Here is a 57,671-nt window from a genome sequence, read left to right as displayed (position 1 = left end):
CACTTACTGGCTATGAGCAGGGCTATGTAGGTATTCGTAGTGGCCTCAAAGCTGGACAGGACGTGGTTGTTGTTGGACAACAGGCATTAAAAGATGGAGATAAAGTGGAGGTTGGCGATGCGCTTTAATGGTTTGGTTGGATTAGTCGGGCTGACGGCGTTTTCAGTATCAGCAGACGTAGTGATCCCATCGTTTGAGCGGGTTTCTGTATTGGTTTGTGAAGGAAGTGACGTTACTGCAGCTGCGAAAGCGCAGCTCGATGTGGCGCAGGAGCGGGTAGCAACTGGAGAGGTAGCCAAATGGATGCCTGATCTCACGGTTGGCGTAGATGTCTACGCAGCCCGGGGGGAGCCCACCAGCTTCTTCGCCATCGAAAACGGACCAGTGCAGGATCCCGCCATCCCCAATGTGTATGAAAAAGGTCAGGCGTGGCTGGGCAAAGTCGATATGAAGTGGGGACTTTACCGTGATGGTCGCTGGTTGGGCGAAGATGGTTTGGCAGAATACCAGAACCAGTCTGGCTACGATGTTGCCATGGCGCAGTTATCGTCTGCCCAGCAGGATGCTTATAAGCTGGTAAGTCAGTATTACTTCAACGCTTTAACCTACAGTGCCCAGATTGATTTGCTTGAGCCTGTCACTAATCAACGCCACAAACAGTTAGATAACATGAACGCCACGCTGGAAGCGGGGGTGACGACCGCCGACGATCTGGTTGCTGCTCGTGCGGGTTACTACAACTTAAAACAAAAGCTGACCGATGCCTACCGTCAGCGAGAAATGAGTATTCGTTATCTGTCTCTGCTAACAGGCCAAGATGTCACCTTAACGGCATTTGAAGACGGTAAAGCCAATAAGGAACTTCGCAGCGTCATCGAAAAAGAAGTTGAAATCGGTGATATCAATACGCTCATTGGCGCCCAACCAGATATCAGCATGCTGCGTGCCCAGCTCGAACTCGAACATCAAAAGCTGGCCACCCAGCGCGGTAAGCTAAAGCCATCGATGAATCTATATTTAAAACTGCGAAGCGGGGATAACTTCGAGTCTGCCGTAAGAAAGGACTACGGAGAAGTGGGGTTATCATTTGAATATCCGCTGGGTGCCATACCTGCCAATTATGGTGAATCCCGTAGTCTACAAAAATCCATCACAGCGGTGAGCACTGAACTTAAATATCTTGAAAAGGTGAAGGCACTGCAAGCCGAGGCTATAAAAAATGGTATCGACAGTGCCCGTAGCAAGATAGAAGTCGCTGAAATGGAGTTGGCCAGGCGCGAGCAGGTTTGGCAGAGCGAGCAGGAAAGGGTAGGAAGTGGTTTAAATAGTCTGGAAGCACTTATTCAGGCGGAAGATGACCGTATCAATGCTTATTTGAATCTTCTGGGCGCCTTTAATGCCGCATGGATGAACTATGTGGATGCTGTGCTATTTACTAATACCGCCTGTGGTAGCCAAGGCTAAATGAGCGGTAACGGAAACGTCGCTAAAAATCTGCTTTACGTTTTCGCCAGTGAAGGCGTGGGCGGTGTACTCAGTTTTCTGATCCTACTGCTGTGCGCCAGTTTACTGGGTGTTGAAGCGTTTGGTGTGTTTTCCTTTATTCTGGCCATTACCAGTGTCTGTCAGCTGGTGGCTGATTTCGGTCTTACAAATTTAATCGTCCGCGAGGTCGCCAAAGATAAAAGCAAAACTGCTTATATTATGGGGAATGTGCTTACGCTGGCGTGGTGTTTGTCGGCCATCATGTTTGTAATCATTACTCTTGTTGGCTGGGGGCTACTCGATTCAATAACCTCGTGGTATGCCTGCATCATCATGGCGGCAGCAGTACTTGCTACTTACCATTCCGTCGTTTATTCGTCGGTATGCCGGGCGTTTGAAGAAATGGGTTACAACGCGTTTTGCTTTGTCGCGCATAAAATCATTTTGCTGGCCCTGGCCTGGTGGTGGGGTGGCCCGTCATCGCCATTTAATTCCCCCTTACTGGGTATTTGCTTCGCCTATCTGGTCGCCAATTTGTTGCAGTACCTGTTCTTCTTTATGGTGGTTTCGTTACGCTTCGTAACGATCCGCTTTGGTCGCGACTGGCAGTATGCACTGTCTTTGTTTCGTGCTGCCGTGCCGGTGGGTGCATCCATGGTCATTCGTCGTCTAACGCTGCAAGTGGATGTGCTGATCCTGTCGTTGATGCTGGGCGCTACCGCCGTCGGCGTGTTCAGCGCTGCCTACAAAGTAGTGCAGATGATCGACATGATTCCCTTCGCTTTATGTTTGCCATTGTTCCCGGCCTTTTCCCGGCTTGCCGCGGGCGACGCAGAGCAATTGAATGCATTTTTTCTTTTGTGCCTTAAAGGGTTTGTTCTGCTGGCGCTGCCACTAACCGGGTACCTTTTCATTTCAGCGGATAGCCTGGTTAACCTGTTCTATGCGGATGAATTCGCAGAGGCCGGTGGATTACTTCGCGTTCTGGCGTTCACCGTATTTGGCCTGTTTATTAATATGCTGTTGAGCTACTTGTTTGTGGCTCTTAATCATCAGCGCTTTTACTTACTTGCGGCACTGGGGTGTTTAGCCGTGAATGCGCTTGCTGACGTTGTCCTTATTCCGCTGGTGGGTGTGCAGGGAGCAGCATGGGGAACGCTGTGCGGGGAGCTTTGCTATTTTATACTGGCTCTGAAATTCCTGAAGTGCTGTGAAATTACCGTTAATTGGTTCTCACTTTGTTGGCGTCCGGCATTCATTTCTATTTTATGTTGTTTACCTGCTTTGTTGTGGTTACCTCAAACGTTCTGGGACCAGATAATTTTCACCGTCGTATTTTTCTTTTTGTATTTAGTAGGGCTGTTTGCATTCAGAGTTTTCAGTGTTCAGGACGTCTCAGCGCTGGTAGCCCGTTTTACCAACCGGCAGTCGTCAACGCCGTCGGCGAGTGAAGGCAGCGCGTGATGAAAGCTGTAGCGACGTTGTCATTTCGTTCTCTCATTCATCGGGCCCTATCGCCGTTACGATTTGCTGAGAATTATCCGGCACTACTGCTTGCAGGTGCCTTGCTTATGTTGGGGATGTCTGGCGTGTGGGTGAATATGCCACTTTCCGGTAGTAGTCGTTTAGCTGCGCTGACCCCCGCAACCCGAGATATCCTATTGCTTTCAGCAGGTTTGATGGGGCTGTTTCTTTTGGCCACAGCGATGAAAAGGCCATTGGTACGCCTTGTCATTGCGCTAAGCCTTTTTGGGTTTGTTTTCACCCTTGCCCAGCAAGTTAGCTTTTTCGACGGCGCTCATTTACTGCAATATATCACCGAAAGTACGCAGTTCCGGGAAATGCAGCATGTACTAGCGCTGCACGATGTACCAAACGCCGGGCGGTCAGTGGAAACGCCGCTGGTATTCGACGCTTACGCATTTTCCGACCGCCTCGCTGCCACAACAGGCATACTGGGTTGGGGACCAAAACTTGCCTTGTTAATGACGGTTCTGCTTACCGTATATGCCTGGGCCAAAGTCCATCGCTGGTTGCATAGTTCTTTAATTGTGGTTGTGTTTATTGCTGCGCTTGTACTATTAAATGGCACCGGTTCAGTACTGCTGGCTTACCTGAAACTCAATCAGGGTATTCGGGACTTAAATGACAATAAGGTGGAAAGTGCCATCGTGCAGCTGGCAGAGGTCACAGAGCTGGACCCGGTTATAGCATTCTCTACAGGCTTTCCTCTACTGAAATCTTACGTGGCGTATCAGGTAGAAGGGCCTGAATCTCCCTTGGCAAGTGCTTATGTGATGAGCCAGCGCCTGGCGGCCAATGATTTCAACGGCGTGCTTACGCTTCACGATGTATTGCTGAGAACGAAGAATCACGCCGTGCTGCGTGATAATGCAATGGACCGCGTGGAAGTTGCAATGACTCAGACAGCGCTGAATCGAATGGCATTACTGGCATTGTGGGACAACGATTGGTATCGCGCGGAAGATTACTATCAACAGGGGCTGCAAATAGGGCGAAATGCTGCATCTGAACTTGCGCTGCTGTATATCTATAAGGAGACCCGCCAGCATGAAGCCTGTAATCTGTTGGCGGACAATCTGATCCCTGCGATCAGCAACCGCTCCGTTGAAGCAGATATCTGGACCACAAAGGGGGATTGCCTGGTGGCCAGTGGACGCATTCTTGAAGCCCGTGACGCTTATGAACATTCCATTCAGTTAGACAGCGATAAAAACTACCGGGCGGTTAAAGGCCTGAGTGGCTCCTGAGGCAGTATGATGAACCGAGGATCACTAAAGCTGGCCCCAGCATTCTTATTCATCTGTCTCGTACTGCTCTTTGGCTATCTTAAATCTGTAGATGAGGCGAATACGCGGTATCCGGTGCAGTGGAACGGTTCACAGTGGTTGAGTACCAACGATCCTACTGCAAATGGTTATTTTCGCGCAGCGGTAGATCTTGCTGATGTGCCCGAACGGGCGGTACTCACCGTGTCTGGCTCCGACAATATCGTGGTGTATGTGAATGGCCGTAAAGCACAGGAAAAACGTGCACGGTCCATGTTGCCTACCGCGGTTATTGATGTATCACCGTGGCTGAAAAGTGGGCGAAACCTGCTTGCTTTTGAAGTAAACAAAGCGACGTTTCCGAAGGGCGTTCAGCTAAGGTACGAGCTGGCAACGATAAACCATGCAGGATTACTACAGTATTTTTATTCAGGGCAACACGTGAAAGTGGCGAGTCGGTTGCCTCCTGTACAAAGTCAGCTTACCTGGTCAGATAGCAGCTATGATGATGTTCGTTGGAAAAACGCGACTATTGAGTCGCACCGGCAACCCCCCGCGCAACTCAATGTGTCTAACGATTTATTTCTTACACTGCCTCGTCCTGACATGCTGACAGTGTTTGGTGAGAACTTTTGGACAGTCAGTGTGTCTGGAAACCTGCAGGTATCTGATGCCACTCGTCAAGCCTGGTTTGCCATCGCCAGTTCCGTGCCTTTCGAGGTGGTGGTGAATGGAGTCAGCGCTGGCATGTATTCCGCCAGCGATAATTTGCTTGAATTAACCAGCTTTCGTTCCCGGTTGCACGCGGGTGACAACACCATCCAGTTTTTGTTTTTTACCGGCGGAATGCCACCTCAAATAGCAGGGGGGCTCATTATTGAAGAAAGTGGTGTTGTTAGCACCTGCTATATTGAACCGCAATGGTTAATAGAACGCGATGCTGCCTCTACCTATATCAATCCAGATATCACCGCTGCAAAAAAAGCCTTGCCACCTTTGTCGCTGGCGCTGTCGTCAGAGCAACCGATATTTCAGATGGCTGTCAATGAGGCATTTTCCGCACCGCCTCTTGCGCAGATCATGCCCTGGCTACCGGTACTGGCCATACTGCTTTTTACATTAGGAGCCGTGGCCGGTGGTCGCCTTGCTGGACTGAACGGTTCACAAATTCTCGACAGCTTCTTTCTACCGGGGCTCATCGGCACATTGTCGCTGGTTGTTGCCTGGCTGGTGGCACAAGACGTACGTTTTTCAGCCAGAGAGATATTTGCGTGGTCGAATCTACTACTTCTCATGCTGATCTGGGCCATGCTTACTTTGGCCTCGATGATTCAAACCTGGCTTCATCGACCCGCCGTAGCCACTGTTCCAATTGATCGTCAGCAAGAACCGAGTCTTGGGCTCATCAACCACTATTTGTTCTGGCTTGTTGCCGTAGCGATAGTTGCCATAGCATGTTTACTGCGAGTCGAAGGCATGGGGCAGCAGGCGTTAACGGTGGATGAAGCCACAATAGCCGGGTTTGCCCGTGGTGTACTCGAGCGCGGCTATCCGTATTTGATGGTAGGCGGCATGGAAGTGGAATTGGCCACGTATGAACTGGTGCCTTATTTTCTGGCTGCGTCAGTATCGATAGTGGGTTACAGCGATATTGGCCTGCGCATCCCGGCACTGTTGTTCGGTACTGCAACCTGTGGGGTAATCATCTATTGTGGTTCAAAATGGTTTAATCGCATAACCGGACTGATCGCCGGTTTGCTCTATGCCGTGTCGCCCTGGGCGATTTATTGGGCACAGAATTGTTTTCACCCTTCGCAAATCCAGTTTTTCAATTTGCTTACGCTGATCGTGTTTTATCGGTTACTGAGCAGCGACAATATCAGTATTCGTCTCGCCGTGTTTTCTGCTTTAGCGTTTGCCTTCAGCTATTTTAGCTGGGAAGGGTCTGGTCTTGTATTGCCGGTTATGGTGGTAGTAGCTCTTATTATGCGATGGGGTGACTGGAAATGGTTCTTCCAGCCCAATCTGTGGATTGCTGCTGTGTTAATTCTGTTCGTCGCCATAGGGCAGGGTATAAGGCGTGTGCTTTTGCAGGAGCCTTACATCATGGTTGGCTATGGTAAAAGTGACACGTCAGCGCCGAAACTAACGTTTACCGATCCGTCTTACGATCCGTTCTACTACATTCAGAATTTTTTCTTTACCGAATTCAACCTGGCACTAAGCCTATTCTTTGTCGTTGGTTTGGTCATGATGTTTTATCAACGGAGGCTGAGTTTCGTGATGCTGTTTGTGGTAACGGCTTATCTGTCGCTGACAAACTTATTAGGCTTTTATAATGCCCACTATTTCTACTTTGTGTTGCCGGTATTTTTGCTGGCAGTGGCCGCCGTATTTACCTATTCAGTGAAAGGGCTACAGCGCGTAGGGCAACGCATTTCTGGCGCGACCGGAAACCTGCAATCTGGAATCGCCATTACGTTGCTTACGCTTCTATTGTTCTTACCTGCCACGTCTGGGCTGATGCACATTTACCGTTTCATGGGTGATAACATCGACCAAATGCGAGTGGACTACCGCCCAGGTCTTGCAGGTGTTGATGGCAGAACGGTTTCCCTCGCACTGAAGCAGTATCAGCGCGAAGGCGATGTGGTGATGTCCACTATCCCCCTTGTATCAGAGCACTACGCTAAAGAGAAGGGCAGTTACTTCATTCAAACTATTACCGACCGTAAAGTGGTGTACGACACCGTTCGGCAGTCACCTTACTACGTTGATAAATTTGTCGGTAATCCGGTACTTCGTTCAAAGCAGGAATTGCAGGATGTATTACAGCAGCATGAGCGAGTGCTATTTGTGGCTGCGCCAGTAAGAGGCCTTAATCGCATAATAGACGCTGAAACGCTCGAATATATCAATACACATATGACCGTGGTGGCAGAAAGTTATGACAGTCGACTATATCTGTGGGAAAAGTGATTATGGTGGTAATTTTATCACGCTGACCTTCTCACTTGCTTACCTGACGTTATTTTTGGCAATACGTAATTCGCTGGAGATTGCTACCTTGCTATTCTGATTTTTAATGCTCTGATTGGGCGTGAACCGAAAAAAACATTATGATCATGGGCTTTCTTTCTGACCCTGTTTTCCCACTTTTATCCGACTAGAAAGTCCCTGTTTTTTGTACCTCCCAAAGGTATGTTTTCCTCTATACCTACGTATCTGTAGGAAGATTTATAGAACTTCATTGGTCAACTTTAATTCGCAGCGTACCGTGTTTCGTATCGATAAGGTTGACCATTATGAAAGTTCGACTCCATTTACCCATCATTAGTGTATTAACCTCGCTTAGTATTACCTTGCTGAGTGCGGTCAATCTGGTTCAGGCCGCCGAGGCTACAGAGACTGTTGTCACGGCGGAAGAAGCCAGGTCGCTCTCAGCGGTAGACCGTCGTCATGAACGGAAACTCAAACGTAAAATGCGAAGAGGACGTCAGCCAGCACCAGCACCCGCTCCTGAGCCAGAACCTGAACCCGAGCCGCAGCCTGCTCCTGAGCCGGATGTAAAGGCAATGCCTGAAGGAATTTATCATAGCGCTGGCGTGATCACGCGGAATCATCGCGGTGGTACACTGGTGCGGGAAGGTATTAACGACCAGGCGCACATGAGCGGCACTTTGGTAAGAGTTGAATGGGCAGCTATCAACACAGCGCCAGGGGTATTTAATTTCTCTATTATCAGCAATGAGCTGGAAAAAGCGGCAGAACTGAATTCTGCGATTAATCTGGCCATTCTTGATAGTTTTGCCATGCCGGATTTTGTACTCGCTGCCTGTGAAACTTTCGATTTCAATTTCCGCCGTCAGGCAAAGACCACTTGTTTACCTTGGGATACTGATTACCAAGCGTATAAATCACAGCTGGTGGCTGCCCTTGGACAGCAATTCGACAGCCATCCCAATTTAGCGGGGGTCTATTTCTCTTACGCTGCGATGACGAATGGCATTGAAATGCACTGGCGTGTGAGTGAAACGGAATTTACTGCGGCCGGTTATACCAAAGCGCGTTTACTGAATAGCTACAACACCATCATGGATATGTACAACGCGGCGTTTCCGAGCACATCGATTATCATGGAGGTACATGAAGTCTTTCGCTCGCCAACGTTGGCTGAGAACGCTTTCGACTATTGTCAGGCCACGATGGGGTCTCGCTGCGGTGTCGCTATCTGGTGGTGTAGTTCGCGCATGGCAACGAACCCCCGCGAGTCTGAGTACAGTGTTTATCACATTGCACAACAGGCGACAGAGCTGAGCTTTGCTGTATGTCAGTCTATTGGTAGCTTTACAGAATCTCCTGAGCGCTTCGACAGTGGACAAGGTTGGACTACCGAGGAAGCATTTATTCACGAGATGTCGTTCTTTATTAATGAAGGGTTTCGTAATTTCGAGCTATGGAGTAACGATATCAGTAACCCGGCACTTATCGATATCCTACACAGCCAGGTATTACCTGAATTAAATTAACCAACTCCTCAAAGGGCAGCGAAATCCGCTGCTCTTTCGTTTTGCACATAGCGATTAAACAATACTCGCTGGCAGTCTCACCTTAATCCTGTCGCGATTATTGCGTATAATGCCCCACTCGATTTAAACAAATACGGTATCTATGACTAACCGGGCTTTTTTCCTCGACCGTGACGGTGTAATCAATATCGATCACGGCTATGTTTGCCACCCTGAACAATTTGATTTTGTACCAGGAGTTTTTGAAGCCTGTAAGAAGATTATCGAACAAGGTTATTTGATTGTGGTGGTGACGAATCAGGCAGGTATTGGTCGTGGCTACTACACCGAAGATGAGTTTCTCGCATTGACCGCCTGGATGAAGCAGGAATTCGCCCGTCGCCAGATTACTATTGCTGACGTTCGCTTCTGTCCACACCATGCTACGCACGGTCGGGGCAAGTACCTGAAAGATTGTGAAAACCGTAAACCCAACCCCGGCATGTTGATAGCGGCTGCTCAGGAGCACCAAATCGATTTATCCCGCTCTGTCATGGTGGGAGACAAAACCTCTGATATGGAAGCTGGGCAACGGGCTGGTATTTCTGCTTTATATAAAGTGGCGGAAGAACATGCTGACACAATTGAGCAGACAGAATGGGTGAACTGCCACCGATTGGTGGATGCGGTAGCGCACTATTTTACTACCGCCACAGACTGATGATTTGCTGCAGGCCACGTATGGACTTTCAGACTAGGCTTTTTCATCCCTACTGCTACTTTTAATCTCTGGACGGTTCGCCTACCATTGCGAACAGTCATACAAAGAAAATAAAGCTGAATCTGTGCCCTCACTACGTCAACACCACACTTTTCATCTCCCGGCTTCTGGCAGGGAGATAATCTCTTTTTCTTCGCCCGAATTGTTCCGGGCACGCTGGCTGCAATCCGACACCAATTATTTGTTGGGTGGCGGAAGCAATACACTCTTTCTGGAAGACTTCGACGGCCAGGTGTTCATTAATGAAATGCGTGGAATCGAACATGTAGAATCCGATACTCACCACCTCCTTCGTGTAGCCGGCGGTGAGAACTGGCATGCGCTGGTAACTCACTGTTTGGGTAAGGGCTGGTACGGAATGGAAAATCTGGCGCTTATTCCTGGCTCGGTAGGGGCGTCCCCCATTCAAAACATTGGTGCTTATGGTGTGGAAGTGGGGCAATTTATTGCTTCGGTAGAGCTTATCGATATTCAAAGTGGCAAAGCGATAACACTGAATAACAGTGAGTGTGAGTTTGGATACCGCGATAGCGTGTTTAAAAAGGCGTTAGCAGGAAAGACGCTCATTACCCACGTGAATTTCGCATTGCCAAAAGCGTACTCCCCAGTGGTGAGCTACGGTGAGTTGGCTGCGCTTGATAATCCTACTGCGCAACAGGTTTATGATACGGTGATTGCTGTGCGGAAGTCGAAGTTACCCGATCCTGATGAATTGGGGAATGCTGGTAGTTTCTTCAAAAACCCAGTGGTCAGTGTCAGTCATTTTGAGCGCCTTAAAAAAGCGGCATCAAGCATACCTGGTTTTATTGTTGATAACGGCGTAAAAATTCCGGCCGCATGGCTCATCGACCAATGCGGCTTTAAAGGAAAGACCGAAGGTGGCGTTCGCTGCCACATAACGCAGCCCCTTGTGCTCACCAATACTGGTGAAGCCGTTGGCAACGATGTGGTTAAGCTTGCCCGTTCAATTATGGACACCGTGCGTGAGCGTTACGATATTGCATTGGAAGCGGAAGTGCGGCTGGTTGGCCGTAATGGAGTAATCAACCTATGAAGCAGGCATCAAAAATTATTCGTCAGCATATTCTATCATTGCTGGCTGACGGTCAGTTTCATTCTGGCGAACTGATTGCGCAGCAGGTTAACCTGTCACGCACCGCGGTAGCCGGACATATTTCTCAGCTCGCCGATTGGGGGCTGGATGTTTTCAAAGTAAAAGGTAAGGGCTACAGATTGAACCAGGGTTTTGCGTTATTAAGTGCAGAGCATATTAAAAAGCATCTGAGACGTCCGGGCTTGTCGATGATTCAGGTGGAGCCGGTGCTACCTTCCACTAACGCTGAAATGAAACTGCGCATAGCAAAAGCGCGTCATGATTTGGCAGACGGAGACGTTATCCTGGCTGAAGTGCAAACCGACGGGAAAGGTCGCCACGGCAGAAAATGGACTGCGCCGGTTGGGGGCAGCCTTACCATGTCGATGTATTGGTCGTTTCCTGACGGCTACCAAAGCATGGCGGGCCTGTCATTATTAGTGGGCGTTGCTATTTGCGAGGCACTGCGTAAGTTCAATATTGAAGATGCCCAACTTAAGTGGCCTAACGATATTTATTTGAATGGTCGTAAGCTGGCCGGCGTATTAATAGAAGTAGAAGGGCAGATTGGTGCTACGGCCCATAGTGTTATCGGCATCGGGCTAAACGTCAATGTACCAGATACCCAATATGATGTGGGCCAGCCTCACAGCGATCTTACCGGGTATCTGGGCGAAACGCCTGACAGAAACCGACTGGCTGCTGCTGTCATAGAGTCGTTACGCGAGATGCTACCGGAATTTACTCAACAAGGATTCGGCAAGTTCGTACCTTATTGGGAAGCCCTGGATTTGTTTGCCGACAAGAAAATTGTATTGCAAATGGGTGACAAGCGATTCTCTGGTATCGATCGTGGTGTGGACCAAAGTGGGGCACTACTTGTAGAAACTGAAGATGGCATTACGCGATTCCATGGTGGTGAGGTGAGCCTTCGTGGTATCTGAACAACAGGTGTTGCTGGTGGATGCCGGCAACAGTCGAATTAAATCGGTTCTGCTTAATAGTGCGAATGTGTCAGAACCGGACGTTCATCTTTCCCTCGACAGTTTTCTTGGCTGGCTAAAAAACAAAAACTTTTCCCATCTCTACCTTTCCAATGTTGGCAAAAACGACATTTCTGAGCGAATCGCTTCTTTTTGTGTTGAACAAAACGTGGCTTTTATCGAAATTTTTACCGAGAAAGAAAACTTCGGCATTAAAAATCGCTATGAGAATGTATCGAGAATGGGGGTTGATCGTTGGCTTGCCATGGTGGCAGCGCAAGAAATGACCGAAAAACCATTTTGTGTCATTGATGTGGGAACGGCAATTACCTGTGATTTTGTGGTCGATGGTCAACATTTAGGCGGTTGGATTACCCCAGGGTATCATCTTATGCAGGATGCACTGGTTAAAAATACTGCAAGAGTGTTTGCTGAAGAGGCAAAACCCTCCCAACTTGCACCTGGTACTTATACCGAGGAATGTGTCAGTCAGGGATGCCTGGCAGCAGTAAATGGTGTTTATTTGAGCGCTATTGCTCAATTAGCAAGCGAACGACCCGATTTTGCGATAATTATCGGTGGTGGAGACAAAAATATGCTTGCAATAATTGAATCCACTGATACTATCCGTTCCGCGAATTTGGTGGTGCAAGGTCTTGCCCGCTACGCGAGAAGTCAGCTTGTCGCGTAACATTTTTTCGTTGTTTTATAAGCGTTAACCGCTTCAAAAAATAAAACGAAAAAAATTAAAAAAGACACTTGCACAGAGTAACGAGTTACTCTAGAATGCGCACCCACTTGATGAGGAGCCGACTTAGCTCAGTTGGTAGAGCAACTGACTTGTAATCAGTAGGTCGCCAGTTCGATTCCGGCAGTCGGCACCATTCATCAAACTCTGGAGGGGTACCCAAGCGGTCAACGGGAGCAGACTGTAAATCTGCCGGCTCAGCCTTCGCAGGTTCGAATCCTGCCCCCTCCACCACTTTCTTCTATGAGGTGGCCAGAGAATTAGGAACGCGGGCATCGTATAATGGCTATTACCTCAGCCTTCCAAGCTGATGATGCGGGTTCGATTCCCGCTGCCCGCTCCATATCAGTGCTGATATAGCTCAGTTGGTAGAGCGCACCCTTGGTAAGGGTGAGGTCGGCAGTTCAAATCTGCCTATCAGCACCATTTTCTCCCCAGCTCATGTTTAAGTTTGAATATTATTTAATTTTTAACGTAACTTTGCTGGGATACTAGAAAAATGGCAAAAGAAAAGTTTGAACGTACGAAACCCCACGTAAACGTGGGTACTATCGGCCACGTTGACCACGGTAAAACCACTCTGACTGCAGCAATCACTACCGTCCTTTCAAAGACTTACGGTGGTTCAGCTCAGGCTTTCGATCAAATCGATAACGCGCCTGAAGAAAAAGCACGTGGTATCACCATCTCTACTTCACACGTAGAATATGACACGCCTACTCGCCACTACGCGCACGTAGACTGCCCAGGACACGCTGATTACGTTAAAAACATGATCACTGGTGCTGCTCAGATGGACGGCGGTATCCTGGTAGTTGCGGCGACTGATGGTCCTATGCCACAGACTCGTGAGCACATCCTGCTGGGTCGTCAGGTTGGTATCCCTTACATCATCGTATTCATGAATAAATGTGACATGGTTGATGATGAAGAGCTGCTGGAACTGGTTGAGATGGAAGTTCGTGAACTTCTGACTGAATACGAATTCCCAGGCGACGATCTGCCAGTAATCAAAGGTTCTGCTCTGAAAGCTCTTGAAGGCGACGCAGAGTGGGAAAAGAAAATCATCGAACTGGGTGAAGCACTGGATTCTTATATTCCAGAGCCAGAGCGTGCTATCGATAAGCCGTTCATCCTGCCAATCGAAGACGTATTCTCAATCTCAGGCCGTGGTACTGTTGTAACTGGTCGAGTTGAGCAAGGTATCATCAAAGTTGGTGAAGAAGTAGAAATCGTTGGTATCAAAGATACTACCAAGACTACTTGTACCGGTGTTGAAATGTTCCGTAAGCTGCTTGACGAAGGTCGTGCAGGTGAGAACGTTGGTGTTCTGCTTCGTGGTACTAAGCGTGACGACGTTGAGCGTGGTCAAGTACTGGCTAAGCCTGGTTCAATCACTCCTCACACTCAGTTTGAAGCAGAAGTATACGTACTGTCTAAAGATGAAGGCGGTCGTCACACTCCATTCTTCAAAGGTTACCGTCCACAGTTCTACTTCCGTACAACTGACGTAACTGGTGCCGTTGAGCTGCCAGAAGGCGTTGAAATGGTAATGCCTGGCGACAATCTGAAATTCGTTGTAGAGCTGATTGCTCCTATCGCGATGGAAGAAGGTCTGCGCTTCGCAATCCGTGAAGGTGGTCGTACTGTAGGTGCTGGTGTTGTAGCGAAAATCATCAAGTAATTGATGACTACAAACTAGTCCGAAAAAAGGTCGCGAAAGCGGCCTTTTTTGTTTTTGTTCCGCTGTAAAATCTGGCTTTGCCCCTGCTATATCTTTTCTCTTCGCTAAATTAGCGTACTTGCGCTTATCGTCTATAGTTAATTCATCGACTTAAATCCTAATTGCGAGCGCTTTTTTAACGAAATGGCAATTCGTCTGGCTAGCCTCAAACTGCTGTTTGTCTTTGTTGTACTGAGTACTTCGCCTTTTGCCGTGTGTGCAATAAGTGCGGATCAGCAAATAGTGGTGGTGGTGCCATCAACAAGCAAGGTAACAACGCTTTCTAAATCTGAAGTGATTGATTTGTTTATGGGGCGCTTTAGTGAAACCAATAAAGGGCAAGCCCTGGTACCACTAGACTATAAAGCTGAAAGCGAGCTAAAAGGCGATTTTTACCAAACATTAGTTAATCGTTCGTTACGTCAGGTTAATTCCTACTGGTCTCGATTGCTGTTCTCCGGGCGTGCCAGAGCGCCCATTCAAGTTTCTTCTATCGATAATTTGGATGATCTCTTCAAAGATAATCAAAATTATGTCGCTTATGTTCCTATGAATGCTGTTTCGAAGGAGATGAAAATTGTTCTCATACTCGAATAAATGGCTTCTGCTTTTCGCCTTACCGGTACTGTGTTGTGTCGAAACGCGCGCAGATGAAAACGATAACTGGCGCTTCAGCGGGTTTGCAACGGTGGGAGCGAGCTATAGCAGTAACAATGAACTTGCGTTTCGTTCTTCGTATCTGAATAAGCCGAAAAAGCACTTTAATTTACTTACCGACACTTTGGTTGGCTTTCAATTCAATTATCACTTTTCCAGTGACTTTGACATGGTCGTTCAGGCTATTGCTCAGGATCGGGGCGATCATGACATTACCAATTACTTTGAAATGGCATTTTTACGTTATCAGTTCGATCGCAACTGGTCTATGAGAGCGGGGCGAATGAACTACAATGCTTACCTGCTTTCTGAGTATCGAAACGTTAGCTATGCGTATCCCTGGGTGCGTCCGCCGGTAGATTTTTATCTTCCCACTTCATCGGTGTCGTTTGTGGACGGAGCGGAAATTCAATACCGTCACAACAGTGAAAACGGTGTCTGGCAGCATACTTTCGCTGCCGGAGAATCTCAGTCGAACCTGGTAACACTCGACAGCTTCACTACCATCCTCTACGACTATGTGCTTAATGCTACAACGTCTTTTGAGTCTTACGACTGGTCATTCAAAGTAACAGCGTCTTATTTTATGGGTAATAAAACGGAGAGCCGCGGTGCAGACTTTGATGCCATTTACAATGCGTTACTGAATACACCAGACTTTCTCTGGCCAGGTGTTGCTGGTGTTTATGACCATCTGCATATGGACGATGAGCCAATCTATTATCTGTCTATGGGTTACCAGTACAACGATGATGAATGGATGTTCATGACAGAATTGGTTGGAATGAATTCGGAGTGGACGTTGCTGTCTCCTTATCTTGCAGGTTATTTAAGCGTCGGCTATCGGTTTGGAGAGCTGCTGCCCTATGTAACGGTTGCTGCAATCAAGCCACTGGAATCTCCCAAGCAGCTACCGACGCCTGCTTATGAGCGCGCGCCAGATTTGGCAACTGCAGAAAGCCTGGCACAGCTGTCTTTTATTACACAAAGCATTTCCGATGCAATTACGCAGAAACAGCAATCGCTGGGTGTGGGCGTACGATGGGACTTCACTGAAGAGTCAGCCCTGAAATTTCAGTATGATCACTACTGGATACGTGTGCCTGGATACGCCTTGTGGGGCTCATCGGTGGGGCAGCAGATAACCGGCGATCAGAACAGCAACGTTATCAGTGTAACTTACAGTACCACTTTCTAAATGTAGCCGGACTGAACAGGTTTTATGTTTCTCAAACGACTCCATTTACGTGTTGCATCAATTATTGCTCTTATCGGCACCGTTATCGCTGTAGCAGGTGGCGCAATAGTCTATCAACAAAGTGAAGAGACACTGTTGACGTCGACAGACAGATTGATACAGCAGTTGGCCGATAGTACCCGCAAACCTGCTGCTATTTCGGTTTACGTTGAAGATGACATACTGGCTAAAGAGATTACCGAAGGGCTGATTAAAAATGACCTTATCCGTTCGGCTGTGGTAACCGGAAATACAGAAGATCTCGCCGTCAGTGGCACCATCCCTTCCGATGAAACCGGCATTGAAATTCAACTGGCCCATCCGTTTATTGAAGAGCAAATCATAGGTAAGTTAACTATATATCCTGCCCGCTCTTTTATTCTGGAGAATGTAAGCAATCTATCTATGCAGAGCAGTTTATCGATGCTGCTCGTCGCACTTGCCATTACCGTGGCGGTAGCCGTAGTCACCAACGAAATGTTGTCCAGACCGCTTCTTAAAATGAGTCGGGAATTCGAATCTGTAGATCCGTCTGATCCAGAAAATCTGCAAAATATTAAGCAGGGCTCTCGCCGCGAGGACGAGCTAGGGAATCTCATTAAACGAATGAACGACATGATATCAGCCACGCGCCATTTCTATCAGGAAGAAAAGTTACTACGCAAAGAAACGGAAAAACTGGAGCGTCAATTTCGTTTGCTATTTGAAAGGGCAACCATTGGCATCGCCTTAATATCATTAAAGCGCGGCGTGTTGCAGGTCAATACCGCGTTTATCGGCATGCTGGGAAAAATTGATAGCATGCAGGATTTTTGTAAAACCTTTAATGAAGAACACACGGTAAATGAAATTGTAACAGCTATTCGTTCGCAAAATGGCACCAGTCATGACTCCGCCGACCTGTCTTATTATGTAGACGGGAAAATTCGCTGGGTACATTGCCTTTTCGCTGTCGTCAGTGAGCAGCGATTAAATCGAGCCAGTGAGGGGGATGTACTTATAGAAGTGGTGGTCAATGACATTACTGAGAGAATGAAACGTGAAGAGCAGGTCCGCTTTGCAGCAGAGCATGATCCACTCACTGGCTTGCACAATCGCAGAGGGGGCGAAGCCTTCCTGCGCAACCTGATCACAGCTTCCAGTATTGATAAGCCCTTTGTACTCATGATGATTGATCTCGATAGGTTCAAGCCTATTAACGACGAGTTTGGTCATGAGGCTGGAGATAAAGTACTTGAAGCAGTGGGCAGACGAATACCCAAATTCTTCTCTGATTACACCTGCGTGTGTAGCCGTTGGGGCGGCGATGAATTTGTTGTTGGCCTGATTGCCCCGCGAAGTTTTATCAGCGACATCGATATTCAATGCAAATTACTCATCGATATGATCAGTGTGCCAGTGCCCGTTGAAGGTGTAGGAAAGTGCGCGGTGTCAGCCACTGTGGGTGCAATTTTGCTAAGGAAAGAATCGGCCGACCTGAACACATTACTGGTTAAAGCCGATGAGTTGATGTACGCGGTCAAACGGCGAAACCGTGGCGAACATCAAGTCGATACTTACTGAATTTTCCCTTCTGAATTCTGCTTTTAGAGCAACGTTATATTTATCAGGTTGAATGAACTGTTTTGTTAGATTAACGTAGTTAAAATTTAACGGCTTATAAACAATTCAGTATCTTTTATACGTGTCTGCAGCGGGAACAAAAATAATCGATGGCAGCGTGTATTTGTTAACTCGTTAAAGAAGTTTAGCGAAGCCGTAGTTAGCACAGAAAGGATGCGACTTTACCTTCAGGATATCGCTATGCAGTCAATTATGATCGTCGTGCTGGGTATCATTGGCATGTTGCTGGGATGGTTCGTTTATTCCAAATTCATTGCCAGTAAAATATTCCGTCTGGACAAAAACTTCGTAACCCCCGCTCACGAATTGCGTGACGGTGTGGACTTTGTACCTACCAATAAAGTTGTTCTGTGGGGACACCATTTTACCTCTGTAGCAGGTGCTGCGCCTATTGTCGGTCCGGCCATTGCCGTTTACTGGGGTTGGGTTCCCGCCGTACTTTGGGTGGTATTCGGCACCATGTTTTTTGCTGGTATCCACGACATGGGCGCGTTGTGGGCGAGTAGCCGCCACAAAGGTAAATCCATGGGCGCGCTGGCAGAAGACGTCATCGGTAAACGTTCCCGATCGTTGTTCATGGTGGTCGTATTCCTGGTGCTGCTAATGGTAAATGCGGTGTTTGGTGTGGTCATCGCCAAATCTTTCATTTCGCAACCTAACGCGGTATTTCCTGCCTGGATGGCAATAGTAGTTGCCCTGATTATCGGCCAACTTCTGAAGCGTAATTTCAGCCTAATTCCTATGTGTGTTGTTGGTATCATTGTGCTGTACGCCTCGGTGTTTGCGGGTAGTTACATTCCTATTGAGTTACCAGAAACACTGTTCGGCTTGTCTGCGAATGCGAACTGGATCATCATCCTGTTTATCTACGCCGCTATTGCCTCACTGCTACCTGTGTGGATGCTGCTGCAACCCCGTGACTTCATTAACGGTATGCAACTGCTGGTAGGTTTGTTCCTGCTTTACGGCGCGGTATTCTTCTCGCTGCCAGACATTACAGCTCCGGCATTTAATACCCAGACTGCGGTAGATACCCCCAGTATTATTCCGCTGCTGTTCGTAACCATTGCCTGCGGTGCGGTGTCTGGTTTCCACGGTATTGTTTCTTCAGGTACCAGCTCTAAGCAGCTGAACAAAGAAACCGATGCGCGATTTGTAGGTTATTTAGGTGCGGTAGGCGAAGGCTGTCTGGCACTCATCACCATCGTTGCGGTAAGTGGTGTGGCACTGGCTGCATCGCCTGAAGAATGGCACGAAGTGTATAGCCATTTAGGTGATGGTTCGGTGTCTGCATTCATTACCGGTGGCGCAAACCTTATTCAGCAAGGCTGGGGATTACCGGTAGATTTCTCGTCGACTATTCTGGCTACCATGGTAGTGCTGTTTGCCGGTACGACCATGGACTCGGGTGTGCGTTTACAGCGCTACATCATTCAGGAATGGGGCGAAATCTATAATATTAGCCTGCTGAAAGGTGGTTTCGTTGCTACCATGATTGCAGTAGGTACCTGTTTGCTCTTAGCCTTTGGTGCCGGTGGTTCGTCAGGTAGCGGCGGCATGATCATCTGGCCTCTGTTTGGTTCAACTAACCAAATCCTGGCTTCAATGACGCTGCTGGTGATCTCAGTGATGCTAATCAAAATGGGCCGTCCGGCGAAGTACACGTTAATCCCAATGACTTTTGTTATCGTGATGGCGTTCCTGGCTGGCGTGATCAAACTGAAAGAATACTGGCTGGCAGAAAATTATCTGCTGGTAACACTCGACGCGGTTGTTCTGGTGGTGAGTGTTCTGGTTATGCTGGAATCCTGGTCGGTAATTTCTAAATTTAAGCGTGAAAGTAAGGCGTCTCAATAACGTTTATTGACTTCTCAACGCTTCAAACGCCACCTTCGGGTGGCGTTTTTATTGGCGTTTATTTCACAGTAGAGTGAACAAACTGATCTCGGAATACGTTTTAGTAATCTGTACACTGGTTGCAATTAAACTCAATGTTGGCTGAATGGCTGGCACACAATAACGAAAATCATGTTTCTACTCATTATCTATGTTGTTATCGCCCTCGGGTTTTCTTTTCTCTGCTCTATTGCAGAAGCCGTTATTCTGAGTATCTCATCGGCTTACATCTCTGTACTTGAAAAAGAAGGCTCCCCAACCGGTCAGCAACTGCGTAGCCTGACTGACGATATCAACAAGCCCTTATCGGCCATTCTTACGTTAAATACCATCGCGCATACCATGGGGGCTGCGGGCGCAGGCGCGCAGGCTGCGGTGGTATTCGGCGATGCCTACTTGGGAATCATCAGTGCCATACTTACCCTGCTTATTCTGGTGTTCTCTGAAATTATTCCCAAGACACTCGGCGCAACTTACTGGCGTGCGTTAGCTACACCAACAGCATGGTTTTTAAAATACCTTACCTGGCTACTAACACCGTTTGTGTGGTTCTCTGAGCTAATCACCAAGGGATTTAAAGAAGAGAGTCCGTTACGGGGATTAAGTCGCAATGAATTGCAGGCAATGGCGGACGTTTCCCGGCAGGAAGGCCAGCTTGCTGAGAAAGAGAACGTGTTTTTACAGAACATGCTGAACATGTACGATGTGAAGGTGAAAGATGCCATGACGCACCGCACATCCATGTTTTCACTCTCTGAAGATCTCACTGTGGAAGGGTTCTTCCATCAGCACGCCCATATGGAATTTTCCCGCATACCGATTTATGGCGAGAACGACAGTGAGCACATCACAGGTTTTGTCATGCGCTCCGATTTGCTGCTTGCTTACGCCAGAGGAAATACCTCGAAGCAACTGAAAGACTATCGTCGCGACATGATAACCGTACTAAGCAGCATGCCCATCGCAAATGTGGTGGACTTGTTTACGGCTAAAAGAGTGCATATTTTTCTGGTGGTTGATGAATACGGTGGTCTGGAAGGAATTGTTACCCTGGAAGATACCATTGAACATCTGCTGGGCATTGAGATTGTCGATGAGAAAGACTCGACCGTCAGTATCCGACGCTATGCGCAGAATGTGGCGCGCAAGCGAACGGCGATGTTTATGAAGAATGTACCCGACAACAAAATGTCTGACGAAGAATAGTCAGACATCTACGCTTAGCCGGTATCAAAAGCAAACGCTCAGATTAGCCTTGCAGCGGTAACTGCACAACTACGCATACACCGGTATTATCTGGCAGGTTTGCCAGTTGAATGCGCCCTTTGTGGTAGCTGGCAATCATATTGGCGATAAACAGTCCCAGGCCCAGATGAGGGTGTGCGCTGGTTTTATGCCTTTCTTCATCGGGACGAACTGAGACCATCGATTGCAGTAATTGGTCGTTCATATCTTTTGGTAGTGGCGGACCGGGGTTAGTAACCGAAAGCTTCATTTGTTTGTTATCCCGCCACAGATGCACGGTAATCGTGTCACTTACGTGGCTAAATTCCACCGCATTAGCGATGATCTTATCAAACATCTGCGCGAACAAATCCGCCGAACCACGCAATTTAGCTTCCTCCAGCGATATTTTTAGCTGGAATTGACGCTCGGTAAATATATGGGCGTAACCATCCAGACAGCCAGAAACCACCGCGGCAGCATCGAAATATTCGGGTTCTTCCTGAGCGATGGCATGTTCAAGACGTGTAGCTTCACTCATGCTATTTAAAATGGTGCTCAATCGGGTAATACCGCTTTGTGCACGCTCTATGAGTACAGACTGCTGCGACGGGTCCTGAACTTGCCCAATGGTATCCAAAGAGGAACGCACCACGGCAATTGGCGTGCGTAGTTCATGAGAAAGTCGTGATGCCATGTTCTCAAGGTAGGAATTATATTGCTGCAGCCGGGACAATACATCGGAGAATGAGCGGTGCAGATCGTCAATTTCATCTACCCGGCGAACATCGGGCAGGCTACCAATGATTTTACCGTTGTCATCGATGACCGCTTCAGTATCGTCACGGAGTTTGCGGATGCGACTGGAAATGCGGTTAGCAAACAGGAATAAACTCAGCGTGCCTAAAAGCATGACCGCCAGAATAACGTGAAAAAGCTGCTCCAGAGCTCGGTTTCTCAAAGTACGGATGCCGTTAGTCGTCTGTTCAACCACCACCGCGCCCATGACATTTTCACCGATATAAATTGGATAAGCGGCTGATAAAATCACCGCTTTACTGTCTGGCGATAATCGCCACAGGGAATCTGGGGCACCGCCAAGCGCAGAGGAAATATCCTGGCCAGCCAGAGCGTAAGCGCCTTGAAGTTCGTCGACGAAGTCTGCCGGTGGACGAGTGAGAATATGGTAATAAAGCGGAAACAGGATGGTATTTTCCAGCCAGCGTACCCAGTCGTAACCGCCTTCTTGCTGGTTACGTACTTTAAAGCCCGACGCTGAATGTATCGAACCCGCCCGGGCTAGCACGCGCTTGTGGTTATCTACCACCCACACACGGGAATCAGCATATTTCAAGCCAGACAAAATACGTTCAATTTCCGGCGACGGCGTTACCACCGTGCCCATGCCGTCGGCGTTGTTGGGGTTGGCGGTGCCCACAGCGTACTGTTTAATCCGCGTTTCTGGGTTGTCTACATCTACCAGTGCAAAGGCCAGTGCACCGGTGGTCATAGCAAGAGGAAAACGTAGCTCAATGCCATAGCCTTTATCAGTGAGTTGCCAACGGCCCTGAATACGCAGTTCGTTGTCGGTGGCGCGGTAGCCATTTGCGGTGTCGTCGAGTTTAAAGGCGTTTACCCAGCCTTCACCGTAGGGAGCAATAACAAAACGCTCCAGTTCTTCTTTATCATCGATAACGCTAATAAGCAGATGATCACTTTGATCGACGGCCAACGCGTTAGTCGAACGCCAGATAACTGCATCATCTTCCACATCGAACATGGCATAGAGATACTTATCGTAGCGCCCCACCATGTGCCTGAAAGAAAGGGTTACAGGGGGAAAGTTCGTTACCTGACCAAACCATGACACCACTTGCTGCTCGCCATAAACCTGACTCAATCCCTGCACCGATTGCCAATCGCTGAACTTGCCATCTAACTGAATGGGAGACGTGATCGGCGGCGCATAAAGGTCGGTACCGGGGCGCACATCTTTGAGGTACGCAGACTGACTGTCAAACAATGCAGGGCGTTCATGCAGCGCCGTCGCCACTGCCCGGGCCGTGCCTATCATGGTCTGTTCCTGCCCAATACGCAGATACTGCTCCAACTCCCAGACATAACGGTAACCCAGCCAGGGAATGGTGAATAGAAACAGTGACAGTACCAGTAACTGCAAACGGATGGTAAAACGAAAATTCACGTGTTATCAGCCTTGCCAGCGATAGCCCATACCGTAAACGGTATCGATATGATCAAAGGTGTCATCCAATTGTACAAACTTCTTACGCATGCGTTTGATGTGAGAGGTAATAGTGGTGTCATCCACCACCATGCGGGATTCATCCATGAGTTGCTGGCGACTTTTCACATGGCCAGGGTGCTTAATGAGCGCGTGTAACATCCAGAATTCGGTCACCGTGAGGGCAACGGGCTGGGATTTCCAGCTCACGGTCATCCGGCTGACATCTACTAGCAGGTGTCCCAATTGAATTTGTTCACTTTGTTGCTTGGGCGACGACAATAAATCGGTGCGGCGAAACAACGCGGCAATCCGCGCTAACAGGTGCGCCATGCTGATATCTTTGGTGAGGTAATCGTCTGCACCCATGCGCAGGCCGCTAATGGTATCTACATCGTTATCACGGGCAGTAAAGAATATGATTGGCATGGTCTGGGATATCTGACGCAATTGCTGGCACAGCATGAAGCCGCCTTCCATTTCATCTTTAAGGCCAATATCAATGATCGCCAGGTCGGGCAGAGTATGCTCAAACGCCGCTGAAGCTGAAGGGCGGTCTGCGTAGGCATTTACCTGATAACCCTGCGCCTGCAGTGCCGCGATATAGTTTTCGCGAATGGCTACATCATCTTCGATTAGGGCAATTGTTTTTGGCATGATAATACGTGTTCCTGAATACTGAGGCGCAGCAGTGAATTGCGCAATGGCAAGACTATACACCAAGCAAACTGAACAAATCCTGATTGAGACAAAAATTCCCCGTCTCGCCACTTTTTAGCCATATTTGCCCGAATTTACCAAGCTGCAGCGGCCTCAATGGGCTAATTGACCTTTTTCATCACAATGTTCCGCCACCTTTCCCCATTTCTCCTCTGGCAAGGTCACATTGTGATTGTGTAATGCATTCCATCAGCACAGACAACCTCAAAACTGTTAAGGAAATCATGATGAACATGGCTAAGAAAACACTTATCGCTGCCGCAACCGCACTTTGTCTTAACCCAGTGGCAATGGCGAAAGACTATGAGCAAGAGAAAAGCAAAAATGCGGCTATTGGACTGGGCACCGGTATGGTGGTTGGCGCGGTGATAGCTGGCCCTATCGGCGCCGGTGTAGCAGGCATTTTAGGCGCAATGATTGGTGAGAATAAAGCGGCCACGGAAGCTCTCTCCGACAGCAGGGAAGAACTAGCGGCCAGTCAGGCAGCGCTCACTGCATCACAGAAAGAGCTATTTGCGGTGCGGGATTCACTCAATGAACTTCAGCAGCAAGCGACAATAACCCACGTGGGCCTGACGTCTTTTCCTGACGAGCAGGTGATGGCTATGGAAAGCGCCATTCAGTTCAAAACCGGCTCTGAAAATATAGAAGCGCTTTACACCGAGCAGTTGGATCTGATTGCCAAAGCCCTGCGCAGCCATAAAGGGCTGGCGGTGCGACTCACCGGTTACGCTGATTACCGCGGTGATAGCGACTTTAACCAACTGTTGTCAGAGCAGCGCGCAAACGCAGTAAAAACAGCACTCATCGAGCGTGGTGTAAGCAGCGAGCAGATTTCTCTGCTGGCGGTGGGCGAGGCGGGCAGTACCAGTAACTCGCCGGAAAGTACCTTCTTTGATCGCAAAGTGGTAATGCAAATTATGCCTGACGAAAACGGCATGACCGCGCAGCGATAAATCCCTTTCGTTGTTCCTACCAACCGCAACGTTTAGCGCCCGCAACGGGCGCTTTTTTCATGGTAAACTAACCGGCTGAAATATGAATTAAAAGACGGGCAGAGCATGAAAGCGCTGGATATAAACGATCTTAAAAAAGTCTACAAAGGTGGCGTGCAGGCATTGCGCGGTGTCAACCTGGAAGTAGATGAGGGTGACTTCTTCGCCCTGCTGGGGCCAAACGGCGCCGGTAAATCCACTACCATCGGTATTATCAGTTCACTGGTGAATGCTTCAGAAGGCGAAGTGAAAGTGTTTGGCTTCGATTTGAACACGCAGAAAGAGCAGGCAAAATCCTGTATCGGACTGGTACCGCAGGAATTCAACTTCAACCAGTTTGAAACGGTACTGCAAATTGTACTGAATCAGGCAGGGTATTACGGCGTGCCACGTGGTGTTGCCAAAGAGCGAGCCGAGAAATATCTCAAGCAACTCGATTTGTGGGAAAAGCGCGACATGGCTGCGCGCACCTTGTCTGGCGGTATGAAACGTCGCCTGATGATAGCTCGTGCGCTGATGCATGAACCTAAGCTACTTATTCTTGATGAACCTACCGCCGGCGTGGATATTGAAATTCGTCGCTCCATGTGGGATTTCCTCAAAACCATCAACGAGCAGGGTATTACCATTATCCTCACTACCCACTATCTGGAAGAGGCGGAAATGCTGTGCCGTAATATTGCCATCATCGACAAAGGCACCATTGTTGAGAACACCAGCATGAAAGCGCTGTTGTCTAAGCTCACGCTGGAAACCTTTGTACTGGACTTAGGTGAGTACACTGCCAAGCCGGTAGTTGCTGGCTATCAGACCCGCTTTATCGACGACACTACGCTGGAAGTAGATGTAGAGAAAAGTGAAGGGTTAAACCCGGTGTTCTCTCAGCTTACTGAGCAGGGCGTACCGGTACTGAGTATGCGGAACAAGTCGAACCGTCTGGAAGAATTATTTGTGACCTTAGTTGAATCGGGTCGTCAGGCACAGAAGGAGGCGTAAGCATGCACGGACAAAATAACTGGATTGCACTGAACACGATCTGGATAAAAGAATGTACCCGTTTTCTGCGCATCTGGGTGCAAACGCTGGTGCCACCGGCCATCACCATGTCACTGTATTTCGTGATTTTCGGTAACCTGATAGGTAACCGTATTGGTGAAATGGGTGGCTTTACCTACATGGAATTTATCGTTCCTGGTCTTATCATGATGTCGGTGATCACCAACTCCTACGCTAACGTTTCGTCATCGTTCTTCAGCGCAAAATTTCAACGCAATATTGAAGAGCTGCTGGTGGCACCGGTGCCAACCTGGGTAATCATTTTTGGTTATGTAGGTGGCGGTGTTGCGCGGGCCATCCTCATTGGCATCATTGTTACCGCGGTGTCTATGTTCTTTGTGGACGTGAATATTCACAGTTTCACCGCCATTATCGTTACCCTGCTTTTAACCTCAACGTTGTTTGCTACGGCGGGTCTGGTGAATGCGCTATACGCAAAAACCTTTGATGACATCAGTATGGTGCCTACCTTTGTGCTGACGCCGCTAACCTATCTCGGCGGTGTGTTTTATTCATTGTCCTTATTGCCTGAATTCTGGCAAACAGTCAGTAAAGCCAATCCGATTGTGTATATGGTTAACGGTTTCCGTTACGGCTTTCTGGGTGTGTCTGATGTAAACGTGTCTGTGTCCATCGGCATTCTGATTGGTTTCAATATTCTGCTGTACGGTATTGCGCACTATCTGCTGACTAAAGGTCGCGGTATCCGGAGTTAATGTGAGTTCAGGTAATTCCCGGGAAGTCCTGACTAATCAGCAGGGCATTCATGATAAACTGGATGAGCTGGTGGCCCGTTATCGCACCAGCGAGAACAGGCGTCCGATCAGCGACCACACACGCGAGACCTTTAACGATGTGTGCGCTTGGCTCGATGGCTGGCAGGGTGATGTGATCCTCGACTCGTGCTGCGGCGTGGGCGAAAGCACAGCCAATCTGGCTGCGCGGTTCCCCGATGCGCGGATTATTGGCATAGATAAATCTGCACTGCGGGTGGGCAAACACGAGTATTATCAGTCTGAAAATCAGAACTACGCCGTGTTTCGTGCTGATGTGAATGATTTCTGGCGTCTGGCTAGGGATACAGACTGGAATATCGTACGGCACTTTTTGCTGTACCCCAACCCGTACCCGAAGTCAGCGCAAATTCAGAAACGCTGGTATGCATCGGCGGCCATGGTGGATTTAATGGCGCTGACGCCGAATATCGAGGTGCGCAGTAACTGGCTGCTGTATCTGCTGGAGTTTGGCCGGGCGGCAACGCACTACGGCCTTTCCAGTGATGTAGCCGAAATCACTGGTGATGATCACATGACGCCGTTTGAGCGCAAATACCGCGATAGCGGCCAGACTTGCTGGCAGCTCAATGTGTATCACGACGAAGCTGAATAGATGTACTCACTGAGAAAACAAAACGGACTGAAATATTCAGTCCGTTTTTTTTGTGTCTATCAATTGGGATAGCAAGCCTTCGATGCGTTGTACGCTTGCGGTCAGGGCGGCTAAATCCGATGTGTCGGCTGGTTGCTTCGTGTCGCTCACAGGTGGGCTTGAGGGCTTGCCAGCGAGGTTCTCTTTTTGCTCCAGTATCAATTCACGAAAATGTTCCGCGTCGACCACACCCAGCAAAGATACTAGCGCCCCCATACCGGATTGCCCTGCCGTTTCGAAACTCAGTTTATGAATGTTGAATGCACGCATGATAGGGCCTTGGGCCAGAGACACATCGGTGATCTTATCCAGTGGAATGGTTTTTTCTTCTTTATTGAACACGCCCCGTTTGACGATGAGTTTGCGTTCGGTGAGGGTGGCAGAAATCGACGCGAGCACGCGTCCGGCGCACAAAAAGAAAATAGGTATTGAGAGTACAAGTAAAGGAATACCAACCACTGTCACGGTGGAAATTAGCAGCAAATTGATTAGCCAGTAGGTTTTTACTGCCGGGTTCATCTGTGCATTGAATAAGACGTTTTCTGCCATGGCTGTCATCCTTTATGCCTCAAAGCCTCTATCATAGCGGTGTTTCCTATTTGCGGTGAGGAAAAACTGTAAGCAGGTTTGTAGTGGCATACAAAAAGGCCACATTACGTGGCCTCAACGGTTTTTGTGAACAACTAGTGCTGAGCAGAAGGTGCCACCCGAGATTCTTTATCTTCAGAAGACGGATATTTCTCAAACCAGGCCAGCACATGCTTAATCTTACTGATCATCTGACTGGGGCGGTTAGAGATGAAGTGGTAAGAGCCAGGCATCTCAACCAGTGCAGTATCGATATTACGAATTTTCAGAGCACTGTAGAGTTGCTTGGCTTCAGACAGCGGTGTCCGCATGTCCGCATCGCCCACCATCACCAGTGTAGGCGTTTGAATGTTGCCAACCAGTGATACAGGCGAGAACTTCCAGTAAGTTTCAGGGTTTTCCCATACTTGCCCAGGATAACGGTAATCTGCATACATGTAGTAGTTGTCTGCTGACAGCAATTTACTTATCCAGTTCATCACCGGCTTTACCACGGCAGCCGCTTCGAAACGGTTATTTTTGCCAATCATCCAGGCGCTCATGATACCGCCAGCACTGCCGCCGGTGACATAGAGTTTGTCTTCGCTGGTATAGCCAAGACGAATCATCTCATCAACGCCGTCCATTACATCCTGATAGTCCTCACCGGGATAGTTATTAAACAGCAGGTTGGCGAACTCTTCACCGTAGCTGGTGCTACCCCGGGGATTCGGATAAAACACCACATAACCAGCGCTGGCGAACAGCTGAATTTCCGGCGAGAAGCGATCGCCATAGTTGGAAATTGGGCCGCCGTGGTTTTCTACGATAAGCGGGTAGGTTTTACCTTTTTCGTAGTCCGGTGGGAATACTACCCAGCCCTGAATATCACGACCATCTGCTGTGGATTTGTACCAAACCTCTTCCACTTTTCCGAGGTTTCGGTATGCCAGCACATCTTCGTTCAACCCTGTGAGTAATTTGGGTTTCTTACGACCTTCAATCAGCGCGACGTCGGCCGGGCGATATGCTGTGGTGTAGGTGTAAGCAATATCACCTTCGTCATTCACACTGAAACTGCCGCCGCCATAAGGGCGGGCTACGGTAGTGCCGCCCACATTATCAGACAATTTGGTTACTTTACCCTTCAGAGTGGTAGACGCGATTTTGGTATTGCCGTGATTGTCGTATTGGAAATAGAGGCCGCTGTCGGTCCAGCTAAGGCTCCGGAGAGAGCGGTCAAGGCCAGTGTCGATTTCTCGTTTATCTGAACCGTCTACGTTCATTACATAAAGACGGGTAACCTGATAAGCTTGCACTTTATCAGGGTGTCCCAACCAGGCAATTTGCTTACCATTGGGTGAAACTACTGGAGAGTGATCTGGCCCCGGATTCTCCGTTAGCTTACTGATTTCACCGCTGGTGATATCCACGCTGAAAATATCGGTATTGCGGAACTGACGCTCAAAATCTGCCTCACGGTTAGCAGAGAAAACCAGTGCTTTGCCATCGGGCGTCCACTGTGGCTGGCCGCGATAATGAAAATTGCCGCTGGTTACCTGACGGGGCGTACCACCCTCTGCCGGTACCACAAAATAGTGACTGAAACCTGGCTCAATATAGCCCCGACCATCCTGCTCGTACTTGAGGCGGTCGGTAATGCGCGGATTGTCTGCCCATTTGGCACCTTTCGGCTTGGCTGGCATGGTCACCAGTACCGGAGGCTTTTCCGGCACCAGGGTTGAGAATGCCAGTTGTTTGCCGTCTGGCGACCAACTGAGGCCAGAGGGCGAGCGCTCAAGTTCAGTAATGCGCGCGACTTTGCCGCTTTTTATCCAATAGACAAATATTTCGCTGCCATTTTTGCCACTGCTCACATAGGCCAGGCGAGTGCCGTCGGGCGACCAAACGGCACTGCCTTCGCTGATATCTTTATCGGTTAGTTTCATATGATGATTGCCGTCAGCATCAATCAGCCACAGACGACCCTGCCGGGAATCTGTCATCACATCCATAAAGTTACGGCTATAAACGATGGTTTCTCCATCGGGAGAGATTTGTGGATCAGATGCCCATTCCAGGTCGAATACGTCCATGTCCTGAAATGCGGGTTTGGTCTGAGCTGCGCTCTGGCTGCTAAACAGTAATCCGGCAGAAAGCACCAGTAATGCTTTAGCGGTTTCTTTGGTAGTCAAAATATTGCCCCTGGTAAGTACTTATTGTTGTATTTGTTCGTCATGCTGGTCGCCCCAGAGTAATAAGGCTGACGTCAGTGACTTAAAAGTGTTTTAACCTATCCGCATCAGAGCGTCAGTCAATTTGAGGTATGTGTAGCAGAGAAGCCGATAAGTGGATGAGAGCAGCGGCCGTATTGGCCGCCGCGAGGGATTAATGTGCCGTAGCGGTATTGGGTTGCGGCGAAGGTTCACAGAATACAAAGCCTTGAGCGTACTGAATAGGCATGCTCATGACTTTCTCTAAGGTGTCGGCATCTTCAATGTGCTCGGCAACAATGCTCATATGACGCTCTTTTGCTAAATCGCAAACGCTCAATACAAAGTCTTCAATGGCTGAATGCTGGTCGAGGCGGCGCAGCAGGCTCCCGTCTAGCTTTACACCGCGTAGGGGCAGGTTCATCAGGTTGCGGATATTAGCGCTTTGTTTGCCTAGGTTGTCGATGAATACGCCCATTCCACTGTGCAAAGACTTATCAATAAAGCGCTTTAGCTTATCGTAATGCTTAAAGGCCACATCGGCACTCACCTCAACACTTACCCGGGACGGATTGGGATAGTTTGCCAATTGCGCAATCAAAGAGTGAAGCAGATCATCGTTTTCCAAATCGCTGGCATCAAGATTAATATTCCAAGGGGTATTGGAATCTTCGAAATAGACAGCGCTTTTGCAAAACATCATTTCAGCAAGCTGCTGAACATGATTATGACGCTCAATTAAATAAAGAAAATCGCTGGGTAAAAATACTCGCTGCTCTGGAGTAACTAGACGTGCCAGACACTCATAGCGCCATACTCTTTCAGACCGGATATCGACGATAGGTTGAAAGTAAGGCACAATAGCATCCAGAGTGTAGTTATCTGTTATTTCTCGAAATGGCATGTCACTCGCCTCTGGCTATTCCTCATCTTTTCACTATAGCAGAGGTTGTCAGATTGCCCATTCTCTATTTTTACCGTTCGTAGCGGAAACGGTGATGATGGTCGATAGTTACCATCATGTTGGCGGTATATCACGACAGCTTAATTCGACTGCCTCTTGGCGTTCGAGGGTTTCTGGGGTAAAGTTCCGCACTTTGTAAGATGCGTGCTAAGTTTTCATGGTTACTGACGAAGTGAGTCAGGGAGTGGTAAACGCCGTCCATTACAGTGGCGTAGCGCGGTTTGCTCCGAATTAAATAAGAGGTGTGTGGAGTGGGTGAAGCTCAAGTTAGTCTGAAACATCTGTTTCGGGTCTTTACCAAGCCTGAACACAAAGACTCAAAGCTTGCACAAATCGAACAGCATTTGTCAGATAACATTCTGGATTTCTTATCCCAGCATGTGGTGACAAAGAAGACGTCTCTTGAAGAGATTGAACAGGATTTCTCCGATGCTTTTGTACCGGAGTCACCTGAGTTCGTGTCGTCTCATGCCGAAAACTTGCTCGACAAACTGGTCGCGCATTCTGTTAATACTTATTCCCCGACCTTTATTGGTCACATGACTTCTGCGCTTCCTTATTTTCATTTGCCGCTAGCCAAGCTGCTGGTGGGGCTGAATCAGAACCTGGTGAAAATTGAAACCTCCAAAGCGTTTACCCCGCTGGAGCGTCAGGTGTTGGGAATGATGCACAACTTAGTGTATGGGCAAGAAGACAGCTGGTATCAGCAATATCTGCACAGCGCCCGTCATGCGCTGGGGGCGTTTGGTTCCGGTGGCACGGTTGCGAACATTACTGCATTGTGGGTTGCACGCAATAAAATGCTGGTCGCGGATAAGGGCTTTGCCGGTGTGGCTAAATCAGGTTTAGCTGCGGCGTACCGTCACTACGATATCAATCAGATGGGCGTCATGTGCTCCCGTCGGGGTCATTATTCACTGTCTAAAGCGGTGGATGTACTCGGTATTGGCCGTGACAACCTGATCACATTGCCGTGCCCGCAGCAAACACTATCGCCTGAGCAAGCGCTGGCCGAAGGTAAGCGCTATCAGGAAGAGGGAAATAAACTATTGGCGCTGGTGGGGATCGGTGGTACCACTGAGACCGGCCACGTAGACCCTCTGGATGAATTAGCTGATGTGGCCAGAGAACTGGGGTGCTGGTTCCATGTTGATGCTGCCTGGGGCGGTGCGACGTTGTTTTCAGAAACCTATCGCTCACGCTTAAAAGGCATTGAACGAGCAGATTCAGTCACCATCGACGCGCACAAGCAAATGTATGTGCCGATGGGCGCGGGTATGGTGCTGTTTAAAAACCCGGAAGATGCGAATAACGTGCGTCATCATGCTCAATACATTTTGCGCCAGGGCTCAAAGGATTTAGGTGCGACTACCCTGGAAGGCTCCCGGAACGGTATGGCTATGATGGTGTATTCGTCGCTGCATATCTTCGGTCGCCGTGGTTATGAGCTGCTGATAGACGAAAGCATCAAGAAGGCCCGTAAGTTCGCCGACATGATTAAAGCCCATCCAGATTTCGAGCTGGTGACTGCGCCAACCTTATCTATTTTAACTTATCGTGTGTGTCCGCCGGTTATTCAGGAAAAACTGAAAACGGCTGATGAAGGTGAGAAGAACCATATCAATCACAAGATTGATGCGCTGGTGGTGAATGTGCAGAAGCTACAGCGTGAAGCCGGTAAGTCATTTGTTTCTCGAACCCGATTGGAAAATCCTGACTTTAATTCACGCCCGATCACCGTATTTCGTGTGGTCATGGCGAATCCATTGACTACAGAGCAAGATCTTAAAAACATTCTTGCAGAGCAATCTAAAATTGCCCATGCACGCCACCTCTGGAAAGAGCTGGAAAAAAGTGAGTCATCACTAACAAGTTAGTGGTTAGTATTGGCTTGTATAAAAAAACCGCAAAAATTGCGGTTTTTTTGTAGGCAAATTTAGGTGAGCCAACGGGCCGTACTTACACGCTGAAATAGAGGTTATCAATCAGTCGTGTAGTCCCTAAATACGCAGCGACCAGAATCACCAGGCTTTCTGTTTCAGCGTCGGCATCGCTTAAGTCGGTAGCATTCTTAACCGCGAGATAATCCGTTTTGAATCCGGCTTGATTAATTTTGCCAACAAACCCTTCAGTCAGGGCGGCGTAATCATTATTGCCGGCGAGGACAGACGCCTTCATTTCGCTAATCAGCTTATATAGTTGAGGCGCCAGTTCGCTTTCTGCGTCGGTCAGGTAGCCATTGCGGGAACTCATGGCGAGGCCACTGGCTTCACGCTCTGTGGGAACGCCAATGATTTCCAGGTTCATCGACAAATCCTTTGCCATTAAGCGAATGACCTGCAGTTGTTGAAAGTCTTTTTCACCGAAGAAAGCGATGTCCGGAGCTACCATATTAAAGAGTTTACACACGATGGTGGCTACCCCTCGGAAGTGTCCGGGACGGCTGGCACCACAGAGGATGTCGGAAATGCCTGGCACCTGAACAAATGTTTGCTGCTCCAGTCCACGAGGATACATCTCAGCAACTGAAGGCAAAAATACTGCAGCAACGCCAGCGGCTTCGAGCTTGGCTTTATCGGCATCCAGGGTGCGCGGATAATTGTCCAAATCTTCGTTTTTGCCAAACTGCATGGGGTTCACAAAAATCGACACAACCACTTCGTCGCATTTCGCTTTAGCAGCGTGAACCAGTTGCAAATGGCCATCGTGAAGGTTCCCCATAGTAGGAACGAACCCCACAACTTTCCCTTGTTTGCTCCATTCACGGCGCTGGGCGCGTAGAGCATTTACAGTAGTCAGTGATTTCATGGATTACTCGAAGCTATGTTCTGGGCCAGGGAATGCACCGCTTTGTACATCTTCAATGTACTTTTGTACGGCCTTGCGCATATCTCCGGTTTCAACGAGGAAGTTCTTAGAAAATTTCGGCATGTAGTTGGCTGAAATGCCGAACATGTCGTGCATTACCAGTACCTGACCGTCGGTTTGTGCTCCCGCACCTATACCAATAACAGGAATAGACAGGGCTTCGGAAACAGTTTTTGCCAGCGAGGTGGGCACGCATTCCAGAACCAGCATTTGTGCACCGGCCGCTTCCAATGCTTTGGCATCAGCAAGTAACTTAGCCGCTTTATCTTCTTCGCGCCCTTGTACTTTAAATCCTCCAATAACGTGTACAGACTGAGGCGTTAAGCCGAGATGGCCGCAAACCGGAACGCTACGTTCTACTAAGCCGCTAATGGTTTCCGCCAACCAGGTGCCACCTTCAATTTTTACCATACTGGCACCCGCGGCCATGATCTTCGCCGCATTTTCGTAAGCAGCGACAGGCGTGGGATACGACATGAATGGCATATCGGCAACCACGAAGGCACGCTGCGTACCTTTACGTACGGCGCGGGTATGATAGGCAATGTCGTCGACGGTTACTGGCAAGGTGTCATCTTCGCCTTGTAAAACCATGCCCAGAGAGTCGCCAATAAGCAGAATATCAACATTTTGCTCATCGAACATTTTGGCAAAGCTGGCGTCGTAGGCCGTTAACATCGTTATTTTTTCACCGGCGGCTTTTTTCTTTTGCAGGCCAGAAATGGTGATTTTTTTCATAGAACAACCTCAGTTGGCACAACCGACACAGGCAATTGGCGATGTGCGAACCATTCGGATTTATGCCTGAGTAGAAGGCGTCAGGCGTCGAAGTCCATCAAGATTGCAGCGAGATACCCATAAGGCGATAGGATTGCCGTCAGGCATGATCATTGATGGGGCAATTTCAAATAATGGAACCATCACGAATTCCCGCTCGGGCATGCCGTAGTGGGGAAGGGTGAGTTCCTCGGTATTCATTTCCACATTGCCGTAAAGCAATATGTCGAGATCCAGTGTCCGTGGACCCCAGCGTTCGGCTTTACGTTCCCGGCCGTGTTCTTTTTCAATGCGCTGTAGTTGGTGCAATAACGTCACTGGTTCCAGCGATGTTTCTAGCAGACAAACCGCATTCAGGTAGTCGGGCTGGTCTTGTGGTCCCATAGGCGATGAGCCATACACAGACGAGCGGGCAAGTACCCGGGTTTGGTCCAGCGCCGCCATTTCACTGCAAGCCGCTTCCAACAGTGCACCAGAGTCGCCAAGGTTACTGCCCAGGCCAATATACACGTGTTCTTTATGCATTGTCGGCGTCCCGCTTAGCCGGTGAGCGACGGCGACGTTTACGTGGTCTTGGGGCACTGCCTCCTTCCGCTTGGCGCAGGGTGTTTAGCAGCTTTTTCTGCTTACCCGGATCGGCATGTTGGAATTCTGTCCACCAGTCGGCCAGCTCCATGGTATCACCGCCTTCAATTTCACCACGAACATGCAGGAAATCGTAGCCAGCGCGGAATTTGGGGTGCGAAAGCAACTGGAATGCACGGCGGCCAAAACGACGAGGCAAGCGTTGCTGCAAAATCCAGATATCGCGTATCACTGTAGAGAAGCGTTTCGGAATCATAATGCGCTGAGTTTGACGGTGAATGACTTCACCGGCAGCAATGTTGAACGCATCGTGCTGGTTCAGGCCACTTTCTGCCTGTAGCTTCTGTGCATGTTCTTCCAGCGGATACCACAACAGTGCCGCATACAGGAAAGCCGGTGTTACGCGCTGATTGCTATTAATGCGCTCGTCGGTGTTTTCCAGTACTTTGAGAATAAATTGAAACTCGCGGCTTTCCGGGTTCTTCACAATGGTTTCTAACTGTGGGAAGAGCGGTGCCAGCAAGCCAAACTGCTGAAGCATTTTGAACGTTTTTACCCCAGCCCCCGCGAGAAACAGTTTTAGGGTTTCTTCAAATAAACGTGCGGGTGGAATATTGGCCAGCAAATGTGCCAGCTCGGGAATAGGTTTGGCAGTGCGAGGGGTAATGGTCATGTCGAGCTTTGCGGCAAAGCGCACCGCACGAATCATTCGAACCGGATCTTCACGGTAGCGGGTTTCCGGGTCGCCAATTAACTCAACTTCACGCTTCGCAATGGCTTTGCGGCCATTGGCAAAATCCGTCACGCTGAAATCAGCCACACTGTAATACATGGCATTGAAGGTAAAGTCACGGCGTTCGGCATCTTCTTCGATGCTACCGAAAACATTGTCTCTGACTAACTGGCCCTGTGCATCTTGCTGACCCAGTTTATCGTTGTCTTCACCATCGCTGTGATGCCCTCGAAACGTGGCAACTTCAATGATTTCACGCCCAAACACGATGTGTGCTAAGCGGAAGCGACGGCCAATCAGACGGCAGTTTTTGAACAGCCCTTTAATTTGCTCTGGTGTGGCATTCGTAACCACATCAAAATCTTTTGGCTTCTGGCCCAGCATGAGGTCGCGGACACAGCCGCCTACCAGGTAAGATTCAAAGCCAGATTTATTGAGGCGATACATCACTTTCAGCGCGTTATCACTGATATCTTCCCGTGAAATCCCGTGTTCTGCACGGGGAAGGGTAAAGGCCTGTATTGCCGCTTCTGAGGCCGAGTCCTTGTTAAGAACCCGTTTTACCGTTTTTAACACGCGCGTAATGATGATGCTGTCTCCAAAAAAATGGGGCTGAAACTAAAAAGTCGTATGATAAGTGGATTCTGTTGCAGCGACAATAATTTCCCGCTGCCGAGGAAGTTTATCACAATTCCAGTGCTCAATTGCCCATTGTAGCACGCCGTTTACCGATTCGTTTAGCAGGCTATTCGGTACAGGCAAACCGAGAAAGGCCAGTGCCCGGTGAAGGTTTTCTGCTGCATGGGCATTGTCTAATGCCGTGGCATGGTTCTGCTTGCTTAGCTTTCTACCTTCGGCAATAGAAGCTACCGGAATATGAGCATAGCGGGGAGGAACTTCATTTAGCAAGGCATACAGGCTGAGATGCGTCGCAGTGGTGGTAAGTAAGTCGCTGCCGCGCACAATATCGGTAATACCTTGAAAAATATCATCCAGCACTACAACCAGGTTATAAGAAAACAGGCCGTCCCGTCGCTTAAGTACCGTATCTTCCAGAGCGTGTTCATCTTTTACCGTAATATCGCCGAGTATACGGTCGCGAAACTGGTTTACCGGCATATCTAGTTTCAGCCGTATCGCCGCCCCTTCACTGCTATGCTGACTGTGGCGACACGTCCCCTGATAAATACCACCGGTTTCCTTAATCTTTTTGCGCGTACAGGTGCAATAATACGCCATACCTTGGGCGACAAGTTTATCTACTACGGCTTGATAACGCGCGTGTTGCTGTGACTGGTAAATCACCTCACCGTCCCACGTTAAACCGTGAGCTTCAAGGGTTTGTAGTATGAGCTGGTCTGCGCCGATAATGCATCTGGGTTCATCGATATCTTCCATGCGAAGCAACCATTTACCATGATTAGCACGGGCATCGAGAAAACTGGCTAGCGCGGCAACAAGAGAGCCGAAATGGAGCGGGCCGGAAGGCGAGGGAGCAAATCTGCCGATGTAAAGGGAGGAACCGGTCATGATTTTAAGCGTAAAAAAGTTAGAAGTGCAGATCCAAGACCTGCACCTTCTTAAATAACAAAGCAGAGATTAGCCTTGCAGCTGTTTCTCTTTGATCTCAGCCATGGTTTTGCAGTCGATGCATAAGTCAGCAGTCGGACGTGCTTCCAAACGACGGATACCAATTTCGATACCGCACTGATCACAGAAACCGAAATCATCGTCTTCGATGCGACGCATGGTTTTCTCAATTTTCTTAATCAGTTTACGTTCACGGTCACGTGTACGCAGTTCAAGGCTGAATTCTTCTTCTTGAGCGGCACGGTCTACCGGATCAGGGAAGTTAGCAGCTTCGTCTTTCATGTGCGTTACTGTGCGATCAACTTCTTCACGCAATTGGTCACGCCAGGCTTTCAGCAACAAACGGAAATGTTCCATTTGTGCATCGTTCATGTACTCTTCGTCAGGCTTTGGCTGGTAAGGCGCAAGGCCGGCTAAGGCTAAAAGGCCCAGGGATTTCGTTTCTTTTCCTGTTGGCATGTGCCACATCTCCTACACTACGACACCCATAGTTATTGTCCTGAACAACCCAGTATCTATAGCAGAATCACTATGTTCAGGCAACGTTGGTGTCAAAGTTACCCTTCCGTTAATCACTGCATCCAATGCTTATCGATGCAAAGCGCCGGTGGCGTTTATACACCACTACGGTAAAAAGCAATGCGCAAATATGGCGTCCATCTGCGAAATTGCAACTACTTTTTCACAAAATAACAGGGAGTGTTTGATTTACTTTGATATTTTGTTCGTTGATCTCGCAGCCCACCGCGATTATCCGCATGCCTTTTCCATGAGCATCGTTTACGGCGGCAGCATATTTAGGATCAATATGTTCTGCTGGGCGCACGTTGGTAATACCGGTGTGTTGTACACAGAACACCAATGTGGTTGCCACCCCGCTGGCCGCTAAGTTACCTAATGTCTCACAATGTTTTGCTCCCCGGTCGGTTTTCGCGTCCGGAAAGTAGCCCTTATTATCGGACAGAAGTGTGACAGACTTTACTTCTATATAAGCATCGCCTGCATCTGTATAAACGCAAAAGTCGAAACGACTGTCTGCGCCTGGCGGTGTCACCTCAGCTTTCCACCCATTGATCGCAGAAAAAGCAGGGATGACCTTGTTATCCAGTGCCTCCGCTACCAGTTTATTAGCATTGTGGGTGTTTATGCCGATAAAATCGCTATTAAAGGTTTTAGCCAGTTCCCAGGTGTAGCCGAGTTTTCGCTTCGGATTATTTGAAGGGGACAGATAAACGTCGAACCCTGGCTCGGCGCAGCCTGTCATGGCACCAGTGTTAGGGCAATGGGCAACCACTATTTCGCCGTTGTCGAGTTCGACATCAGCCAAAAATCGTTTGTACCGACGAATAAGCTTTCCGTGTAGTAACGGCGTAGTAAACTGCATACAGACCACAAATTATTTTGATTTAAATAAAGGCATGCTGAATTTCATACCCGCGAACCTGTTACGTTCGCAATCAATGAATCCAGTGTGCCCAGTGTAACAAGCAAATAAGGAATTGTTATGTCGATTTTTTCCGTATCGCTTTCTTCTGATAAAGCGCCTGCCCATTGGGGCGAAAATGCAAAACTGAGCATGACGGCTGAGGGGGCCGTAGTGCATGTAGGTGGCGCTAGCGATACCGCGCGGGTGATTCGTCAGGCTGGTCGTCGTATCGATGGCTTGGGTATTGCTGAAGTGAAACTGAGTGGCGAATGGAGCAAAGATCAGCAGTGGGCGTTCGCAATGAGCTACACCCGTGCTCGCAAGCCGGGTTCAATTATCTGGGCAGAAACAGCCGATAAAGACGAGCTTGAGCGTTGCTATGCCGCCTTGCTGTTTACCCGCAGCCTGGTAAACGATACTCCGGAAGATCTGTCACCTGAAACGCTGGCTTTGCGTGCGGCGCAGTGGATTGAATCCTTGGGCGGTGACAAAGTTACCGTGTCGACGGTTGTTGGTGAAGCGCTGAAAGAAGCGGGCTGGACCGGTATTTATAATGTAGGTCGCGGCAGTGAGCGCCCCCCTGTGTTCTTAGAGCTAGACTACAATCCTTCTGGCAAAGAAGACGCGCCGGTAGATGCCGTGTTGGTCGGAAAAGGCATTACTTTCGATAGCGGTGGTTACAGTATTAAATCCAGTGAAGGTATGCTGGACATGAAATGTGATATGGGTGGCGCAGCCACCGTCACTGGCGCGCTGGGTTTGGCAATCAGCCAGGGCTTAAACAAGCGCGTGAAGCTACTGCTTTGTTGTGCTGAAAACCTGATCAGTGGCCATGCCTACAAGTTGGGTGATGTGCTGACCTACAAAAACGGCCTGACGGTAGAAATCGTGAACACCGACGCCGAAGGCCGCTTGGTACTGGCTGACGGTTTGATCCGCGCAACGGAAACCGGTGCTCCACTTATCATTAACGCCGCCACCTTAACGGGGGCGGCTACCGTTGCACTGGGCAACGAATATCATGCAGTATTCAGTATGGATGAAAAAGCCCGAGCAGCGATGCTTGACGCGGGTAAAGCTGAAAACGAAGGATTCTGGCCGCTGCCAATTGAGAAATTCCACCAAGACAAGTGTCCTTCAGCGTTTGCTGATACCGCAAATAGCCGCGCCCAGAAAGGTGGTGGTGCCGGTGGTGCTTCTAATGCCGCTGGCTTCTTGTCTCGTTTTGTTAACGAAGAAGGGACTGGCTGGGTGCACCTCGACTTAGCCGCGGCTTATCACGGCAGTGCAACCGCAGAAATGCCTGCTGGTGCAACGGGAATTGGCATTCGCAGTATCGCCAGAATGTTGCAGGATTATCAGGGCTAATTAGACCTATGAACGACCAGGCCGGTAATGGAAACGTTACCGGCTTTTTTTATTTTTTTGCAGATAGTGTAAGAGGCTATATACCGCCCAGGCGCTCGGCCAGCTGTTTGTAACGGGCAACGTCATCTTCTTCAAAAAGGGGTTTGCCATCTTCAGATTTACTTTTCGCAATTAAAAGGTGCTCACGTTCCAGACGCTCTACACGAATAGGTTGTACGCCAAGATAATTTGCCACTTCTTCTATAGACATCATACTCATAGTTTTCATTCCTGATTGATTAGATAGTAAAATCAACGCGTAAATGCGACAATCCCGCGCTCATTCAGCCTTGCCTGCCGAAGCTTTCTGGATCTGATTTGCATTTGCCGGAAATTTAAAAATAGCAGTGCATGCTGTTAAGTCCAATTTCATATCACTTTAGGAGTCAATCGTTAATGGATACCTGGTCTGCGGCCATCATGTTATTTCTGATTATGGATCCGCTAGGTAATCTGCCGGTGTTTATGTCGGTACTCAAAAGTATTGAGCCGAAACGCCGAAGAGTGATTTTAATCCGCGAGTTAATTTTCGCCCTGGTGATTCTGCTCATCTTTTTATTCAGCGGCCAAGCGGTGTTGGATTTTCTGAATGTACGGCAGGAAACCGTAAGTATTGCTGGTGGTATCATTCTGTTTTTGATTGCGCTTAAAATGATTTTTCCTCCGCAGTCTGGTAATGCACTTGGATTAGCGGTGGGTGAAGAACCTTTTCTGGTGCCACTGGCAATCCCGATGATTGCAGGCCCGTCGACGCTGGCAGCATTGATTCTGCTGGCAAACCAAGGCCCAAATCGTATGCTCGACTGGACGTTGGCATTAGGTGGTGCTTGGCTCATCAGTGCGATAATTCTGCTATTTTCAGAAGTGTTCCATCGGTTATTAGGTGAAAGAGGTCTCACGGCCATGGAGCGACTGATGGGAATGATTCTGGTTATGATCTCAATTCAAATGTTTTTAGATGGCATTAGCCACTACCTGGTTCACGCGTCAGGAGCGTTGCAAGAATGAAAAAACTGTCAACTTTTGCCCGTGTAAGACAGCTGGAAGGCTGGCAAGCGGTAGCCTTCAGCGCAGCGCTGCTAGAGCGTATGCTACCGAACTACGCATTGTTCAAAGAAGTGACCGGCTACGATGACGAAGGCGTGTGTGCAAATTGCCTGTCGTTGTTGTGGGAATCGGTGCGTAGCCCAAAAAGTAAAATTAACTTTTCTCTGCAGCTGGAAAAAGTGGAACTGGTCACGCCGGACACGGCAGACTACGACACCTTTGGTGTATACCCTGCTATCGATGCCACTATTGGTTTGGCGGCGGCAATTGGTTTAGTATTGAAGCAAGATTTACAAGGTGCAGTCGTAGTAAGCAAACTGTCTCAGGGCAGTGTTGAAGCCTATTTGCTGGCGTCTGGCGTCGACGAAGAAGAAATTAAAGGCCACCCGCTGATGGTATTTGAAGTGGAGCTGCAAAACGAAATGCTCGATTTGCTGGAAAAAGACGGCAGCCCACTGGCCACCTGCGATAAGCTCAAAGCCCTCGCCCTCGAAGAAGGCATCTCCAACATCGGCCTCGAAATCAATCCTGAGTGAGCCCTTTCGGCGATATCGGCGTGTAGTTCGGGAACACGCCGTAAATCCATCCATGGAGGCTTGGCAGTCGCATCCCTGCGACTGACAGTTCCCGAACCACACGCCTTCATCGCCTGCGGGCTCACTGCGTGCAGCAGTGCTCGACTGCCGCATCCCTGCGGCAGACGGTTTCCGGCAACAATACCTTCCTTCGGCTACGCGTTCTGATTGGCATCATCAGGGATGCCGCGCTTCACTGCTCGCCTTTAGTCTTCCAGTGATAACAGGCAGTACATCACCTGTGCGAGTTTCTTTTCTTTGATAACTTGCAGGCGTTCGCTGATGAGTGGGGAGGGAGCGTTGATTTCTTGTTCGACGTAAATAACACCGTCAGGTTTAAGCAGGTTTCGGCTCAGAATGACTTGTAGAACCGGTTCAACGAGACCGTGATTGAAGGGTGGGTCGATAAAAATAATATCGAACTGCTTGTCTGTTGATGTCAGTACTTGTACTGCATCGCCGTTTATCACCTCACCACTAGCTGACAACGTCGAAAGGTTGGTTTTCAGCTGGGTGGCCACATTTCGGTCTTTCTCAATAAATGTGCAGTAACCTGCGTAGCGGGAAAGGGCTTCAAAGCCCAGACCGCCAGAGCCGGCAAAGGCATCCAGGCAGTGCGCTTCAGGCAGATCATGCATCAACCAGTTGAACAAGGTTTCTTTGTTGCGATCGGTTGTTGGGCGCAGTCCGTCTACGTCTGCCACGGGCAGTTTTCGGCCGCGATACTGGCCTGAAATGATCCTGACGTTGCCTGATTTCGTCTTTTGTGTCTGAGGCTTTCTGGAGACTCGCTTCATAGGGGCTGACAATGTATGATAACGGCTATTGAAAGCCGGCCAGTGTAGCCGAATTTTGCCGATTTACTAAGGATTTGACCAAACAATGTCGAAACTTTTTGGCTGGTTCAGAAAGAACAAGCAACCTGAAAAAGAACAAAGTGAAGTAAAACCGCAAGAAAGCACCGCGGTTGAGACGCCAGCAACAGAAGTGCCTGAGCCCGCGCAAAGTAACGTTGAAGCAGAGGCCCCTGCCGAAGAAACGAAACCTGAAGAAGCTGCACAGAATGAATCTGTGGTTGAAGCGAAAGTCGATGAGCCGGTTGAACCTCAGGTCATCCTTCAAGCCCAACCAGAGAGTACGGCTGCCGAAAAACATGAACCCGACGTGCCTGCATTTGATGAGCCTGTAGAGCCGTCAATACGGAAAACTGTGCCTGAGGATGTATCGGGGCCGGGATGGGTTGAGTCTGAGAAAGTTACCCAGCAGGTAAAACAAGACGACGTTCAACCGGAAGTGGTTGCTGACGAAGACATTACGCCAGAAGAAATTACGCCAGTTGTTGCCGCCGTGCCGGAACCGGAGCCAGTATCTGAAACGGAGCAGGAGCCGGAAGTAGAAGTAGAACCTGAGCCGGTTGTTGAAGCAAAGCCAGAACCGAAAGAAGAAAAGAAATCTCTTTTCAGTCGTCTAAAAGCGAGCTTATCTCGCACTAAAGCGAATTTGGGTAGCGGTTTTGTTAGTTTGTTTCGTGGCAAAGCCATCGACGATGATCTTTACGAAGAGTTGGAAACCCAGTTACTGGTTGCCGATGTGGGCATGGACACTACACAGAAAATCATCAATAAGCTCACGGATAGCGCCAAGCGCTCGCAGTTGAAAGACGCAGAGGCTCTGGTCGACATCCTGAAAGGTCAGATGCGCGATATGCTCAAATCCGTTGAGCGTCCGCTGGTTGAAGACATGAAGAGTCATGATGCTAGTACCGGGCCTTACGTCATTTTGATGGTAGGTGTGAACGGTGTGGGTAAAACCACTACCATCGGTAAGCTGGCTAAGCAGTTCCAACAGCAGGGCAAGAAGGTCATGCTGGCCGCCGGTGATACCTTCCGTGCCGCAGCGGTAGAGCAGCTGCAAGTGTGGGGCGAGCGTAACAAGATTCCTGTAATCGCACAGCCTACGGGCTCTGACAGCGCGTCGGTACTTTACGATGCCTTGGAAGCCGCGAAATCACGTGGAACCGATATTCTTATTGCGGATACCGCAGGACGTTTGCAAAACAAAAACAACCTGATGGAAGAGCTGAAAAAAGTCGTACGGGTAATGAAAAAGCTGAACCCGAATGCCCCACATGAAGTGATGCTGACTTTGGATGCAGGTACTGGCCAAAATGCGGTGAGCCAAGCGAAACTGTTTAATGAAGCCGTGGGTCTGACGGGTTTAACATTAACCAAGCTAGATGGCACTGCCAAAGGTGGCGTGATTTTCTCAATCGCCGATCAGTTTGGTATTCCTATCCGCTACATCGGTGTGGGTGAAGGCATTGACGATTTGCGCACTTTTAATGGCGACGAATTCATCGATGCTCTTTTCAGCGAGACCGAAAACGATTAACGTAACTGTTTTATCAGCCTTTTTCATCGTTGTAGGACGAGTAGATGATCAAATTTGACCAGGTGAGTAAAACCTATCCCGGCGGACAGCTCGCGTTGTCGAAAGTGAGCTTTCACATTGAGCCCGGTGAGATGGCGTTTTTAACTGGTCATTCAGGAGCCGGTAAAAGTACCTTGCTCAAGTTGATCAGCATCATGGAACGTCCCAGTGTAGGAAAAGTGCTGATTAATGGTCACGATCTCAATCAAATAAAGCGTCGGCAGATTGCTTTTATTCGTCGCGATATCGGCATGATTTTCCAAAGTCCTCACCTTCTCGACTCCAAAACAGTATTCGATAACGTGGCACTGCCGCTGATCATTGAAGGTTATACCCGCAAAGAAACCTCGAAGCGGGTAGAGGCGGCATTGGAGATGGTCGGCTTGCGTGACAAAGCCCGTAGTTTGCCTATGATGCTTTCCGGCGGTGAGGCCCAGCGTGTGGGTATCGCCCGTGCAGTCGTCAACAAGCCACCGTTATTACTCGCTGACGAACCTACCGGTAACCTAGACCCAAAACTCTCAATGGAAATAATCCGTCTGTTTGAAGATTTTAATCAGGCCGGTGTTTCTGTATTTGTCGCCACCCACGACCTGGGGCTCATTGCCAGAATGAAGTATCGCACCCTGACATTGCGTAACGGACAAATGATTACAGATGGGCTGAATGATGCCGCAGGAGAGGGGTGGTAATGAGTATTCTATTCAAAGGTCGTTCCCAGGGCGCTAGTGATACCCGTATAGGCATTGTGCAAATGATCACTGCCTTTTTTATCTCGCATGCCCGTCAGGCGTTAGGTAGTCTGGGTGAGCTTTGGCGGCAGCCTGCTGCATCGATCATGACTGTGGCGGTGTTGGGCTTGAGTATCACGTTGCCAAGCACCTTGTACATTCTGGTGAAGAACACAGAAAAAATCAGTGCTGGCTGGGATCAGGCCTCAGAGATCTCCTTATTTCTGAAAGAAGACACACCACCGGCCAGTGCACAGCAGTTGGTGGCCCGGCTTAATACGTGGCCGGAAATCGACAGCGTTACCTTTATTCCGGCTGATGATGCCCTTAAAGAGTTCCAGCATTTGTCTGGGCTCGGTGATGCCATTGCCTATCTTGAGTCTAATCCACTTCCCGATGTAGTACTTATCTCGCCAAACGAGAAACACGCTTCACCCACTGCGGCGCGTATGCTGTTGGAAAAGCTAAAGAGTCAGCGTGAGGTAGACATTGGCAAACTCGATATTGAATGGCTAGAGCGCCTCTATGCGCTGCTTGATATTGCCCGGGAACTGGTATCTCTCATCGGTATCCTGTTGTTCGTGTCGGTGGTGTTAATCATCGGAAACACTATCCGCCTGAATATACTCAGTAAGCGTGAGGAAATTTTGGTGATGAAGCTGGTGGGCGCTACGGACGCCTTTATTCATCGTCCATTTCTCTATACGGGGTTCTGGTACGGGTTGCTTGGCGGGCTGATTGCCTGGCTTGCCGTTATTATCATCCTTTGGTGGATGGACAGCAGCATACAGGCATTTGCCAGCATGTATCAGAAAGAATTCAATATCACCGGCCTGTCAGGTACGGCCTTACTTACCATGCTCGGGCTTTCAATTTTGCTCGGTTTACTGGGGTCGTTGATGTCGGTGCAACGCCACGTGAGAGAAATCGAACCCCAGTAGTGTGATTCGCTACCGGGATTTAGCGGTATGTCTTTGTTATGTTAACGGATAACTGGCTTTGGGAAATAAGCCGAAATGGTTGAACGTACGCCGTTACCCCACTGAATGGCTTGGTTGTACATCATGTGCAGTTGCTTCTGATCGATATCCAGTGCCTTGGATTGTTTAATGATGTTCATCCAAAGCGCCCCTTCGAATGCCCGTGACAAGGTGATATAGCTGTTAAATTCGTCAGATTTGCCCAACAGGGCATCATTCACTTCATCGGTCAGAGGCAGCTGTTTTAATACATCTGGCATGTCTTGATCTAACAACGCATCCAGCAATGAAAACAGTCCGATAAGGAAGCCAATTGGCGGGTTCAAATGTACGCCCCGTTGTTGAGAGAGCAAATCGAAAAACTTCGCTCGCACCAGAGACATGTGAATTAGCTCCAGAGGTTTGTCATCACTGAGGTTAGCCAATGATAACAGCGCGATAAACTTCTTAATTTCTACTTCGCCCATATAGGTCAAAGCGTGTTTTAGCGATGTAATTTTATAGCGCTTATTGATAGCCGGATTATTAATAAACTTCAGTAGCAAGAAGCTCAGTGCTGCATCTCGTTCAATAATCTGATTAATTCGGTTTAGATTAAAATCACTGTTGGCACTTTCACCCATTAGATCAACCAGGTTCATCTTCGACGCGGGAAGATGGCGCTGAATACGGGCTTCAGGCATGGCGAAGAAATAGCCCTGAAAGAAATCGAAACCCAGTGAACGGCAGCTATCAAAGTCTTCGTGGGTATTAACCTGTTCTGCAACCAGTTTGATATTTGAATCGATATAGCGAGGAATATTCTTTTCAATTAAATCGTAATTGGTGCGGGTAACATCCACTTTTACGATGTCTATCAGTGAAAAAATATCCTGTTTGCCACTCAACATTAACGGATCGTCGATGGCCAGTTTAAATCCCAGATCTTTAATATGGGTACAGGCTTCAAGCAAGCCGGGCGTAGGTGCGTTAGGTTCATTAAGCTGAACAATCACTGACTCAGGGTTTAAAGACGTTGGAAAACGGGAGATCAGTGTGTCTGGATTAAAGTGAATAAAAGACTGCTTCTCGCCGGAGATGTCATCGAGACCCAACGGGTGAAAATGCTGGGCGATGTACTTTGCTTTCTCTGGCTCTAACTCTGGATACGCGCCACCCTTACCGTCGCGAAACAACAATTCGTAGGCGAAAACATCCTTTTCGCGATCTAGTATCGGCTGGCGTGCAATAAATGCGAACATACGACTGGCGTGTCCTTCCATCAGTGGTAAATATAATGATTCTGCACTACATGATCACCCTGTAATGCTGCAACAGCAAAGTATCAACTTTATCCTATAGGCCGCTGATTATCTATGGTTTCGTCATTCTTTTAACTCATGCACACCGCTTAATTGCAATAATCACCATATAAATAAAAAACTGAATACACGCCCAATTCGTAATAACTATAGTAGATGGTTTGCGACTTGCCGCGCAGCAGCGGCTTAGGCATTAAGCTATCATAATGCACTGATTAGGTTGGATCGCAGCAAAATTACGTTTAATCGCGATCCGTTTTCACAATTTCATTCTACACTAACTGCCACTGAACGCTGCTTCATGCAGGTTTATCGCCACAAAGGAACTTTTTTGTGGTAAATCAGGTCTTGATATTTAGTAATTTGTCACTATATTCCTGAATTGGAATGATGTGCGACAATCAAGGACTCGAAAGGCACTTCCACTTTTGATACCATGAAGTGCTTAGCAAATTGAGGTGAATATGAGCAATAACATGCAAACAATGGCATTATCGGTGCCCCACAGCGGTAGCATCGAAGGCTACGTACAAGCTGTGAGCAGCATTGACATGCTCACTGCAGAAAAAGAAAGAAGTCTGGCATCGCGTCTGCGTGATGAAGGCGATCTTGAGGCAGCGAGACAGTTGGTAATGTCGCATTTACGCTTTGTTGTACATATTGCCAAGTCATACTCGGGTTACGGGTTACCTCAGGCTGATCTTATTCAGGAAGGTAACATTGGCCTGATGAAGGCAGTAAAACGTTTCGACCCTAGCGTAGGTGTGAGACTAGTATCTTTTGCTGTTCACTGGATCAAAGCTGAAATTCATGAGTTCGTGCTGAAGAACTGGCGCATCGTTAAGGTTGCTACCACCAAGGCTCAGCGCAAACTTTTCTTCAACCTGCGTAAAGCGAAAAAGCGCTTAGGCTGGTTTACTCATGAAGAAGTGCAAACTGTTGCAGACGAGCTGGGTGTAAGCACCAAAGAAGTACTGCAAATGGAAGCGCGAATGAGCAGTCAGGATCAAGCTTTTGATCTGAGCGCCGATGATGACGAAAATGGCAACTTTGCTCCTGTGCAGTTCTTAGAAGACAAAAGCACAGACGTGGAAATGGACGTTATCAATAACGATTGGGATACTAACGCCTCTAAGCGCTTATATTCTGCCATTAAAACGTTGGATGAGCGTAGCCAGGATATCATTGAAACGCGCTGGTTAGCCGACAACAAGATTACGCTTCAGGATTTGGCTGATAAGTACCAGGTTTCTGCAGAACGTGTTCGTCAAATTGAAAAGAACGCGATGAAAAAACTGCAAGCGGCAATGGCTGCATAGCGTCAAATATTTAAAAAAAGCGCCTTAACGGCGCTTTTTTTATGCATCTTGTTTGAGATTTAAATAATCAGAAACACAAGCAACGATCCACAAAAGTGACCCCAACATAAACAGATACACGCCAATAACCGCGTAGTCTGCCAATGAAGGCAGAAAACATGTACTGCCTATCAGAAAAGAAAATCCAGCTAAAATGTTAATTACCAAACAAGTCTTGGGTTTGATGAACGACATATCGTACCCCCTTATTGGTTTGTCATTTCAGGAAAGAACCCAAACCCGATGGAGATTCGGTTCCAATTGTTGATTTCAAGAATAATGGTTGTGAGTTCGACAATCGCTTGCTTGTCGAAAACATCTGACACGGCTGCAAAGTCAGCGTCTGTAACGCCATCGGTAACAGTTGTCAGGGGTTTCAGCCCAATGCAGAGCGCTTTTCTCTGCAGCTGAAAATGCATCGGGTACTTCTCTCCATGTTGCCAGGATATCTAATCGTTCCTGCAACTCACTCTCCGCCCGTAATTCTGCTGCATGCATATGCATACAGAAGGCACAGCCATTAATTTGAGAAACCCTCAACCGGATTAATCCGATAAGCGAAGCCCCGAAAGGACTCACAGAGGATTGTTCACTTAATCCGGTCAGGTTCTTTAAGATGCACTGTGCCAACCGATAAACATCGTTTTGGTCGATTCTTGTAGACATAATATTCTCCGTCAAGGTTTAACGTTGAGAATAGAGGGGGGCTACTTTTTTATATTGGAAAAACGCGACACTTTCCGTTGTCGGTAGGCTGCCGGGGTTTCTCCGACAAACTGATGGAAGTGGTTAGTAAAATGCGCTTGATCAAAGTAGCCGCTTGTCAGTGCGACGTCGGCCAGTGAAGCAAAACTGCTTATGGTGTCTCTGGGGAGCGATTCAGCGGGAATACCAAAGCATTCTGTAAAAGCACCAGGCAGGAAACGAAAACTGATTAACGCATCGCCGGGTAATGTGACAAATGGCGCGGTGCGCGTACTGAAAAGAACACTGGCGTTGAGACTGTGATCTGAAAGGGTAAATGTCAAACTCACGCCGCCATCAGGATAACAACGATCTTGGCTTGGCAGACAATGGGATTGTCACTAAACCAGATTGAATGCAGCCAGCGTGAGAGACTGAGGGGCACCGGCACAAAGGCTATCTGCGCCGGCTTGAATGCGTCTGGAACCCCAGTGGGAACAACGTTTTTGCGTTACTCTTCTTCGTCATTCTCTTTTTTCGGCGGTAATACCCAAAATACGCCACGGAATTCAGCCACAGCGTTATTGTCGTCCATAATATCCACTTGCAAGGTGAAACGGCATTTCTTTCGCTTTTCCAATGGCGCGAACTTGCCACTGAGCGATTCAATGTGACACATGGCCCGTGGCTTCATGGTGATGGGTTTGTGATAGTGTATATCGCCGTCACCTAATACTATCTCGCCCATTAGCTGGCGTTCTTTTAACTGCAGGAAAATCATTCCCCAGCCAGTGAGGGTGGCGAGTGAAAAAATGCTGCCGGCGAACATAGTGCCGTGAATATTAATATTCTTGTTCAGTGAAGCGCGGGTTTCCAGCGTACGACCGGTGTACTGGTGCAGCTTTATGCCCATGTGCTCAGTAATAGGAATAGTTTCTGTCCAGGTATCCTGAAGTTCTTTACACCATTTCGGGTGCAGCATCACGATGCCCGGGTCTGTGAGTTTTTTCACCATTTGTTGGCGTTTGAGCATGCCCAGTTCATTGGGTGCTTCTCGCTCAATCACAAAACCGCAGGAGCTAAAAAAGTCGATGGAGGTTTCGCGGCTGTTGGTTACCGCGCGAATGGCGCCTAATTCCCGGGCAACGCCTTCCAGTGCACCCAGGATCATTTGACCCAAGCCGCGACGTAAATAGTCACCGTGCACGGCGATATGACGAATTTGTGCTTCTTCAGCGGTGTTCAGATGCACCCGGCCGGCAGCAACGATTTCGCCTTTTCCATTCATGATAACCCGGTGTTCGGCTACCTGTTCATACTCGTCCCGTTCTGAGCCGGGGGCAAAATTCCATGGCTTGCGCAGGTATGTCCAGCGAAACGTGAAATATTGTTCTAATTCTTCTTCAGTTTTCGGAGTGGCTACTCTAAACACAATATTAAAGCCTTATGTGATTACGACCGGTATCCATTTAACCCTATGGCACAGGTTGTTCACAAGTGCATTTATCAAAGAGCGTGAAGATCCGAATCTATTGAGAGGATAAGTACGGGAAATAACGGCTAAAGTTTCAGACCTGAAATTGAAACGTCACCGGCCCGTCATTCAGCAGCGATACTTTCATATCTGCGCCAAAACGGCCCGTTTGTACTGGTATTCCCAGTGAGGATAGGTGGGTGATAAACGCGTTGTACATAGCCTCGCCGTGGGCGGGTGTTGCGCCTTTAGAGAAACCAGGGCGATTACCTTTCTGCGTATCGGCAACCAGAGTGAACTGAGAGACAACCAGCACAGATCCGCCAGCCTGTTGTACATTCAGGTTCATTTTGCCAGCGTCATCACTAAACATGCGGTAATTAGCAACTTTTCTGGCTAGCTTATCTATTTGTTCCTGAGCATCTTCTTTTTCTACGCCAAGTAACAAAAGAATACCCTGTCCAATTTCGCCAGTGATTTCGCCATCCACTGTCACTCGCGCCTCAGATACTCGCTGAACCAGTCCTATCATTTTTTCTCCCGTAGATATTTCGACATGTCCCGGGTCGCTCTGCAAAGTGCCAATGCGATGCCCGGTTCCGACGTGCTATGACCTGCTTCCTGCACAATCTGAAGTTCACTGTTGCTCCACGCCTGGTGCAAGGTGTAAGCAGATTTTGTACTGCATATTACATCGTAGCGGCCGTGGACTATTGTACCGGGTATGTGGTTAATTTTATGCACGTTCTGTAGAATAAAGTTTTCCGGAATGAAGCATTGATGAGACAGATAGTGACACTCAAGCTTGGCGAGACTCGTCATCAAATTAATGGGGTAGTGGCTGGTAAATTCCCCGGTGCCGTGGGGTAGTGACAACCTCGATAACCTCTCTTCCCAGATGTACCAGCGCTTTAATGCGGCTAATCGTTGAAGTTCATCCGGCGAGTCGAACATGCGTTGGTAGTGCTCACAGACCGACGTTGTCGTGATAGGGGGATTAATACCGTCGGTGAACATTTCATAGTGTTCGGGAAACAAAGTGGCCGCCGCACCGTGCTGGGAAATGAACCAGTCACGATCTTCTCTTCTGGCGAGAAAAACACCGCGTAAGATCAGGCCTGAAACCGTATTTGGTTCGGTAATCGCGGCCATCATCGCTAACGTTGAACCCCATGAGCCGCCGAATAGGATCCACTTGTCTACCTTGAGAAATGCGCGCAGCGCCGCAATATCGTTAAGTATGTGCTGAGTCGTGTTGTTCTCGAGTGAGCCGAATGGCTTGGAGCGGCCACAACCCCGTTGCTCAAAAGCGATAATACGAAAGTGATTACCGTCGAAAAAACGGCGATAGCCTGGGGATAATCCAGCGCCGGGACCACCGTGCAAATAAAGCACCGGGAAACCATCCGGATTGCCACTTTCCTCGTAATAGAGAGAGTGGCCGTCTCCGGTTTCAAAGTACCCACTGCTGTAACATCCAATGTCAGGGTAAAGTCGTTTCATTTTGTTTCAGTGCGTTGTTTGAGGTATTTTTTTGGTTTAGTTTAGCTACTTAACCACATATTTAAGCAATATACGAGGATGTTTATATGTCAGGGCAAGGTTCTGGCGGTAATGTTATCGCCGCAATTTGTAACTTTTTTATTCCCGGGCTGGGCCATTTGGTTCAGGGCAGAATTATGGGAGCGTTGTTTTTCTTCTTCGCTTGCTTAGTTTTTTACGGGCTGGCAGCAACCGTCGTACTGTTTTTCCTATGGCCGGTAGGCGCCATTTTCCATCTGTGGTCAATTATCAGTGCGGCCCGTTATCGCGGCCCCGGAATTTAAATATGAATATGAAAGTAAAAACGAGTTTGATGGCGGTTGCCGCCTGTTTCGCACTCTCTGGATGTCAGTCTGCCTATTACGGCGCGTGGGAAAAGCTCGGTGTAGAAAAGCGGGACATCATGGTGGACCGTGTTGAAAACGCCAAAGAATCTCAGGAAGATGCGCAAGAGCAGTTTGCAGATGCTCTGGAAGAATTCAGCGCACTCATTAACTTCGACGGCGACGAGTTAGAAGATGTTTATGACGAGCTAAACAGCGAGTATCAGGACAGTAAAGCCGCTGCGCAGGAAGTGTCTGACCGCATAGACAAAGTGCAAAGCGTTGCTGATGCGTTATTTTCTGAGTGGGAAGATGAGCTAACTAAATACGATAGTGCTACGCTACGTCGCTCCAGCGAGGAAAAATTGCGTGCCACTCGTCGTCAGTATGAAACCATGATCAAAGCGATGCGCAAAGCGGAAAGTAGAATGGAGCCTGTATTAACGGCACTGCAGGATAATGTGCTTTATCTGAAGCACAACCTGAATGCCAGCGCCATTGGTGCACTGGAAGGTGAGTTAAAAACCATTCAGCAAAATGTATCGCGATTGATTAACGAGATGAAAGCCTCAGTGGCTGAATCTGACGCCTTTATCCACGCAATGAAAAACTAATCATGAAACGAAAATGACCGGCAATTGCCGGTCATTTTGTTTTTATTCGGTGGGGACTTTTCTGGGCTCTTCACTGGCCCTGATGTCGCCAAACGCATCTTCCAGACTGCAAGTAAACTCTGCACCAATCAGTACCACAATCCACGACACATACACCCACAAGAACAGAATAGGCAGTACCGCCATCGCACCGTAAATTACCTGATAAGAGGTGAAGTTTGTGATGTAGAGCGCAAACCCTTTTTTGGTGAATTCAAAAAAGATGGTCGCTACCACCGCGCCAATAAACGCATGGGAATAGCGCACCCGACGATTGGGAACCAGCAAGTACAGAATAATGAAAGCTAACAGTGCTGCGAAGCTCGGCACCAGTTTCAACATAAAGGTGCCTACACCCGGCGTGTATTCTTCAGCGAACTCAGCCACACCCACTAAATAAGAACTGATAGCTACACTCGACCCCATCAACATCGGGCCCAAGGTGATAACCATCCAATAAATGGCGAAGGTATAAATCACAGGTCTATCGCTCTGGGTGCGCCAAATCCGGTTCAGGGTTTTATCCACATTGGAGATCAGCAGCAGAGCAACAACCAGCAGCGACAGTATACCTACCGCCCCCATTTCCGAGGCGTTAGCGACAAAGTCACCCATGTACTTATGCACCACATCACCAGCAGTGGGTACGAAGTTGGAGAACACAAACTGTTCCAGCTTACTGCGCACCGAGGCGAAAGCCGGAAACGCTGACATCACAGTGAACGTCACCATGATAAAAGGCACCAGCGAGAGCAGGGTAACGTAAGCGAGGTGACCAGCAGAGATGGTGATGTTGTCCGCTTTGCAACGGCGCAGAAAAATATGGAAAAAAGCAATAATACCGGGACGTTTTTCGTTCCACAGTTTTACCCAGCGATTATCTGTCAAAACAGACTCCTTTCAAACTGCATGGATAGTTTCATGCTTGTACAGTGTAACCATTCAGGGTCATGGGGGGAATGTTTTGTTGATTTCTCAGCAGATTGTAATGTCTGGCGCAGTGGCGAATTGACGAGAATAAGTGGGCATCGTAGCGATAAGGGGGAGAATGCCAGAGAAAAAACCGTCTGCAGCAGGGATGCTGCAGCGTTCTCTATAACAGCTTAGCCAGGCATGGAGCTCCGGCGTGTTTTTTCTCTGACATCCGCACCCAGTGAAGATGCCGGGTGACATCCTCAGGCGCTACTGAATTACCGCACTCCCAGCGTATTCGAAAATGTTAGTCAGCGCGAACGCCCAGCATGTGGCAGATGGCGTAGCTGAGTTCGCAGCGGTTCAGGGTATAGAAGTGGAAGTGTTTCACGCCTTCTTTAGCCAGTACCTTCACCTGTTCCATGGCGATGTTGGCGCCAATCAGGTTGCGGGTTGCTTGGTCATCGTCGTCAAGACCGTCGTACATTTTGTGCAGCCAGCCTGGTACGTGAACGTTGGTGAAACCCGCAAACTTAACCAGCGTTTGATAGTTAGTAACTGGCAATATGCCAGGAACAATATCTAAATCGATGCCTGCCGCTGCTGCACGGTCGCGGAATCGCAGGTAAACACTGGTATCGAAGAAGAACTGTGTAATTGCTTCCGAGGCACCGGCTTCCGCTTTACGCTTCAGATTCAGCAAATCAAACTGTGCGTTTGGCGCTTCAGGATGCTTTTCTGGATAAGCCGCTACTGAGATATCGAAATCAGCCACGTCTTTTAACAGAGATACCAAATCAGACGCGTACATTTCAGTTTTATCCACGCCCTTTGGCAAATCACCACGTAAGGCCACAATACGGCGGATACCGGAATCCCAGTAGTCCTGAGCGATTTGTTTCAGTTCGTCACGAGTGGCATCTACACAGGTCAGGTGAGGAACGGCAGCCACACCCGTTTGCTGCTGAATGCGTTTTACCACATCGTGGGTGCGATCGCGCTCACCGCTGTTTGCACCATAGGTAACAGACATATATGAAGGCTTAAGAGGCGCCAGACGCTCTACAGATTTCCATAAGGTTTGTTCCATTTTTTCCGAGTTTGGCGGAAAAAATTCGAAGGATACATCGATGTCACGCAGTTCTGACAAAGATTGATTTAAGGCATCGATGCCCTGTGCATAGGAAACCATTTTCTGACTCACTCACTTTTTGGCCGTTTAGACGTCTAAACTAATTAATATATGTCTGGACGTCAAGAGGTTTACACGGCTTAATTGACCTTTTCGCTACATTGTTTAGAATTTCCGCTCATAAGATAAAATAACAGGCAGTCCGAGATTTCACATGGCAGAATGGAATGGTAAGTATATACACCCTTATGCAGAGCATGGGAAAAAGAGTGAACAGGTAAAGAAAGTTACTGTTTCTATTCCTATTAATGTGCTTAAGGAGCTCACAGATGAGCGTACACGGCGACAGATAAACAATCTGCGTCATGCAACAAATTCAGAATTACTGTGTGAGGCATTCCTGCATGCGTTCACCGGGCAACCATTGCCTAACGATGATGACTTGCGTAAAGATAATCCAAATCGTATCCCGGCAGTTGCCAGAAAGATGATGGAAGAAATGGGCATCGACCCATCAGTGGATAACGAAGAAGAATAAAAACGAAAGCCAGAGTCAGTACTCTGGCTTTTCTCTTTTTGCTCGGCTTACATGCTTTCGCCGAGCTTAATCCGATTTACCCGGCGATGGCGCCTCTATTTTCCGCAATTCAAACAGAGGCCTGAACGTTTTTCCGAACAGCAGCACCACGCCTAAGCTCATTACACCACCCGTTACTGCGCAAGCAACCGGACCAATGGCTGCGGTCACCGAGCCACTTCGGAAGTCTCCCAGCTCGTTAGAAGAGGCAATAAACAACGAATTAACCGCACTAACCCGCCCTCGTAAGGCGTCGGGTGTCATGATCTGAACTACTGAGCTTCTAATCACCACGCTGATCATGTCTGAACCGCCGTAAATCAGCAGCGCAAAGCAGGCAACATAGAGATTTTGCGAGAAAGCAAAACCGATAATGGAAAAGCTGAAGATGATCAGTGACCAGAACAGCAAGGGACCATTGCGCTCGATGGCGCGCTTACGCCGTACCATGGTTAACCCGATAATGGTTGCGCCCACGGCGGGCATGGCCCGGAGTAAACCCAAGGTTTCTGGCCCTTCATGCAGCACGTCTTTTACAAACACCGGCAGGATGGCCATCACGCTGCCGCATAAAATCACCACCAGATCGGTAAACAGAGCACCACGCACCACGTTGTTGTGCATTAGATAATGTACGCCGCTGAAAATATCTTTCAGTTCCAGCTTGCGCTCAGAGTGAATTTTTAAGGCAGGCAGTAAAGAGAAGCCGCCCAAGGTGAATAAGCCGAAAATGATCAGAACCCAATAGAGCTGTCGGTCAAGCATGGCCAGCAGAATACCTGCAAGGAAGGGGCCCACGGTTAACGCGATGTTCCACATTGAGCTAATGGCGGCAACTGCGCGGCCCAAGTGGTCGTTACTCACAATGTTGGGAAGCACAGATTGAATAGCTGGGGCAAAGAACGCCCGGCCGGCGCCTAACACCGACAGTGAGCAGAATAGTGCCCACTTATTAAGCTCAGGCTGATTCATCAGTATCGCCACCGCCAGCACCACCAGTAATTGCAGACTGGCAGAGAGCAGCAAAATACTCTTCCGCGAAAAGTTATCTGCAGCCCAACCCGCAACCAAAAACAGGCCAATCACTGGGACAATCTGAAAAATACCCACTAACGCTAAGTCGAAGGCTTCGCCGGTAGCTTCATACAAATGCCAGCCGATACTGACGCTCATGGTAGAGCCAATCAGGGTTGTTGCAATACGCCCGATAATGAGCCCAATGAGTGCTTTAGACCACATGATATCTATATCCGTTAGAATTGAAGAAGAATGCGTGCGCCAAAACGCAAACGGGCCGGTAGAATTACCGGCCCGTGGCAGATGAGTGCAGTATGCCCTAATTAGGCATTGTTACCCAGATATTTTGCTGGCAGTGACTCAACGCCCGCCACGCCTGAATCAATGGCTGCCTGTGCTACGGCACTGGCAATGCGATGCAACAAGCGAGGGTCCATTGGCTTAGGAATGATGTAGTCTTTGCCGAAAGTCAGCGACGCAGACTTACTGGCTTTCAATACTTCTTCCGGCACCGGCTCTTTAGAGACAGAACGCAGTGCTTCAACAGCAGCCACTTTCATTTCATCGTTAATGGCGGAAGCGCGTACGTCCAGCGCACCGCGGAAAATGAACGGGAA

At 48.6% G+C, this 57,671-nt stretch carries 57 protein-coding genes and 4 tRNA genes (2 of these 61 only partly in view); 35 read left to right on the top strand and 26 right to left on the bottom strand.

Annotated elements, in window-relative coordinates; all coding sequences use genetic code 11:
• The 20 genes from ACXAGX_RS19665 to ACXAGX_RS19570 all read left to right on the top strand — a co-directional run.
• Positions 1-128 carry the end of an efflux RND transporter periplasmic adaptor subunit gene (locus ACXAGX_RS19665; RefSeq protein ID WP_474840463.1) on the top strand. The gene continues 1,027 nt to the left of window position 1, outside the view, so the window shows 128 of its 1,155 coding nt (coding positions 1,028-1,155); its start codon lies beyond the left edge, outside the window; its stop codon occupies positions 126-128.
• A complete protein-coding gene (locus ACXAGX_RS19660) occupies positions 118-1,464 on the top strand; it encodes a TolC family protein (RefSeq protein ID WP_474840461.1) in 1,347 nt (448 codons plus the stop codon). The genes ACXAGX_RS19665 and ACXAGX_RS19660 overlap by 11 nt, the downstream gene beginning before the upstream one ends.
• A complete protein-coding gene (locus tag ACXAGX_RS19655; protein ID WP_474840459.1) occupies positions 1,465-2,949 on the top strand; it encodes a flippase in 1,485 nt (494 codons plus the stop codon).
• Positions 2,949-4,256: a tetratricopeptide repeat protein gene (locus ACXAGX_RS19650; RefSeq protein ID WP_474840457.1), complete on the top strand. Its 1,308-nt coding sequence runs from the start codon at positions 2,949-2,951 to the stop codon at positions 4,254-4,256. Before ACXAGX_RS19655 ends, ACXAGX_RS19650 begins: the two co-directional genes overlap by 1 nt.
• 6 nt (positions 4,257-4,262) lie before the next feature.
• Positions 4,263-7,253 (top strand): ArnT family glycosyltransferase, encoded by a 2,991-nt coding sequence (locus tag ACXAGX_RS19645; RefSeq protein WP_474840455.1) that lies wholly within the window; start codon positions 4,263-4,265, stop codon positions 7,251-7,253.
• 326 nt (positions 7,254-7,579) lie between these two features.
• Positions 7,580-8,803: a hypothetical protein gene (locus ACXAGX_RS19640; RefSeq protein WP_474840453.1), complete on the top strand. Its 1,224-nt coding sequence runs from the start codon at positions 7,580-7,582 to the stop codon at positions 8,801-8,803.
• A 142-nt stretch (positions 8,804-8,945) separates the two neighbouring features.
• Positions 8,946-9,503 carry a D-glycero-beta-D-manno-heptose 1,7-bisphosphate 7-phosphatase gene (gmhB, locus tag ACXAGX_RS19635; protein ID WP_474840451.1) on the top strand — a complete coding sequence of 186 codons (558 nt, stop codon included), beginning with the start codon at positions 8,946-8,948 and terminating at the stop codon, positions 9,501-9,503.
• A 124-nt stretch (positions 9,504-9,627) separates the two neighbouring features.
• Complete coding sequence (gene murB / locus ACXAGX_RS19630; RefSeq protein WP_474840449.1) at positions 9,628-10,617, top strand: UDP-N-acetylmuramate dehydrogenase; 990 nt, start codon at positions 9,628-9,630, stop codon at positions 10,615-10,617.
• On the top strand, positions 10,614-11,600 hold the full coding sequence (birA, locus tag ACXAGX_RS19625; RefSeq protein WP_070125205.1) for a bifunctional biotin--[acetyl-CoA-carboxylase] ligase/biotin operon repressor BirA: 987 nt from the start codon (positions 10,614-10,616) through the stop codon (positions 11,598-11,600). The genes murB and birA overlap by 4 nt, the downstream gene beginning before the upstream one ends.
• A 16-nt stretch (positions 11,601-11,616) precedes the next feature.
• Positions 11,617-12,330 carry a type III pantothenate kinase gene (locus ACXAGX_RS19620; RefSeq protein ID WP_474840447.1) on the top strand — a complete coding sequence of 238 codons (714 nt, stop codon included), beginning with the start codon at positions 11,617-11,619 and terminating at the stop codon, positions 12,328-12,330.
• 117 nt (positions 12,331-12,447) lie between these two features.
• Positions 12,448-12,523: transfer RNA gene (locus ACXAGX_RS19615), tRNA-Thr, on the top strand.
• Positions 12,524-12,536: 13 nt separating this feature from the next.
• A tRNA-Tyr gene (locus tag ACXAGX_RS19610) sits at positions 12,537-12,621 on the top strand.
• Positions 12,622-12,655: 34 nt separating this feature from the next.
• A tRNA-Gly gene (locus tag ACXAGX_RS19605) sits at positions 12,656-12,730 on the top strand.
• A 7-nt stretch (positions 12,731-12,737) separates the two neighbouring features.
• A tRNA-Thr gene (locus ACXAGX_RS19600) sits at positions 12,738-12,813 on the top strand.
• A gap of 73 nt (positions 12,814-12,886) precedes the next feature.
• Positions 12,887-14,071, top strand: a complete 1,185-nt coding sequence (gene tuf / locus ACXAGX_RS19595) for an elongation factor Tu (RefSeq protein ID WP_474825098.1) — start codon at positions 12,887-12,889, stop codon at positions 14,069-14,071.
• Positions 14,072-14,254: 183 nt separating this feature from the next.
• Entirely contained in the window at positions 14,255-14,707 is a 453-nt protein-coding gene (locus tag ACXAGX_RS19590; protein WP_474825099.1) for a hypothetical protein, read from the top strand.
• Complete coding sequence (locus ACXAGX_RS19585) at positions 14,688-15,965, top strand: hypothetical protein (protein ID WP_474840445.1); 1,278 nt, start codon at positions 14,688-14,690, stop codon at positions 15,963-15,965. Before ACXAGX_RS19590 ends, ACXAGX_RS19585 begins: the two co-directional genes overlap by 20 nt.
• A 24-nt stretch (positions 15,966-15,989) precedes the next feature.
• Positions 15,990-17,567 carry a GGDEF domain-containing protein gene (locus ACXAGX_RS19580; RefSeq protein WP_070126191.1) on the top strand — a complete coding sequence of 526 codons (1,578 nt, stop codon included), beginning with the start codon at positions 15,990-15,992 and terminating at the stop codon, positions 17,565-17,567.
• A gap of 240 nt (positions 17,568-17,807) precedes the next feature.
• The gene (locus ACXAGX_RS19575) at positions 17,808-19,484 is read left to right on the top strand and encodes a carbon starvation CstA family protein (RefSeq protein WP_474840443.1); all 1,677 of its coding nucleotides are present in this window, start codon (positions 17,808-17,810) and stop codon (positions 19,482-19,484) included.
• 171 nt (positions 19,485-19,655) lie between these two features.
• Positions 19,656-20,729 carry a CNNM domain-containing protein gene (locus tag ACXAGX_RS19570; protein WP_474825101.1) on the top strand — a complete coding sequence of 358 codons (1,074 nt, stop codon included), beginning with the start codon at positions 19,656-19,658 and terminating at the stop codon, positions 20,727-20,729.
• Positions 20,730-20,772: 43 nt separating this feature from the next.
• Here ACXAGX_RS19570 and pdsS read toward each other — a convergent pair whose 3' ends face one another.
• Both pdsS and pdsR read right to left on the bottom strand, forming a co-directional pair.
• On the bottom strand, positions 20,773-22,950 hold the full coding sequence (gene pdsS / locus ACXAGX_RS19565; protein WP_474840442.1) for a proteobacterial dedicated sortase system histidine kinase: 2,178 nt from the start codon (positions 22,948-22,950) through the stop codon (positions 20,773-20,775).
• Between the two features lie 6 nt (positions 22,951-22,956).
• Entirely contained in the window at positions 22,957-23,646 is a 690-nt protein-coding gene (pdsR, locus tag ACXAGX_RS19560) for a proteobacterial dedicated sortase system response regulator (protein ID WP_474840440.1), read from the bottom strand.
• 296 nt (positions 23,647-23,942) lie between these two features.
• Here pdsR and pdsO point away from each other — a divergent pair, with 296 nt between their 5' ends.
• The 4 genes from pdsO (at position 23,943) to trmB (ending at position 27,149) form a co-directional block, all read left to right on the top strand.
• A complete protein-coding gene (gene pdsO / locus ACXAGX_RS19555) occupies positions 23,943-24,665 on the top strand; it encodes a sortase-associated OmpA-like protein PdsO (RefSeq protein WP_474840438.1) in 723 nt (240 codons plus the stop codon).
• 105 nt (positions 24,666-24,770) lie between these two features.
• Positions 24,771-25,700, top strand: a complete 930-nt coding sequence (locus tag ACXAGX_RS19550) for an ABC transporter ATP-binding protein (RefSeq protein WP_474825104.1) — start codon at positions 24,771-24,773, stop codon at positions 25,698-25,700.
• A gap of 2 nt (positions 25,701-25,702) precedes the next feature.
• Positions 25,703-26,476, top strand: a complete 774-nt coding sequence (locus ACXAGX_RS19545) for an ABC transporter permease (protein ID WP_474825105.1) — start codon at positions 25,703-25,705, stop codon at positions 26,474-26,476.
• A 1-nt stretch (position 26,477) separates the two neighbouring features.
• Positions 26,478-27,149: a tRNA (guanine(46)-N(7))-methyltransferase TrmB gene (gene trmB / locus ACXAGX_RS19540; RefSeq protein WP_474825106.1), complete on the top strand. Its 672-nt coding sequence runs from the start codon at positions 26,478-26,480 to the stop codon at positions 27,147-27,149.
• A gap of 36 nt (positions 27,150-27,185) precedes the next feature.
• Here the strand turns inward: trmB and ACXAGX_RS19535 are convergent, their stop codons facing one another.
• From ACXAGX_RS19535 to ACXAGX_RS19525, 3 genes are all read right to left on the bottom strand, one after another.
• A complete protein-coding gene (locus tag ACXAGX_RS19535; RefSeq protein ID WP_474840436.1) occupies positions 27,186-27,737 on the bottom strand; it encodes a PH domain-containing protein in 552 nt (183 codons plus the stop codon).
• 134 nt (positions 27,738-27,871) lie between these two features.
• The gene (locus ACXAGX_RS19530) at positions 27,872-29,950 is read right to left on the bottom strand and encodes a prolyl oligopeptidase family serine peptidase (RefSeq protein WP_474840434.1); all 2,079 of its coding nucleotides are present in this window, start codon (positions 29,948-29,950) and stop codon (positions 27,872-27,874) included.
• 193 nt (positions 29,951-30,143) lie between these two features.
• Complete coding sequence (locus ACXAGX_RS19525; RefSeq protein WP_070126200.1) at positions 30,144-30,872, bottom strand: EAL domain-containing protein; 729 nt, start codon at positions 30,870-30,872, stop codon at positions 30,144-30,146.
• Between the two features lie 311 nt (positions 30,873-31,183).
• On the opposite strand from ACXAGX_RS19525, the gene panP reads away from it, so the two are divergent.
• Entirely contained in the window at positions 31,184-32,809 is a 1,626-nt protein-coding gene (gene panP / locus ACXAGX_RS19520; protein WP_474840432.1) for a pyridoxal-dependent aspartate 1-decarboxylase PanP, read from the top strand.
• 82 nt (positions 32,810-32,891) lie between these two features.
• Here panP and panC read toward each other — a convergent pair whose 3' ends face one another.
• From panC to sfsA, 7 genes are all read right to left on the bottom strand, one after another.
• Positions 32,892-33,740 (bottom strand): pantoate--beta-alanine ligase, encoded by an 849-nt coding sequence (gene panC, locus ACXAGX_RS19515; protein WP_474840430.1) that lies wholly within the window; start codon positions 33,738-33,740, stop codon positions 32,892-32,894.
• A 3-nt stretch (positions 33,741-33,743) separates the two neighbouring features.
• Positions 33,744-34,538 (bottom strand): 3-methyl-2-oxobutanoate hydroxymethyltransferase, encoded by a 795-nt coding sequence (panB, locus tag ACXAGX_RS19510; RefSeq protein WP_070126203.1) that lies wholly within the window; start codon positions 34,536-34,538, stop codon positions 33,744-33,746.
• 60 nt (positions 34,539-34,598) lie between these two features.
• Positions 34,599-35,102 (bottom strand): 2-amino-4-hydroxy-6-hydroxymethyldihydropteridine diphosphokinase, encoded by a 504-nt coding sequence (gene folK / locus ACXAGX_RS19505; protein ID WP_474825111.1) that lies wholly within the window; start codon positions 35,100-35,102, stop codon positions 34,599-34,601.
• Positions 35,095-36,417, bottom strand: a complete 1,323-nt coding sequence (gene pcnB / locus ACXAGX_RS19500) for a polynucleotide adenylyltransferase PcnB (protein ID WP_474825179.1) — start codon at positions 36,415-36,417, stop codon at positions 35,095-35,097. The genes folK and pcnB overlap by 8 nt, the downstream gene beginning before the upstream one ends.
• Before the next feature lie 96 nt (positions 36,418-36,513).
• A complete protein-coding gene (gluQRS, locus tag ACXAGX_RS19495; RefSeq protein ID WP_474840428.1) occupies positions 36,514-37,425 on the bottom strand; it encodes a tRNA glutamyl-Q(34) synthetase GluQRS in 912 nt (303 codons plus the stop codon).
• 69 nt (positions 37,426-37,494) lie between these two features.
• Positions 37,495-37,944 carry an RNA polymerase-binding protein DksA gene (dksA, locus tag ACXAGX_RS19490; RefSeq protein WP_070126290.1) on the bottom strand — a complete coding sequence of 150 codons (450 nt, stop codon included), beginning with the start codon at positions 37,942-37,944 and terminating at the stop codon, positions 37,495-37,497.
• Between the two features lie 223 nt (positions 37,945-38,167).
• Entirely contained in the window at positions 38,168-38,869 is a 702-nt protein-coding gene (gene sfsA, locus ACXAGX_RS19485; protein WP_474840427.1) for a DNA/RNA nuclease SfsA, read from the bottom strand.
• A 120-nt stretch (positions 38,870-38,989) separates the two neighbouring features.
• Between sfsA and pepB the strand changes: the two genes are divergently transcribed.
• Complete coding sequence (pepB, locus tag ACXAGX_RS19480; protein ID WP_474840425.1) at positions 38,990-40,279, top strand: aminopeptidase PepB; 1,290 nt, start codon at positions 38,990-38,992, stop codon at positions 40,277-40,279.
• A 76-nt stretch (positions 40,280-40,355) separates the two neighbouring features.
• Here pepB and ACXAGX_RS19475 read toward each other — a convergent pair whose 3' ends face one another.
• A complete protein-coding gene (locus ACXAGX_RS19475) occupies positions 40,356-40,538 on the bottom strand; it encodes a MerR family transcriptional regulator (RefSeq protein ID WP_070126208.1) in 183 nt (60 codons plus the stop codon).
• 176 nt (positions 40,539-40,714) lie between these two features.
• Between ACXAGX_RS19475 and ACXAGX_RS19470 the strand changes: the two genes are divergently transcribed.
• Positions 40,715-41,326 (top strand): YhgN family NAAT transporter, encoded by a 612-nt coding sequence (locus ACXAGX_RS19470; RefSeq protein WP_474840423.1) that lies wholly within the window; start codon positions 40,715-40,717, stop codon positions 41,324-41,326.
• On the top strand, positions 41,323-41,901 hold the full coding sequence (locus tag ACXAGX_RS19465; RefSeq protein ID WP_474840421.1) for a YjaG family protein: 579 nt from the start codon (positions 41,323-41,325) through the stop codon (positions 41,899-41,901). The genes ACXAGX_RS19470 and ACXAGX_RS19465 overlap by 4 nt, the downstream gene beginning before the upstream one ends.
• Positions 41,902-42,146: 245 nt before the next feature.
• On the opposite strand, the gene rsmD is transcribed toward ACXAGX_RS19465, so the two are convergent.
• Complete coding sequence (gene rsmD / locus ACXAGX_RS19460) at positions 42,147-42,737, bottom strand: 16S rRNA (guanine(966)-N(2))-methyltransferase RsmD (protein ID WP_474840420.1); 591 nt, start codon at positions 42,735-42,737, stop codon at positions 42,147-42,149.
• An 85-nt stretch (positions 42,738-42,822) separates the two neighbouring features.
• Here rsmD and ftsY point away from each other — a divergent pair, with 85 nt between their 5' ends.
• Genes ftsY through ftsX form a run of 3 tightly spaced genes read left to right on the top strand, consistent with a single transcriptional unit; the run spans position 42,823 to position 46,042 of the window.
• Positions 42,823-44,331, top strand: coding sequence for a signal recognition particle-docking protein FtsY (ftsY, locus tag ACXAGX_RS19455; RefSeq protein WP_474840418.1), 1,509 nt, complete (start codon positions 42,823-42,825; stop codon positions 44,329-44,331).
• Between the two features lie 44 nt (positions 44,332-44,375).
• A complete protein-coding gene (ftsE, locus tag ACXAGX_RS19450; protein ID WP_474825118.1) occupies positions 44,376-45,062 on the top strand; it encodes a cell division ATP-binding protein FtsE in 687 nt (228 codons plus the stop codon).
• Positions 45,062-46,042, top strand: a complete 981-nt coding sequence (ftsX, locus tag ACXAGX_RS19445; protein WP_474840416.1) for a permease-like cell division protein FtsX — start codon at positions 45,062-45,064, stop codon at positions 46,040-46,042. Before ftsE ends, ftsX begins: the two co-directional genes overlap by 1 nt.
• A gap of 41 nt (positions 46,043-46,083) precedes the next feature.
• Here ftsX and ACXAGX_RS19440 read toward each other — a convergent pair whose 3' ends face one another.
• Entirely contained in the window at positions 46,084-47,322 is a 1,239-nt protein-coding gene (locus ACXAGX_RS19440; RefSeq protein ID WP_474840414.1) for an EAL and HDOD domain-containing protein, read from the bottom strand.
• A 524-nt stretch (positions 47,323-47,846) separates the two neighbouring features.
• On the opposite strand from ACXAGX_RS19440, the gene rpoH reads away from it, so the two are divergent.
• Complete coding sequence (gene rpoH / locus ACXAGX_RS19435) at positions 47,847-48,701, top strand: RNA polymerase sigma factor RpoH (RefSeq protein ID WP_070126216.1); 855 nt, start codon at positions 47,847-47,849, stop codon at positions 48,699-48,701.
• A gap of 39 nt (positions 48,702-48,740) precedes the next feature.
• Here the strand turns inward: rpoH and ACXAGX_RS19430 are convergent, their stop codons facing one another.
• From ACXAGX_RS19430 to pip, 7 genes are all read right to left on the bottom strand, one after another.
• Positions 48,741-48,935: a YrhK family protein gene (locus tag ACXAGX_RS19430; RefSeq protein ID WP_474840412.1), complete on the bottom strand. Its 195-nt coding sequence runs from the start codon at positions 48,933-48,935 to the stop codon at positions 48,741-48,743.
• A gap of 11 nt (positions 48,936-48,946) precedes the next feature.
• Positions 48,947-49,159 carry a hypothetical protein gene (locus ACXAGX_RS19425; RefSeq protein ID WP_474840493.1) on the bottom strand — a complete coding sequence of 71 codons (213 nt, stop codon included), beginning with the start codon at positions 49,157-49,159 and terminating at the stop codon, positions 48,947-48,949.
• On the bottom strand, positions 49,077-49,406 hold the full coding sequence (locus ACXAGX_RS19420) for a carboxymuconolactone decarboxylase family protein (RefSeq protein WP_474840410.1): 330 nt from the start codon (positions 49,404-49,406) through the stop codon (positions 49,077-49,079). Before ACXAGX_RS19420 ends, ACXAGX_RS19425 begins: the two co-directional genes overlap by 83 nt.
• Before the next feature lie 41 nt (positions 49,407-49,447).
• Positions 49,448-49,768 (bottom strand): helix-turn-helix domain-containing protein, encoded by a 321-nt coding sequence (locus tag ACXAGX_RS19415; protein WP_474840408.1) that lies wholly within the window; start codon positions 49,766-49,768, stop codon positions 49,448-49,450.
• Between the two features lie 167 nt (positions 49,769-49,935).
• Positions 49,936-50,856, bottom strand: a complete 921-nt coding sequence (locus ACXAGX_RS19410; protein ID WP_070126220.1) for a bifunctional GNAT family N-acetyltransferase/hotdog fold thioesterase — start codon at positions 50,854-50,856, stop codon at positions 49,936-49,938.
• 136 nt (positions 50,857-50,992) lie between these two features.
• Entirely contained in the window at positions 50,993-51,430 is a 438-nt protein-coding gene (gene dtd, locus ACXAGX_RS19405) for a D-aminoacyl-tRNA deacylase (RefSeq protein WP_474825124.1), read from the bottom strand.
• Positions 51,427-52,401, bottom strand: a complete 975-nt coding sequence (pip, locus tag ACXAGX_RS19400; RefSeq protein ID WP_474840406.1) for a prolyl aminopeptidase — start codon at positions 52,399-52,401, stop codon at positions 51,427-51,429. The genes dtd and pip overlap by 4 nt, the downstream gene beginning before the upstream one ends.
• An 86-nt stretch (positions 52,402-52,487) precedes the next feature.
• On the opposite strand from pip, the gene ACXAGX_RS19395 reads away from it, so the two are divergent.
• Positions 52,488-52,724 (top strand): hypothetical protein, encoded by a 237-nt coding sequence (locus ACXAGX_RS19395; RefSeq protein WP_070126223.1) that lies wholly within the window; start codon positions 52,488-52,490, stop codon positions 52,722-52,724.
• A gap of 8 nt (positions 52,725-52,732) precedes the next feature.
• Positions 52,733-53,377: a DUF2959 domain-containing protein gene (locus ACXAGX_RS19390; RefSeq protein ID WP_474840491.1), complete on the top strand. Its 645-nt coding sequence runs from the start codon at positions 52,733-52,735 to the stop codon at positions 53,375-53,377.
• Positions 53,378-53,419: 42 nt separating this feature from the next.
• Here ACXAGX_RS19390 and ACXAGX_RS19385 read toward each other — a convergent pair whose 3' ends face one another.
• Together ACXAGX_RS19385 and metF are read right to left on the bottom strand one after the other, a co-directional pair.
• Positions 53,420-54,304 (bottom strand): virulence factor BrkB family protein, encoded by an 885-nt coding sequence (locus ACXAGX_RS19385; RefSeq protein WP_474840404.1) that lies wholly within the window; start codon positions 54,302-54,304, stop codon positions 53,420-53,422.
• A gap of 331 nt (positions 54,305-54,635) precedes the next feature.
• Positions 54,636-55,520 carry a methylenetetrahydrofolate reductase gene (metF, locus tag ACXAGX_RS19380; RefSeq protein ID WP_474825180.1) on the bottom strand — a complete coding sequence of 295 codons (885 nt, stop codon included), beginning with the start codon at positions 55,518-55,520 and terminating at the stop codon, positions 54,636-54,638.
• Between the two features lie 154 nt (positions 55,521-55,674).
• Here metF and metJ point away from each other — a divergent pair, with 154 nt between their 5' ends.
• Positions 55,675-55,998, top strand: a complete 324-nt coding sequence (gene metJ / locus ACXAGX_RS19375) for a met regulon transcriptional regulator MetJ (RefSeq protein ID WP_070126226.1) — start codon at positions 55,675-55,677, stop codon at positions 55,996-55,998.
• Positions 55,999-56,064: 66 nt separating this feature from the next.
• On the opposite strand, the gene ACXAGX_RS19370 is transcribed toward metJ, so the two are convergent.
• Both ACXAGX_RS19370 and ACXAGX_RS19365 read right to left on the bottom strand, forming a co-directional pair.
• A complete protein-coding gene (locus ACXAGX_RS19370; protein WP_474825127.1) occupies positions 56,065-57,276 on the bottom strand; it encodes an MFS transporter in 1,212 nt (403 codons plus the stop codon).
• Positions 57,277-57,377: 101 nt separating this feature from the next.
• On the bottom strand, positions 57,378-57,671 hold the 3' portion of the coding sequence (locus tag ACXAGX_RS19365; protein ID WP_474840402.1) for a malic enzyme-like NAD(P)-binding protein. 960 nt of this gene lie beyond the right edge of the window; 294 of the gene's 1,254 nt are visible here — the last part of the coding sequence; its start codon lies off the right edge, out of view; it ends in the stop codon at positions 57,378-57,380.

The sequence above is a fragment of the Alteromonas sp. ABV4_515 genome (genome assembly GCF_056160345.1).
Note: the sequence above shows the minus strand (reverse complement) of the source record. Positions and strands in the feature narration are given on the sequence as shown.

Bases quoted from the DNA above. Each gene is read 5' to 3' on its own strand.
- panB (WP_070126203.1), bottom strand. From the start codon at position 34,538: ATGAAAAAAATCACCATTTCTGGCCTGCAAAAGAAAAAAGCCGCCGGT.
- rpoH (WP_070126216.1), top strand. From the start codon at position 47,847: ATGAGCAATAACATGCAAACAATGGCATTATCGGTGCCCCACAGCGGT.
- ACXAGX_RS19660 (WP_474840461.1), top strand. From the start codon at position 118: ATGCGCTTTAATGGTTTGGTTGGATTAGTCGGGCTGACGGCGTTTTCA.
- ACXAGX_RS19525 (WP_070126200.1), bottom strand. From the start codon at position 30,872: ATGCCATTTCGAGAAATAACAGATAACTACACTCTGGATGCTATTGTG.
- ACXAGX_RS19550 (WP_474825104.1), top strand. From the start codon at position 24,771: ATGAAAGCGCTGGATATAAACGATCTTAAAAAAGTCTACAAAGGTGGC.
- ACXAGX_RS19650 (WP_474840457.1), top strand. From the start codon at position 2,949: ATGAAAGCTGTAGCGACGTTGTCATTTCGTTCTCTCATTCATCGGGCC.
- ACXAGX_RS19420 (WP_474840410.1), bottom strand. From the start codon at position 49,406: ATGTCTACAAGAATCGACCAAAACGATGTTTATCGGTTGGCACAGTGC.
- ACXAGX_RS19475 (WP_070126208.1), bottom strand. From the start codon at position 40,538: ATGAGTATGATGTCTATAGAAGAAGTGGCAAATTATCTTGGCGTACAA.
- ACXAGX_RS19390 (WP_474840491.1), top strand. From the start codon at position 52,733: ATGAAAGTAAAAACGAGTTTGATGGCGGTTGCCGCCTGTTTCGCACTC.
- pepB (WP_474840425.1), top strand. From the start codon at position 38,990: ATGTCGATTTTTTCCGTATCGCTTTCTTCTGATAAAGCGCCTGCCCAT.
- ACXAGX_RS19655 (WP_474840459.1), top strand. From the start codon at position 1,465: ATGAGCGGTAACGGAAACGTCGCTAAAAATCTGCTTTACGTTTTCGCC.
- ACXAGX_RS19640 (WP_474840453.1), top strand. From the start codon at position 7,580: ATGAAAGTTCGACTCCATTTACCCATCATTAGTGTATTAACCTCGCTT.
- ACXAGX_RS19535 (WP_474840436.1), bottom strand. From the start codon at position 27,737: ATGGCAGAAAACGTCTTATTCAATGCACAGATGAACCCGGCAGTAAAA.
- ACXAGX_RS19440 (WP_474840414.1), bottom strand. From the start codon at position 47,322: ATGTTCGCATTTATTGCACGCCAGCCGATACTAGATCGCGAAAAGGAT.
- ACXAGX_RS19465 (WP_474840421.1), top strand. From the start codon at position 41,323: ATGAAAAAACTGTCAACTTTTGCCCGTGTAAGACAGCTGGAAGGCTGG.
- ACXAGX_RS19580 (WP_070126191.1), top strand. From the start codon at position 15,990: ATGTTTCTCAAACGACTCCATTTACGTGTTGCATCAATTATTGCTCTT.
- birA (WP_070125205.1), top strand. From the start codon at position 10,614: ATGAAGCAGGCATCAAAAATTATTCGTCAGCATATTCTATCATTGCTG.
- ACXAGX_RS19425 (WP_474840493.1), bottom strand. From the start codon at position 49,159: ATGCATTTTCAGCTGCAGAGAAAAGCGCTCTGCATTGGGCTGAAACCC.
- rsmD (WP_474840420.1), bottom strand. From the start codon at position 42,737: ATGAAGCGAGTCTCCAGAAAGCCTCAGACACAAAAGACGAAATCAGGC.
- ACXAGX_RS19370 (WP_474825127.1), bottom strand. From the start codon at position 57,276: ATGTGGTCTAAAGCACTCATTGGGCTCATTATCGGGCGTATTGCAACA.
- pip (WP_474840406.1), bottom strand. From the start codon at position 52,401: ATGAAACGACTTTACCCTGACATTGGATGTTACAGCAGTGGGTACTTT.
- ACXAGX_RS19645 (WP_474840455.1), top strand. From the start codon at position 4,263: ATGATGAACCGAGGATCACTAAAGCTGGCCCCAGCATTCTTATTCATC.
- metF (WP_474825180.1), bottom strand. From the start codon at position 55,520: ATGGTTTCCTATGCACAGGGCATCGATGCCTTAAATCAATCTTTGTCA.
- ACXAGX_RS19395 (WP_070126223.1), top strand. From the start codon at position 52,488: ATGTCAGGGCAAGGTTCTGGCGGTAATGTTATCGCCGCAATTTGTAAC.
- gluQRS (WP_474840428.1), bottom strand. From the start codon at position 37,425: ATGACCGGTTCCTCCCTTTACATCGGCAGATTTGCTCCCTCGCCTTCC.
- dtd (WP_474825124.1), bottom strand. From the start codon at position 51,430: ATGATAGGACTGGTTCAGCGAGTATCTGAGGCGCGAGTGACAGTGGAT.
- ftsY (WP_474840418.1), top strand. From the start codon at position 42,823: ATGTCGAAACTTTTTGGCTGGTTCAGAAAGAACAAGCAACCTGAAAAA.
- ACXAGX_RS19545 (WP_474825105.1), top strand. From the start codon at position 25,703: ATGCACGGACAAAATAACTGGATTGCACTGAACACGATCTGGATAAAA.
- ACXAGX_RS19430 (WP_474840412.1), bottom strand. From the start codon at position 48,935: ATGTCGTTCATCAAACCCAAGACTTGTTTGGTAATTAACATTTTAGCT.
- ACXAGX_RS19470 (WP_474840423.1), top strand. From the start codon at position 40,715: ATGGATACCTGGTCTGCGGCCATCATGTTATTTCTGATTATGGATCCG.
- ACXAGX_RS19590 (WP_474825099.1), top strand. From the start codon at position 14,255: ATGGCAATTCGTCTGGCTAGCCTCAAACTGCTGTTTGTCTTTGTTGTA.
- pdsR (WP_474840440.1), bottom strand. From the start codon at position 23,646: ATGCCAAAAACAATTGCCCTAATCGAAGATGATGTAGCCATTCGCGAA.
- dksA (WP_070126290.1), bottom strand. From the start codon at position 37,944: ATGCCAACAGGAAAAGAAACGAAATCCCTGGGCCTTTTAGCCTTAGCC.
- panC (WP_474840430.1), bottom strand. From the start codon at position 33,740: ATGAAATCACTGACTACTGTAAATGCTCTACGCGCCCAGCGCCGTGAA.
- pdsO (WP_474840438.1), top strand. From the start codon at position 23,943: ATGGCTAAGAAAACACTTATCGCTGCCGCAACCGCACTTTGTCTTAAC.
- sfsA (WP_474840427.1), bottom strand. From the start codon at position 38,869: ATGCAGTTTACTACGCCGTTACTACACGGAAAGCTTATTCGTCGGTAC.
- tuf (WP_474825098.1), top strand. From the start codon at position 12,887: ATGGCAAAAGAAAAGTTTGAACGTACGAAACCCCACGTAAACGTGGGT.
- ftsX (WP_474840416.1), top strand. From the start codon at position 45,062: ATGAGTATTCTATTCAAAGGTCGTTCCCAGGGCGCTAGTGATACCCGT.
- folK (WP_474825111.1), bottom strand. From the start codon at position 35,102: ATGCATAAAGAACACGTGTATATTGGCCTGGGCAGTAACCTTGGCGAC.
- gmhB (WP_474840451.1), top strand. From the start codon at position 8,946: ATGACTAACCGGGCTTTTTTCCTCGACCGTGACGGTGTAATCAATATC.
- metJ (WP_070126226.1), top strand. From the start codon at position 55,675: ATGGCAGAATGGAATGGTAAGTATATACACCCTTATGCAGAGCATGGG.
- ftsE (WP_474825118.1), top strand. From the start codon at position 44,376: ATGATCAAATTTGACCAGGTGAGTAAAACCTATCCCGGCGGACAGCTC.
- ACXAGX_RS19575 (WP_474840443.1), top strand. From the start codon at position 17,808: ATGCAGTCAATTATGATCGTCGTGCTGGGTATCATTGGCATGTTGCTG.
- ACXAGX_RS19570 (WP_474825101.1), top strand. From the start codon at position 19,656: ATGTTTCTACTCATTATCTATGTTGTTATCGCCCTCGGGTTTTCTTTT.